Genomic DNA, 49,572 nt, shown 5'->3' with positions numbered 1-49,572 from the left:
ACAACGTCAGAAATGACGCGACCAGCTCACGCTGGCAAACACTTGCCGCGGGATGGAGCAGCCCGGTAGCTCGTCAGGCTCATAACCTGAAGGTCGCAGGTTCAAATCCTGCTCCCGCAACCAGACACCAGACAATCAAGCCGTCTCAGGATCTCCTGAGGCGGTTTTTTTGTGCCCTTTTCCTGAGCTTAGACCGAGTCGCGAGCCTCCGGGGCGCCTCGCCGAATGCCACCACGTCGATTTGCTTTTGGGAGTATTTTCCGGGGTAATCCCCGCAGACACCTGCGGCGTACCCCCAAATGGCTCTCAAGGAACTCGAAGCTCGCTACGCCACCAAGCGCCCCAAGAACTATAAGCTAGCTGACCGCGGCCGCCTCTATCTGCTGGTCCGCCCCAACGGCGCAGTGCGTGCGGATATTGACGGTCCTAGGGAGAGTGCCGGTTTCCATTTTTCGATAGAGCATCGAACGGCACCGTCAAGTTCGGTCGAGGACGGGGTCGATGCGGAGGATCAGCGTCGGTGGCAAGGAAGAGTCATGGCCGGACGTATCAACTCGAGACGCTGAGCGGCCGCTGCCAATAATCGCTTGCCCGCGGCTACCTCTCCGACGGAGCGTAAGAACTCGAAGCGAGAGTGCGGGGAAGTGACGAGGGAGGTAGTACCGCGCCGCGTTCGGTTAGTCACCTGATCCGGCGTTATTACACTCGGGGTACGGGGACATGTGAGGTGAAACGCGCCCGCAAACCAACACGTTGAGCACCGCTTGATTACACCTCGACCTCTAGTGCCGCAGCGTGCCGGAAGAGGACGGGCCCGCTTAATCAAGTGCCTTCAGAATCGCCCGTCCGTAAGCTGTCTTGCTAAACCGTTGACCCGCCTGCCGCGCTTGATCCACAGAGATGAAGCCCTGATGGAAAGCGATCTCTTCGAGGCAAGCGATTTGTACGCCTTGCCGGTGCTGGATCGTCCGGACGAATTCGCCGGCTTCAAGCAAGCTTTCATGCGTGCCGGTGTCTAGCCACGCGTAGCCGCGGCCCATCTGTTCGACGTATAAATCCCCTGCTTCAAGGTAGAGCCGGTTGATGTCGGTGATCTCCAACTCACCTCGCGCCGAGGGCATAAGATTTCGCGCATATTCCACGACACGATTGTCGTAGAAATACAAACCAGTCACCGCCAGGTTCGATTTGGGCCGCGCCGGTTTCTCTTCGATCGACAGGGCGCGGCCGCCTTGGCCCAACTCGACGACACCGTAGCGCTCGGGATCTTCGACGTGATAGCTGAACACCGTGGCGCCGCTGGGACGTGCTACCGCGTTCGCCAGCAGATCGGTTAGGTGCGCGCCGAAGAAAATATTGTCACCCAGCACGAGGGCGACATTGTCACCCCCGATGAAGCTCTCGCCGATCGTGAAGGCTTGTGCGAGACCTTCCGGGCGAGGTTGCTCTCCATAGGCGATGTTCAGTCCTAAATCGCTACCATTATTAAACAGACGGCGATAATTATCAATGTATTCGGGACTGGATATGATCAGTATGTCTCGGATTCCAGCCAGCATCAATACCGATAGCGGATAATAAATCATCGGCTTATCATATACGGGCAACAGCTGCTTATTGACCGCAAGTGTTGCCGGATGCAGCCGGGTTCCGGAACCACCAGCAAGAATGATGCCCTTCATTTTACAGTTCCGATCAGTTCGTCCAGAATGTCCGCTAACGCTTGTGGCCATTGCCGAGGCGTGATTCCGTATGCGGCGGTGATCGCCGTGTGGTCCAGCAGCGAGTTCGCGGGGCGTCGCGCGGGCGTGGGGTAATCGGCGGTACCAATCACTTCGACCTGCGCAACGGGGCCGCCGCGTAGACCAGATTGGCGGAAAATCTCTGAGGCAAACCCGGCCCAACTGACCGCGCCGGCATTGCTGAAATGAAAGGTACCCGTTGGCGCCGCCGCATCCTGCACGAGCCTTTGCACGATCCCGATCAACGCCCTTGCAAGGTCCGAGGCGGCGGTAGGGCTGCCGATCTGATCGCCGACTATCCGCAGAGAGGATCGTTCGGCAGCCGCTCGCAGCATCGTTTTTACAAAGTTGCTGCCATGCGGCGAAACCACCCAGGCTGTACGAACGATCGCATGGCGAGCGCCGCTCGTGCGTACTGCCAATTCGCCGCCCAGCTTCGAGGCGCCATACACACCGAGCGGTGCAACCGGATCGCCGACCTCCCATGCCCCCATTTTGTCGCCGGCAAAAACATAATCTGTCGAGAGCTGAACAAGCGGGATGTCAGCCGCGGCGCAGGCTGCACCAAATGCTGCCGGCGCCAACGCGTTGATGCGCCATGCCGCGACGGCATCGCTTTCCGCCTTGTCGACCGCCGTATAGGCAGCCGCGTTGACGACTGCCGCCCATGGCTCGCTGGCCACCTTCGCCGCTATGGCCGCAGGATCAGCCAGATCGAGCGCATCTCGCGAGAGGGCCACCGCCTGCCAGCCACTTGGCCAAGCGGCACGCACCAGTTCGGTGCCGAGCTGACCGGTTGCCCCGGTGACGAGGACGCGCCGGGTCATTGCACGCCGGCAAAGCGGATCGACTGGTATATCGACATCAAGCCACCACGCCGCGCCGCTCGGCAGCGCTGGCCTCGATCAGCGGGCGCCACCAGCTCTCGTTCGCCAGATACCATTCCACGGTCTTGCGGATACCAGTGTCGAACGTCTCCGCTGGAGCCCAGCCAAGTTCGTCGCGAATGCGCGAAGCATCGATTGCGTAGCGTCGATCATGGCCAGGCCGGTCCGCTACCGAGGCGATCTGCTCGGCGTACCGCTTGCCATCTCGACGGGGCCGCAGTTCGTCTAGGATCGCACAGACGCTTTGCACCACTTCGATGTTCTGCTTCTCGTTATTGCCGCCGACGTTATAGGTACGACCAGGATGGCCGCGCTCGAATACCAACTGCAATGCCCGGACATGGTCTTCGACATAGAGCCAGTCGCGCACCTGATCGCCAGCGCCGTACACAGGCAGCGGCTCGCCCGCGATCGCCTTCGCAATCATCAGGGGGATCAGCTTCTCGGGAAAGTGATAGGGACCATAATTGTTCGAACAGTTAGTGATTAGCACAGGTAGCCCGAATGTATGCCCCCAAGCGGAAACGAGATGGTCGCTCCCCGCTTTGGATGCCGAATAGGGCGACCGTGGATCATAAGGGGTCTCTTCCGTAAAAAAACCCTCGCCGCCCAGGGATCCATAGACCTCGTCTGTAGAGATGTGGTGGAACCGAAACGAATGCTTCGCGCTATCCTCAAGCGTGAGCCAATAGGATCGCGCTTCAGCCAGCATGATGTAGGTGCCGACCAGATTGGTCTGAACGAAGGCGCCGGGGCCGTCGATGGAGCGATCTACATGGCTTTCCGCGGCCAGATGAGTCACGATCTCCGGACGGAATTCAGCAAGCGCGGCCCGCACTGCGTCAGCGTCGCAGATGTCGCCCTGGACGAAACGATAGCGGTTGCTCTCTGCCACGCGCTCGACGGTAGAAAGCGTGCCGGCGTAGGTCAGCTTGTCGAAGTTGAGCACTTCGTGCGTCGTGTTGTCGATAAGGTGACGTACGAGCGCCGAACCGATGAAACCGGCGCCGCCGGTGACGAGAATGCGCATGTAATTTCCTCAGGCGAGCGGAGCCAGCGGACGGCCGTCGTAGACAAACGGACTGTCGAATTCGGAGAGCAAGGGCAGCGCCTGATCCTTTGCGCTCAGCTCGGGCGCCACCCCGTCGGGGATGGGCCAGTCGATGCCGATAGCAGGATCGTCCCAGCCGATCCCGCCGTCATGGTCGGGAGCATAGGTGTCCGAGCATTTGTAGGTGACCTCACAATAGGGTTCGAGCGTCACGAAGCCATGTGCGAATCCAATCGGGATAAAGAGTTGGAACCCATTTTCGGCGCTCAACTCGGCGCCCACCCACTGGCCGAAGGTCGGTGAGCCCCTGCGCACATCCACGGCGACGTCGAAGATGCGCCCGCGGACGCAGCGCACCAGCTTGTCCTGCCCGCGTCCCGGCGTCTGGAAATGCAAGCCGCGCAGCGTAAAGGCCGGGACCGACAGCGAATGGTTATCCTGAACGAAGGTGCAGTCTATCCCGATCGCAGCGAAGCGCTCGACATTGTATACTTCGGTGAACCAGCCCCGGGCATCGCCATGGCGGGTCGGACGTAGCAGATGGATTGGCGACGGCATGCGCGTTCGCTAGCGCGTCATGCAACCGACCACAAGGTGAGCGGAAGCTCCCAAGTTCACGCTTGTACTCCCGTGCGCGGTCGTGCACGCGAACCGCGCTTTCAACCCCGGCACCAGATGCAGCAACAAATGGGTTATCGACTTTGAAGCGTATTTTCGATGTGATCGTGGCTGCAACGATGCTGATCGTCCTCTGCCCGCTGATCCTGGGCATAGCGTTCGTGGTGTGCGTAAAGCTGGGCCGGCCGATATTGTTCTCTCAGGTTCGCCCAGGCCAACACGGCAAACCGTTCCGGATGATCAAGTTCCGTACGATGCTCGATGCCGTAGACCAGCACGGCACGCCGCTTCCCGATTCCGAGCGCCTCACGTCCTTTGGCCGCATGTTGCGTGCCACGAGCTTGGACGAACTGCCGGAACTGGTGAACGTGCTCCGCGGCGAGATGAGCCTGGTCGGCCCCCGCCCATTGCTAATGCAGTATCTGCCTCTTTACACGGCAGAGCAGGCGCGGCGCCACGAAGTGCGTCCGGGACTAACCGGCTGGGCGCAGGTGAACGGGCGGAACAGCCTGAGTTGGGAGGACCGCTTTGCGCTGGACGTTTGGTATGTCGACCATCGCACAATGTTGCTCGACTTGCGCATCCTGTGGCGCACCTTACGAAAAGTAATCCTGAAGGAGGGCATTTCGGCCGAAGGCGAGGCAACGATGCCCCCGTTCACAGGAACGAATGAGAGAGGATAGCGCAATGCGTTGTATAGCAGTCTACGGAGCCAGCGGCTTCGGCCGGGAAGTCATGCCGCTCGTGCGCTTGCAACATGGCGACCGCGACACAGCAATCGTTTTCGTTGACGATGGGGTGGCTGGTTCAGAGCAAGTCCTGTCGTTCGACGCGTTCCTGGCGCGGCCCGAGCCGCAGAAGCAAGCGGTCATCGCCATCGCCAATTCCGCCGTGCGCGAGAAACTAGCGACCCGCTGCGCCGAAAATGGCGTCGAAATCATTGACGTGCGGGCCTCGAACGCTTGCTCGCTGGACAATGTCGAGATTGGAGATGGGAGCATCCTGTGCGGATTCACCCATTTGACCTCCGACGTGCGGATCGGACGGCACTTCCACGCCAACATCTACGCCTATGTAGCGCATGACTGCGTGATCGGCGACTATGTGACGTTTGCGCCGGGAGTGAAATGCAATGGCAATGTCCATATCGACGATCACGCCTATATCGGGACCGGCGCAATTCTGAAGCAGGGCATGCCGGACAAGCCGCTGAAAATCGGGCGGGGCGCGGTGATCGGGATGGGCGCCGTCGTGACCAAGGATGTCGCCCCCGGCGAGACCGTGATCGGCAACCCAGCGCGGCCGATGCAGCCGCGCTGAGGTCGCCGAAGTCTCCGAGGGGTCACTTAGCGGCTTTTGTGAGCACAGACCGGATCGCAGTGACGGCGCGATCCAGTTCGGCATCCTCCATCGTCGGATGGGTGAGGAACATCAGGCTGGTTTCGCCGAGTTCGCGCGCGATGGGCAAACGCTCGACCGGCTTGAACGGGGTACCGTCGAACGCCTTTTCGAGATAGACCTCGGAACAGGTGCCGTGCAATACCTGCACACCCTCTGCGACGAGCGCCTCGACGATGCGATCCCGTGACCAGTCCGGGGCGAGGCCTTCGGGCCGAACATAGGCGTAGAAGCGATAGAAAGCATGAGTCTGCTTCGGACCGGGAAGCGGAGCCCGCACGGCAGATTCGAACGGCGCGAGCGCTTCGGCAAAGCGCATCGCGATCTCGGTACGGCGCAAGGTCCACGATGCCACACGCCCCAACTGGATGCGCCCGATCGCCGCCTGCACTTCCAGCATACGCCAGTTGGTGCCGAAGCTATCATGCACCCAGCGAAAACCGGGCGGGTGCGTGCGCTCGTACACTGCTTCCCAGCTCTTGCCATGATCCTTGAACGACCACATCGACGACCAGAGCGCCGGATCGTTGGTCGTGACCATACCCCCTTCTCCACCGGTGGTCATGATCTTGTCCTGACAGAACGACCACGCACCGACATGGCCGATGCTGCCCACGCTGCGATCGCCGACCCGCGCGCCATGCGCCTGTGCGCAATCCTCGATTACGGCGATGCCGTGGCGGTTCGCCAGTTCCATGATGGCGTCCATGTCGCAGGGCCATCCGGCGAGGTGCACCGGGATGATCGCGCGCGTGCGATCGGTGATGCAACCCTCGATCGTCGCCGCACTGATGTTGCCGCTGTCGCGGTCGACGTCGGCGAATATCGGCGTTGCACCCGCGTTCACGACGCAGGAGATCGAGGCGATAAAGGTGCGCGGCGTCACGATCACTTCGTCTCCCGCGCCGATCCCGAGCGCCTTGAGCGCGACATCGAGGGCGAGCGTCCCGTTGGCGAGCGCCACGGCACGGCTCGACCCCGTCCAGACTGCAAACTCGCGCTCGAAGGCACGGCCGATCTCGCCGGTCCAGTAATTGACCCGATTGGATCGGATCACTGCCGCCACGGCATCGGCTTCCTCCTCGGTGAAGCTCGGCCAAATGCTTTTGCTACCAATCATGTCACTCCTTCCCCTGCCGCAGGTCCGCAGCCAGGTGTATCCAGTCCACCAGTCCGTCGCTTGGCGTGAATTCTTCGACTAGCTGCAAGAGCAACCGCCGGATCTCGACAACGTCGTGCGCCGCGATATGACCGCTCATGCTGTCGAGATGCTCCTGAAGCACTGGCCAGGACATACACTTCTCCGTAGCCATCATGATACGGGGATGTTCGGTCGGTTGCGGATCGTTGCCGATCAGCAGTTCCTCGTAAAGCTTCTCTCCCGGCCGCAGGCCGATTGCGCGAATCTGGATGTCGCCACCGCCGCCTTCCGCGTCACTCACCGTCAGGCCGGACAGCTCGATCATGTTGCGGGCGAGATCCAGGATCCGCACGGGTTCCCCCATGTCCAAGACAAAGACCTCGCCGCCCTGCGCCATGGCGCCGGCCTGCATGACCAATTGCGCTGCCTCCGGGATCGTCATGAAATAGCGCGTCATTTCGACATGGGTGATCGTCACCGGGCCGCCATTGCGGATCTGCTCGCGGAAAAGTGGCACGACCGACCCGCTCGAGCCGAGGACGTTGCCGAAACGGACCATCGAGAAACAGGTCTGTGGCCCCGTCGAGGCAAGTCCCTGCAGGATCAACTCGGCGAGGCGCTTGGAAGCGCCCATCGTGTTTGACGGACGTACCGCCTTGTCGGTGCTGACCAGGACGAAATTGTCGACGCCATATTCGAGCGCGAGCTGCGCGACCACCAACGTTCCGAGCGCGTTGTTTCGCACGCCTTCCACGATATTGTGCTCGACCAGAGGTACATGCTTGAATGCTGCGGCATGATAGACCTGCTGTGGGCGCCAGGTGCGGAAGATCTCCGCCATGCGTTCCCGATCGGTGACCGATCCGAGCAGCGGCACCAGCTCGCAACCTGCACTGTTCAGGTCCTCAAGCTCGCGGTGGATCGAGTATAGCGCATATTCGCTGGTTTCGATTAGCAGCAGGCGGCTGGGATTGAGTGCCATCACCTGGCGGGTAAGCTCGCTGCCGATCGATCCGCCGGCGCCGGTAACCAACACCACCTGGCCGGATACCTTGCGGGACAGCCGTTCGCTTTCCGGGGGAACCGGCTCGCGGCTCAGCAGATCGTCGATCGACAGTGGACGCAAGTCGTCGATCTTGACCGTCCCGTTCGCGAGATCGAGTACGCCGGGCAAGGTGCGTACCTCGACCTGCGCCTCGCGTAGCTCCGCGATGATGTCGTTGCGGCGCTTGCGCGAGGCCGACGGGATCGCGAGCAGCACATGGTGGATGTCGAACCGCGTAAGAATCGTATCGAGCGCGCATGGATCATAGACCCGCACACCACCGACGGTGCGGCCGTGCAGGGATCGGTTGTCGTCGAGGAAACCGACGACCTTCATGCTGCCGGCATCAGTAATGGCCGCGGCTAGCTGCTGGCCCGACATCCCCGCGCCATAGATCAACGTGCGATCCGAGGGGGCGGGTCGGCTCAGCTTGCGATACGCGCCGCCCAACCAGTAGCTGGCACCGGTACGCGACAGAAAGACCAGCGCGAAGAGCAGCAGCGGCTGGATGATCCCCACCGTGCGCGGAATGCTCTCGACCCCGTACATCGAGAAGATCGACGCGTAGACGATTCCGTAGCTCGCGCAGGCGCCGATGGTCGCCCAGATGATTCCCTGCCCGGCATAGCGCAGCACTGCACGGTACAGCCCGAACACGACGAACATCGGAATAGCCAGGCACACCGACGCGATGACCGCCACAGTCGGCCGGCCAGCCAGAGTCACGAACTCGCCTAGGCGGAGATAATATGCCAGCCAGACTGCCAGCGTGCAGAACGCCGTATCGACGACAATCGAAATGACTCGCTTCAAGACTCGCGGCAACGCGAGCAGGGGCGTAACAATCGATTCAACCATAGTCGTCAGAAATCCTTCGGGGCCACGAGCGCCGGTTGCCCAAGGGGCGTCGCGGGGTCTAGAAGCGCAACTGCCACGACGCGCGACGAGCATGACCTTTGCTCGCGCAGTTACCTTCACTGCGAAGCCGAAACAAGCGAGCTCAGTTCGTGTACGCCAATCACCCGCGGAGAAAGTTGTGCGGTGCGGGGTAGCCGCTACAAAGACTTTGTGGCAGTGCGCGAGCCTTTCCGGGGATGGGAGCTGCGGCTTCGGCGATGTCGATCAAAGTGATGCTGGTCTTTGGGACGCGTCCCGAAGCGATCAAAATGGCGCCGCTCGCGCTGCTACTCGCCAGTGACCCTCGGTTCGAATGCCGGATCTGCGTGACCGGCCAGCACCGCCAGATGCTCGATCAAGTGCTCCGTCTATTCAACCTCGACGTTGCCCATGACCTTGCGATCATGCGCCCGAAACAGGATCTGAGCGACGTAACCGCTGCGGTGCTGCTCGGGATGCGTGACGTGTTGCGGGAATTCACGCCGGATATCGTCCTGATCCATGGCGACACCGCAACGACGTTCTCGGCAAGCCTGGCAGCCTATTATCATCAGATTCCCGTGGGCCATGTCGAAGCCGGGCTCCGGACAGGCAACCTTTATTCTCCCTGGCCCGAGGAGGGTAATCGCAAGCTGACCGGGGCGCTCGCAACATTGCACTTCGCTCCGACCGTCTCGTCGGCGGCCAATTTGCACCGCGAAGGCGTTGACGAGGCAGCGATCCTGGTGACCGGGAACACGGTGATTGATGCGTTGCTCCAGGTGGTCGGTCGCCTGCGCGAGAATGGCGAACTGCGCGCTGCGATCGCGCGTGATCTGCCGCCCCTGTCCGACGATCGACGCATGGTTCTCGTGACCGGGCATCGCCGCGAAAGCTTCGGCGGCGGGTTCGAGCGGATTTGCGAGGCGCTCGCGACGGTCGCGGCCGACTTCCCCGACGTCGACATCGTCTATCCCGTCCATCTGAACCCGAGCGTCCAGGAACCGGTCAATCGACTGCTCGCCGGCATCCCGAACGTTCACCTCATCGCGCCCCAAGACTATCTTCCGTTCGTGTACCTGATGGATCGGGCGCATCTGCTGCTGACCGATTCCGGCGGGGTCCAGGAGGAGGCGCCCTCGCTGGGCAAACCGGTGCTGGTGATGCGGGATACCACGGAACGTCCCGAGGCCGTGGAGGCCGGCACGGTCAAGCTGGTGGGCACCAATGTCGAAGCAATTGTGGCAGCGATCCGCCAGCTACTTACCGACCAAGCCGAATATGCCCGGATGAGCTTCGCGCATAATCCCTATGGTGATGGCGCCGCAAGCGGCCGGATCGTCGATGGCCTGATCGCCTGGTCGCTAGGACGAGCCCTGAACGAAGGACCTGACGCGTAATGACTGCAACGTTTTCCGTGATCGGGCTCGGCTATATCGGCCTTCCCACCGCCGCCGTGCTCGCGAGCTCGGGAAGCACGGTGATCGGCGTCGACATCAATCGCCACGCCGTCGATACCATCAACGACGGCCGCATCCACATTGTCGAGCCCGGGCTTGGCGATATGGTGGCGGAGGTCGTGGCCGCCGGACGGTTGCGAGCAACGACCGTGCCGGCGCCTGCCGACACCTTTCTCATAGCGGTGCCGACGCCGTTTCTGAGCGATCGCACCCCCGATCTCCGTTTCGTTCAAAGCGCCTGCGAGGCGATCGCGCCCGTACTCAAGCGGGGCGACACCGTAATTCTGGAATCGACGTCCCCGGTGGGCGCGACGGAACAAGTCGCGCAATGGCTCGCCGAGGCCCGGCCGGATCTTGCCGTGCCGGGGCAAGGAGGCGCGGCCGACATCGCGATCGCCTATTGCCCTGAACGGGTGCTGCCGGGCAACGTTTTGACCGAACTCGTGCAGAACGATCGCGTGATCGGCGGGCTGACCCCGGCGTGCGCAGAGGCGGCGCGGGCGGCCTATGCCTTATTCGTGGAAGGCGAGTGCATTCTCACCGATGCTCGGACGGCCGAGATGTGCAAGTTGACCGAAAACGCGTTTCGCGACGTCAACATCGCGTTCGCCAACGAGCTTTCGCTGATCTGTGACCGGCTGGACATCAACGTGTGGGAGCTGATTCGGCTCGCAAACCGTCATCCCCGCGTAAACATCCTCCAGCCCGGTCCGGGGGTGGGCGGCCATTGCATCGCCGTCGATCCCTGGTTCATCGTGTCGTCCGCTCCGCAGGAGGCGCAACTGATCCGCACCGCGCGCGAGGTAAACGACGGTAAGCCCAAATGGGTGCTTGAGAAAGTGCGCGCCGCCACCGCCGATGCCGCTGCGCGGAAGAGCGATGGCGCACCGGTTCGCGTCGCTTGTCTCGGCTTGGCGTTCAAGCCCAATATCGACGATCTGCGCGAGAGCCCGGCGCTGGCAATCTGCGAGCGCCTAGCCGAGGCTGGTCTCGACGTCCTGGCAGTGGAGCCGCATATCGAGGCGTTACCGCCCCAGCTTGAGGGCCGCGCTCGGCTGATGGATGTCGAAGCGGCACTGCAGTCCGCCGACGTCGTATTGTTGCTTGTCGATCACGCCGCATTCCGAGACGCGCATGCATATCTGGCGCCTGGGGCTCAACTGATCGACACCCGCGGCCTGTGGGACGGTGCGGATCCGCCGCGCGCGGTCGGCTGATCGGCACGCAACGTGCGCTCATTCATCAAGCACCCTGGGGTGCGTAATCTTGTTGCGCTGATTGGCATCCAGGGCAGCAATGCCTTCGTTCCGCTGCTCATCGTGCCGTACGCGCTGTCGGTCATCGGCGTCACCGCCTACGCGCAGGTCGCCATCACCGAGGCGATCTCCGTACTCGCGCTTGCCGCGGTACTGTTCAGTTTCGACGTCGATGGCGTCGCCAGATTGGCGCGGCTGGGCCCTGAGGCCAAGCGCGAGGCACTCGGCGATGTCCTGAGCGAGATTCTGCTGGCCCGCCTCCTGTTGTTCGCGACGGTGTCGCCGCTCCTCCTGATGATCTACTGGCTGGCGCGCGGCGACGGCATCCTCCTGCTGGCGCTGTGGCTGCTCGTGCCGCTCGGCCAGGTATTCCACTCCTACTGGTTCTACCAGGCCGTCGAAGACAATTTCGCCGCGGCGATTCTCACTCTTCTCTCGCGCGTCGCCACCCTTGCCATCGTGTTCACCTGTGTCCGCGGGCCTGAGGATGCTGCCCTAATACCGCTCGCGATCGGGGGGCCGTTCGTTCTCGGCGGCTTGCTTTCCACGGCTCATATCGTACGCCAGTTTGGCATCACGTTGCGCTGGGTCGGGCTGCGAACGGTCCTTGCCGGGCTTCGCCAGGGGAAGGAGATATTCGCCGGCAATGTCGCGGTCTCGTTCTATCGAGAAATGAACGTCGTGATCCTCGGGATCGTCGGCGTGTCGGCCGCCGGCATCTCGACCTATGCACTGATCGAGAAGACCATCAAGATGCTGCAGGCATCCACGCGCCCGTTCAGCCAGCTCTTCTTCCCCAAGGTCCTGCGCGCGCTTTCCGGTGCGACCGAGCCGAGCCCGGTCGTGGCCCGTCTGATCGCCCGCTATACCTTGCCGCAGATCGCCGCGGCCCTAGCGCTCATCGTTGCGTTTCCGATCGCATATGCGCTAGCCTGCATGTCGTTCCCGCGCCTTGTGGAATTTCGAGCGCTTCCTCAGGTCGAGACAATGGCCATAATCATGGCGCCCGCCATGCTGCTAGGCTTGGCAAATTTCATGTATGGCACCGCCGGTTTGAATACCCTGAGTCATCGGAGATATCTGTTCGCAGCCATTCTCGTTACCGGAATCTGCAACATCGCCTTTTGCTTCCTGCTCTCCTGGCTGATCGGGACGATGGGCGCGGCGATCTGCTTCCTTCTGGCAGAAGCGCTCCTCTTCGCCCTCGTGCTCGCGCCCTATCTCCGCAAGCATACCCCGCAACCCACGCCTCTTGGGCAAGGAGACCTGTCGTGACGCCCCCAAGACCGTCGGCCGAGCGCTGCGGCGCAGACGATTAGAAAGAATGCGCATGCCCTATGCCTATATCTGCACAAACTATAACAACGCGCACTTTACGCGGGCAGCCGTGCGCACGCTCAACGCGGGAAGCCGTCCCCCCGCACGCATCATTGTCGTGGACAACCGATCCGAAGCCAAGGACGTCGAAGCGCTGGAAGCACTCGCGCTCGAGCACGCGAATGTCGATTTGGTGCTTAACCAAGAGAATATCGGGTATTTCGCCGGATTGAACAGCGGCATCGACCGGATGCGCGCAGTGGATCCCACCCTGACGACGATGGTGGTCGGCAACAACGATCTGGAGTTCCCTCCTGATTTCGGCGAGCGGCTGAGCGAGGTGGTGGCGGATTGCCCAGATTGCCCAGTAATATCCCCCTATGTCGAGACACTAGACGGCATGCCGCAAAACCCCCATGTGGTTTCGGGGGTCAGCCGCGTGCGCGAACTCATTTACGACCTCTATTACGCCAACTATCATCTTGCGAAGCTGATCCGAGCGGTAGCCCGCCGCACGCACAAGGTCACCGACCGCCGCGATGAAGAGGGGCATGCCACTGCACAGTATATCTATCAGGGTCATGGCTCCTGCTACGTGCTCACGGCAGCGTTCTTCCGCGAATTTGAACGGCTCTGGGCGCCTACTTTCATGATGGGGGAAGAGTTCTTCCTCAGCCGACAATTGGCCGAGCGCGGACTCCTGACCTATTACGATCCGCGGATCCGCGTCCGGCATCACTGCAACGGCGCCATCGAGAATGTGCCCGCCCGAAAGATGTGGAGGCTGGCACGCGACGCCCATCGCGTCTATCGGCGCTACATCAAGCCCTGGCATCGTCAGGATTACGGCCCAACACCCAGAAGCGGCGAGCAATGAGACAGTACCAGATTTGCACCAACTGCGTGATGGACACGTCGGACTCGCACATCTCGTTCGATGAAAATGGCGTTTGCGATCATTGCCGTGGCTTCAAGGAACATGTCGAACCGAACTGGCACCCGAATGCCGCCGGTGAGCAGATGTTCGCCAAGGTGGTCGAGAAAATCAAGGAGGACGGCAAGAGTCGCGATTTCGACTGCATCCTGGGAATGAGTGGCGGTCTGGACAGTTCTTTCCTGTTGCACAAGGCCGTCAAGGATTTCGGTTTGCGACCGCTTGTATTCCACGTCGACGGCGGCTGGAACACGGATATCGCAGTGAGTAATATCCAGGCTTTGGTCGACGGCCTGGGGCTGGATCTCTACACCGAGGTGATCAACTGGAACGAGATGCGCGACTTCCAGCTTGCCTTTTTCAAGGCAGGCGTGCCGCACATCGACATTCCGCAGGATCATGCATTCGTAGCGACGCTGTACAACTTCGCCGATAAGCACAACATCAAGTACATTCTCAACGGCGGCAATATCGCCACTGAGTGCGTGCGCAATCCGCTCGAGTGGCTCTACTACGGCACTGACATGCGGCAGTTGAACGACATTCGACGTCAGTTCGGATCGGTGCCGATGCGGACCTATCCTTTTAGCAGCGTCCTTCGTCACAAGGTTTATCTGCGCTATATCCGCAAGGTAGAAGTGGTCAAGCCGCTCGACTGGATGCCCTATACAAAGGAGCTGGCGCGCAATACGCTGTCGGATCTTTATGGCTGGAAGCCCTATCCGCAGAAGCACTTCGAATCCCGCTTCACGCGCTTCTACGAGGGCTATTGGCTCCCGGAGCGGTTCGGCTACGATACGCGGCGCGTTCAGTTTTCCAGCCTCATTCTGACAGGGCAGATGCGTCGCGAGGAAGCGATCGAAGCGCTCCAGCATCCGGCTTATGATCCAGAGACGATCGACCACGAATTCGACTATATCGCGCGCAAATTGGGTATCACGAGCGAAGAGCTTCGCGGCTACTTCACGATGCCCAAGAAGAGCTATGCCGATTACAAGAACCAGCGCTGGATGTTCACTCTCGGGGCCAAGGTGCTCCAGGCGATCGGTGCGGAGAAGGCGGTCAAGCGGTGATCGCCATTCTCAGCTACGGTCTAGGCAATATCAAAGCATTCGCCAACATCTACAAGGGGTTGAACATCCCGGTCGTCGCGGCGGAGGACCGCGCCACGCTTGCGGCGGCGGATCGCATCATTCTGCCGGGCGTGGGCGCATTCGATCATGCGATGTTGCGGTTGCGCGCGTCCGGGCTCTTCGAAACGCTTGAAGAGCAGGTAATCGGTCGCGGCAAGCCCGTGCTGGGCGTTTGCGTCGGCATGCAGATGCTCGCGCAGTCAAGCGAGGAGGGCGAACAGCCGGGCCTCGGCTGGATAGACGGTCGCGTCGCGAAAATCAGCTTCCCGGAAGGCGCGGCGCGCGGATTGCTGCCGCATATGGGATGGAGCGCGATCAGGCCCAAAGCTGGCCAGCCCCTGCTTGACGGGCTGGACGAAGAGGTCGGCTTTTACTTCCTGCATTCGTATCGCTTCATCTGCAACGATCCAGCGGACGTGATCGCCACGGCGGACTATGCCACGCCGTTCGATTGCGCGGTGCGTCGCGGCAACGTCAATGGCGTCCAGTTTCATCCGGAAAAGAGCCATCACAACGGCATCCGGCTGTTGAAGAATTTCGCGGAGAATTGAGCGATGCCGCGTGCCCGCGTGATCCCCTGCCTGCTGGTGCGCGACGGGGGACTGGTGAAGACCCGGCGCTTCGGCGACGATAAATATGTCGGCGACCCGATCAACGCGGTGCGCATCTTCAACGAGAAGGAAGTCGACGAATTGATCGTCGTCGACATCGACGCAACCGTTCAAGGCCGCGAGCCGGACTATGCAATGATCGAAAACCTCGCGGCCGAATGCCGCATGCCCCTGTGCTATGGTGGGGGAATTTCCAGCGTCGAACAGGCGAAGCGGATCATGAGCCTGGGCGTGGAAAAGGTCTCGCTCAGTGCTGCCGCGATCGCCCGGCCTGCATTGATTGGTGAAATTGCCGAACAGGTGGGAAGCCAGAGCGTCGTCGTCGTCCTCGACGTCAAGAAGAAGATGCTCGGTGGCTATCGCGCGTTCACCCGCAACGGCAAGGTTGATTCCAAGGTTTCCCCAGTGGAGTTCGCCCAGAAGGCGGAGGCGCTTGGCGCAGGGGAGATCGTGCTGAACATGATCGAGCACGACGGCGTGATGAACGGCTACGACCTTGCTCTTGCCAGCCAGGTTCGCGATGCCACCCGCCTTCCGCTGACGCTGCTGGGCGGCGCAGGGTCTCTCGCCCATCTCAATGAGGCGGTGGAGCGCCTCGGCACGATTGGGCTGGCAGCCGGAAGCCTGTTCGTTTTCAAGGGTCCGTATCGCGCGGTTCTCATCAGCTATCCCACGCATGCCGAGCGCGCCGCGCTGCAGCAGATCGTGGGTTCCTAACCCTCCGCAGGCGCCGTTTCAGAAAACGCCCTGCGCCAGAAAAGTGAAACCCATGAAACAGATCGTCCAGCAGCTTGATAGTGGTCTTACTGCGATTGTCGAGGCTCCGAGCCCGCGCGTGGCTTCGGGCACGCTTCTCATCAAGACCACCTGCAGCCTGATTTCGGCTGGCACCGAACGCATGCTGGTTGGTTTCGGCAAGGCGTCCTTGCTAGCCAAGGCCCGGCAGCAGCCCGAGCGCGTCAAGGACGTGCTGGGCAAGGTCCGCACGGACGGGCTCTTCGCCACGATCGATGCGGTTCGCTCAAAACTCGGTCAGCCGTTGCCGCTCGGCTATTGCAATGTCGGAGAGGTGATCCAGGTCGGCGATGGCGTCAGCGGCTTCAAGCCGGGCGACCGTGTCGTCTCGAACGGGGCGCATGCCGATATCGTGCGCGTGCCGGTAAATCTGTGCGCCAAGATACCGGATAGCGTGTCCGACGAGGCCGCTGCCTTCACGGTGGTCGCAAGCATTGGGTTGCAGGGCATTCGCCTCGCTGAGCCGACGCTTGGTGAGAGCTTCGTAGTGACGGGCGCCGGCCTGATCGGCTTGCTCACCATCCAGTTGCTGCGCGCTCAGGGCTGCCGCGTGCTGGCGATCGATTTCGACGATACCAAGCTCGCTCTCGCACGCCGCTTCGGTGCGGAAACCTGCAATCCGGCCAAGGGCGAGGATCCGGTCGCGGCCGGCATGGGGTTCAGCCGTGGCCGGGGCGTGGATGGCGTGATCATCACGGCCTCCACCAAATCGAACGATCCGGTCACGCAGGCCGCGCATATGTGCCGCAAGCGCGGGCGGATCATCTTGGTGGGTGTCGTTGGGCTCGAACTCAACCGTGCCGATTTCTACGACAAGGAACTGACGTTTCAGGTATCCTGTTCCTACGGGCCGGGACGCTACGACCCGGCGTATGAGGACCACGGGCGCGATTACCCCTTGGCCTTCGTCCGATGGACCGAACAGCGCAACTTCGAGGCGATTCTCGACCTGCTGCAGAGTGGCGAACTCCAGACGGACCCGCTCGTCACTCGCCGCTTCGCGTTCGAAGAGGCGGAAACCGCTTATGCCGAACTTACCGGCGACAATGCTGGTCTGGGTTTCGTTTTGGAATATAGCTCACCGGTCGAGGACCGCCTGACCAGCATCACGCGCTTCGATGCGGCGACACCTTTCACAACCGACCGTCCGACCGTCGTGGTGATCGGAGCGGGCAACTATGCGTCGCGCGTGCTGATTCCTGCCCTGAAGGCCGCCGACGCGCAGCTTCACACGGTGGTCACATCGGGCGGGCTAAGCGGCGCAATTTCGGCGCGGCGCAACGGTTTTGCCGGGGCAAGCACGGACGCCGCCGCCGCGCTGGCCGATCCGGCGATCGACACCGCGATCATTGCCACGCGGCATGACAGCCATGCGGGTCTGGTCGTCGACGCACTAAACAACGGCAAGCACGCTTTTGTCGAAAAGCCACTGGCTATCGATCTTGATCAGGTCGCGGCGGTTGAAAATGCCTATGCTGCAGCGCAGGCACGGGGAAAAGCGCCCCAGCTCATGGTTGGATTCAACCGCCGTTTCGCACCGCAGGTCGTGAAGATGAAGGCGCTGCTCAACCAAGTTTCCGAGCCCAAGAGCTTCCTGATGGTGATGAATGCAGGCGCCATACCCGCGCGGCACTGGACCCAGGACGATGCGATCGGCGGCGGCCGGATCATCGGAGAAGCGTGCCACTTCATCGACCTGATGCGCTTCCTCGCAGGGACGCCGATCGTCGATGTCGCGGCGCGGCGCATGGGCGACACGCCGCACGTCGAGATTGTTGAGGACAAGGCATCGATTACGCTCGGCTTTGAGGACGGGTCGTTCGGCACGATCCTGTATCTCGCAAACGGCTCGGCCGCCTTTCCCAAGGAGCGAATTGAAGTCTTCGCCGCGGGACGGGTTCTCCAGATCGACAATTTCCGGAGGATGAAAGGTTATGGCTGGCCGGGCTTCCGCAAGCAAAATTCGCTGCGCCAGGACAAGGGGCAAGCGGCATGCGCTGCGGCGTTCCTTACGGCGGTGAAAACTGGCACGCCCGCGATCCCCGTCGACGAGATCTTCGAGGTCGCGCGCGCGTCGATCCAGGCGGCGACAACCCTCCGCCGGCAATGAGCGGCTACGCCACTCGGGTGCGCACGCTTTTGGCGATCGGCGCGACGAACGGGCTGCGGGTTCTGGATTATAGGCTCGGGCTGAAGTCGGGCCTTCATCCGGTGCAACGAGTCACTGCCGCGCTTCCCGCCGCGGGGCCGTTCTTTACGCTCCCATCTGCAGTCGATCCAGCCAGGCGCGCGCCCGCGGCGTGGCATGACGAGGCAACGCTGTTCGGGGCCTATCCGATTGCGATAGGCGCTCAGCCGCCGGCATGGACGCGTGATCCACTGACCGAGCCCGGCGCACAAGATCCGGCGCCGGACACACTGCCGCCCTGGTGGCAGATCGGGGACTTTGCGGGCGGCGACATCAAGCGCGTCTGGGAACTGTCCCGCTTCGATTGGGCCATGGCATTCGCGCAGCACGCACGAGCCGGCGAAGTCGGTGCGGTTGAGCGGCTGAACCATTGGATCGAGGACTGGGTGCGGGCCAATCCGGCCTATCGTGGCCCCAATTGGAAATGCGCCCAGGAAGCCTCGATCCGCGTGCTTCATCTGTCAGTCGCGGCGATGCTGCTGAGCGATGCGACCATGTCGGCGCCGCTTCGGTCCTTAGTCGACGCCCATGTCCGACGCATTCTGCCCACGCTCTCCTACGCGCGCGCGCAGGACAATAACCACGCCACTTCCGAGGCTGGGGCGCTGTTCGTCGCGGGAGCATGGATGACCTGTGCCGGGCTGCCCGAAGGGGCGGAACTGGCACGTCGCGGGCGATCGTTGATCGAGCGCGCGGTGGCGCGGCTCTTCGCGCCCGACGGCAGCTTCAGCCAATATTCGGTCAACTATCATCGAGTCGCGCTGGACACGCTTTCGATCGTGGAGCTGTGGCGTCGCCGTGCAGGGCTGCCGCCGTTCAACACGACGTGGAACCAGCGCGCCAGCGGCGCGGCAAACTGGCTGCGTCTCATGGTGGACCCGGCCAGCGGCGACGCACCCAATCTCGGGGCCAATGACGGCGCGAATTTGCTGCCGCTGACCGATGCCGCGTATCGCGATTACCGGCCCTCGGTGCAGCTCGCTACCGTGCTCTTTCAGGAACGACGCGCGTTTCCGCCCGGCCCATGGGACGAAAGCTTAGCCTGGCTGGGGGTCGCTCCGCCCGATACGGTGGCGGAACTGCCCGAGCGAGCGATATTCGATGACGGCGGCTATGCGGTGTTGCGACAGGCAGAAGCGATGGTGATGCTGCGCTATCCGCGGTTCCGATTTCGGCCGAGCCACGCCGATGCGATGCATGTCGATCTCTGGCTGGCCGGTCGCAATCTGCTGCGCGATGGCGGATCGTACAGCTACAATACCGAAGCCGAGTGGCTCGACTATTTCGGCGGGGTGCGTTCGCATAATACGATCGAGTTCGACGCACGGCCGCAAATGCCGCGCCTGTCGCGGTTCTTGTTCGGCGACTGGCTGGCGACCGACATGCGCCGGTCGACCGACATGGGTTTCGCCGCTGCCTATCGGCACCGGGCAGGTTGGCGGCATCATCGCGAGGTTCGGCTGGACGGACATCTCACCGTGATCGACACCTTAGACGGTTTCGAACGCGAGGCGCGGCTGCGGTGGCGGCTCGCTCCTGGAGATTGGCGGATCGAGGACGGCGTCGTTACCGATGGAGAGCATTGGCTGGAAATGCGGGCCGATGTGCCGATCGTGTCGCTCAAGCTGACCAGCGGCTGGGAGTCGCGTCATTATCTGGAGAAGACGCCACTTCCCGTGCTGGAGGCAGTCATCACGCGACCCGGACGCGTGACAAGTGAGTATCGTTGGACGGCATGAGACTTTTGTACATTCATCAACATTTCGCGACTCCCAAGGGAAGCGTAGGCATCCGATCCTATCAGATGGCGCGTCGGATGGTCGAACGCGGACACGCGGTGACCATGCTGTGCGGACGCGGCGTCGAAGGCCAGTCGGGGCTCACAGGTTCGTTCCAACGCGGTATCCGCCGTGGATCGGTGGACGGCATCGACGTGATAGAAGTCGATCTGACCTATTCCAACAAAGATGGATTCCTTAAGCGGACCGGCACCTTTCTGTCGTTCATGCTGCGTACCAGTCGATTGGTATTCACCGAACCATATGATGTCCTCTTCGCCACCACCACGCCGCTAACCGTCGGCTTGCCTGGCATCCTGGGACGTTGGTTCCGAGGCAAGCCCTTCGTGTTCGAAGTGCGCGATCTTTGGCCGGAGTTACCTCGCGCGATGGGCGTAATCCGCAATCCGATAGTGCTCTGGGCGATGGGCGTGCTCGAATGGGCGAGCTATCGCTCCGCTCACAGGCTGATCGGCCTCTCCCCGGGCATAGTCGACGGCATCGCCCGCCGCGGGGTTCCGCTCGAGCGGATCGCGCTCGTGCCCAATGGCTGCGACTTGGACATTTTCTCGGCGGATTCAGGGGCCTGGCAGCCACAAGAAGTCCACGACACTGATCTGCTGGCGGTATTTGCCGGTGCACATGGCCTCGCCAACGGCCTGGACAGCGTGCTCGACGCCGCAGCCGTGCTACAGCGTCGCGGTGCTGACGATATCCGCATCGTCCTGATCGGAAACGGGATGCGCAAGGCGGCGCTGGTCGAACGGGCGAAGCGAAAGGGGTTGCGGAACGTCGTTTTCCTGGACCCTGTCCGGAAGACCGAACTGGTAGGCCTTTTCAAACGCGCCGATGTCGGCCTGCAAATCCTCGCGAACATACCTGCTTTTTATTACGGCACGTCCCCCAACAAGTTCTTCGACTATATCGCGGCGGGCCTGCCCGTCTTGAACAACTATCCGGGATGGCTGGCGGAAGTGATCGAGGCGCACGATTGCGGCATCGCAGTACCTCCAGCGGATCCCGAGGCTTTTGCGGATGCACTGATGCGCTTCGCCGAGGATCGCGCGAGAACCCGCCTCATGGGTGCGCGGGCGTTGCGCCTGGCCCGTCAGGATTTCGCGCGTGAGGCGCTTGCCGAACGATGGGCCGAGTGGGTGGAACAAGCCGGCCGCCGGACCACCGCAAGCAGCGTCACCCGGAGTTCATAGCGATTGTGCGGATTGTGCGAATGAAAATCGACTTTCCAATAGGCCGGCGCGAACTTCTGGGCGCGGGCGCGTCCGCAGCCCTGTTCGGCTCTGCTGCCTGCAAAGGCGCACCGCGCCAACCCGTCTCTATCCTCGATTTCCTACCCTCGAGCGAGCATCGCCGGATCGCCGAAGGACGGAGCAGCTTCGATTGCGGCGCTGGTTTGGAGCGCGCGATTGCCGCAGCGATCCAAGCGGATAGCCTCGTCTGGCTGCCACGAGGAGAATATCAGTTGAGCGCGCGTCACGCGCTCACCCATGCCGATACCTTTCCGTGTCTGGCTGCCGTGCGGATGGTTTCGGGAATGCGCTTGCACGGTGAAGCGGGCGCCTTGCTGCGGATGATGCCCGGCTTCTCGAGTGACCAGAAGCCGCGAGCGATGGCCATGTTCGCCACCCACACGCCAATCGCCGACATCGAGTTCAAAGGCCTGATCCTCGACATGAACGGCCGGAACAATCCTATCAGCCCGGAACGGGCGCAAGGCATCTACAATCGTCTCCCTCAGGCGCATATCTTTGTCTCGGGCGGCAGCGGGCAGGCGGCGGCCCGGGTCGATCGCGCTCGAATCACCGATTCCGTGTTCCGGGACTCGAACGGGGTCTCCTGCATCGTGATGGGCCAGACTGCCGACAGTCGCGCGGTGCTCGGCCGGGACTGGACACTGGAGCGCTGCCGTTTCCTCGACAACGGAATGGACACCGACGACCATTCCTCAATATTCGCTTACGCGGAAGGCGTGAAGACAACCGGGTGCACCTTCGCCAACGTAGCGCCATTCGGTCCCACCGGTGTCAATACGGCCTATGAGGTCCATGGCTCGCGGCAGATCATCAGCGACTGCAAGTTCGTCAACATGATCCGCGGAATATGGGTCGCGAACAACTACACAGCCGTCACCGCCGGCACGACGATAAAGGACAGCGAATTCCGGACAGTGTTCTACGGCGTGGACTTCTATCACGATCGCTCATCCGCGAAGGACATCAGGCAAACCACCATCAGTGGCAACACCTTCACGTTCGATGACACGGCGATCCGTTCGGTTCCGGGTCTAAACTTCAAGGTTGCCGTACAGATAGCGTCCGAATTCGCTCAGCAGGACGTTCGGATCTCACGAAATTCGGTCAACAAGTCAGGATCAATCGTCACGAGCGCCTTCGTCGTCATAACCGGCGGCGCCAGCGGCAAGGCCCGACACGATGCGATCGTTGCAGCCGACAATCAGGGCCGCGGACTGACGTTCGGCAGCTTTATACGCACCACTGCTCAGGCGGGAATTGGGCGCGTGTCGATTGTCCGTAATACATGGACCGGATTGTCTCCCTCGAGTACGATGGCTATAGCGGCCGGAGATGCGGTCGAGCACACGGGAACGCTTCAGCCCATAACCATGCTGACGTTGGGCGGTGGGTCGGTCCAGGCAAGCGATCGCACCAGGGCAGTAAAACCCGTCTATATCAACGCTTTCGTGCGCTACCTGGTCCTTGACCCGATCCGCACGCAAGGCACTGTCCCCACGCTCGAACTCGGGGGAGCTGCGCGACTGGAAGCGGTTGAACGCCGCGCCAAGTCCGGGCATTGATGTACCTTGCTCATTCTCGATCAGGCCTCCAAGCCATAGCCATCTGCTGCCCCGGCAGCATCAGAAGTCCCGGCGAGCGACCAACTTAAAAGCGAATCGCGATGGAATTGACTCTAAAATTAGTAAGTATCCTTTTGAGCGGCGGCATATTGTATGTAGGCTATGTGGCTCGGAAGGTTTCGGGTACTTGGTTGACGCCAGCCTGCATATGGTGCGTCGGTTGGTTCTTTTTGACGTTCATACCGCTTCTGGTGGCGTTCTCCGTACCGGTAAACCCGTTAGCGATTCTATACATACTTGTGATGAGTGTCGTATTTTCGATTCCGGTGTTCGGTACCAAATGGAAAAATATTAAAGTCGCCACGCACGCCGAAGATTCTTCTCCGTTCGATAGTGCTCTTCTGCGGGTTTCATTTTATATATTCGCTTGTGTTTCAGCGGTAGCGCTTACCGTACACCTTTCTATTCAAGGTGTGACGCTGTCCGCATTGTCCACAAACTTTTTTGAAACGTCGAGCGCCCTCATCGTCGACCGATATACGGAATCCACGGTCGAGAATATCTTCGCGCAGATCTCCAATATCTCGACATACGTTACCGTGGGCTTGGGGGGGCTGGTGTTCCCCGGCTATCGAACGCTGCTCGGCAAGTTGCGCATCCTTTCTCTGGCGATGGCGCCTTCACTCGCCTTGATGACGATTGCCGGAGCAAAAGGCACGATCTTCCTATGCATCGCGATTTTCTATGGCGGCTACTTGGTGCGCCGATTACGCGCGGGCGACAATCGACTGATTGATATCGCCACGATAAGCCGTGCATCTCTCGGATTCGCGGTGCTTTTGCCCTTCGTGACGATCTCGTTTATGTCGCGGGGGCTATATGAAGACGCGGCCATGGTCGAATTGTCTTCTTCGCTGTACAGAAACTTCGTTAGTTATTCCTCCGCGCACATATATGCATTTTCTGATTGGTTTAGCTGGTATATCGGTTTCGATTCCCATGTCTTTTATGCCAGCGACGAAATGACAGGTGGTTTCTTTACATTCATGTCGCTTTTTAAGGCTCTGGGGTCGACGAAGGTGGTTCCTCCAGGTTATTATGACGAGTATTTTCAATATAGCTGGTTTCTACAGACGAATATCTATACGATATTTCGCGGACTTATAACTGATTTTAGTTTGGCAGGCTCTGTCGTTTTTATGTATCTTGCAGGATTTGCAAGTAACCTTATATTCGTAAGTTTGATGCGTAATGGTAGAGCCTCCTGGAGTGTGGCTTTTTACGTTGTGTTCTGCGGTTTTGTTTATACGTCTTTTTTGATCAGCATCTTGGTATGGAGCAGCATGTATCCGACCTTCGGGATCATCGGCGTATTGCTGCTGGTGAACAACGAGCGTTTCGCCCGGAGAGCGAACAGGCAGTCGACGCCCGCGGTCGCCACAAGCTAGGTTGATCTCTGAGTCGATGTCGCGATTCTCGCTGCATAGGCGAGGGCGCTATCATGGAGGCCCCGCCCAGGAAGCGCGCCGACTGGGCGCCATCCGGACGGCAATGCAGCGGTCGCAAGCATCGCACGCGCCCCTGTCCCGGGATTTCCAGTCAGTCGGAAAATCGCGAAAAGCGGCGCAGGCGGGCCTCGAGGATCTGAAGGCGGGGCCTAAGCCAACTACCTAAGAATGCGACCAGCCATACCGCCGCCGTGAGAGGGGGTGTGCTTCCCTTCGTCCCGGCAATCGATTACCCCCGAACGATGTCGTTCGCACGTTCCCTGAGACAGCCCGACCTGGGCGCTGTTGCGCCACAGACCTTGATACTCCTCTTGCTAACCGTTCTCTGGTTTGCCGGCGGTGCATCGCGAGGGGATGCCCTCGGTCAGGTCGTGGTTCGGGGCGCCGCATGGGCGATTATCGCCGCCGCAGTGCTCGCCGGACGACGTCCGGATTTCGGCCCGGCCTGGCCGGTGGCGTTGCTCCTGCTCGCGACCATCGCCCTGCCGCTGCTACAGTTGATCCCGCTGCCGCCATCATGGTGGCAGGCTCTGCCTGGCCGGGATATCCTCCTGCTACCCGGCACAGCGTCTCCGCCTTGGCGCCCATGGACGATGACACCGGGGGCGACGCGCAATGCGTTGGCGGCACTGGTGGTACCTGTGGCGATGCTGCTCCTCCTTGCGCAACTCGGTCAAAAGGAGCGCCAATGGTTGCCGACGATCTTCCTCGCGATGATCGTGTCCGCGATGCTCGTCGGCCTCCTGCAGTTCTCCGGCGCGCGCTTCAATAATCCGCTCATCAACGAAACGCCGGGGCTGGTCAGCGGAATCTTCGCCAATCGCAATCACTTCGCGCTGCTGCTCGCGATCGGCTGCCTGCTCGCGCCGGTATGGGCCTTCCAGGACAGAGAAGCGCTCAAGTGGCGGGGCCCCACCGCCATCGGCCTCGTTCTCCTATTCGTGCTGATGATCCTGGCGACCGGATCGCGCAGTGGCGTGCTTCTCGGCGTGCTGGCCCTTGTCCTAGCGGCGATGCTGGTGGGCCGCAGATTGCAGCGGCGCTTGGGGCAAGCTCCTAAATGGGTGTTCCCAGCACTGCTGGCAGTGGCGGTAGCAGTGATCGCCGGGCTCATTTGGCTAAGCGTTGCCGCCGATCGAGCCGTTTCGATCAACCGTCTGATCATCCTTGACGCCGACGAGGATCTGCGGACCCGCGCGATGCCGACGATCGTTTCGATGATCAAGCTGTATTTCCCGTTAGGCTCGGGGTTCGGTGGCTTCGACTCCTTGTTCCGCATCCACGAGCCGCTCGCATTGCTGAAGCCGACCTACTTCAATCAGGCGCATAACGATTTTCTCGGGATCGTTCTCGACGGTGGGTTGCCCGCGCTCATGCTTCTGGGAGCTGCGCTCGGATGGTGGCTGGTTGCAAGCGTTCGCGCCTGGCGCGCAGCTCCCGGCGAACCGGTGATGCTCGCACGACTGGGTTCCGCCATTTTGCTGCTGATATTTGCGGCGAGCGCGTTTGATTATCCAGTGCGGACTCCCACCTTCATGGCATTCGTTGTCGTCGCTGCGGTTTGGCTCGCGCGGGGGGCTTCGTCGAAGGTGCTCGCGGCTTTACCAGCGCAACATCGAGACCTATAGAACGCGGGGTTTCCTTATTTGGCGGATTTCTTTCGCGTATGCGTCTTCCGATTATAGTTGTGTGCCTTTCGCTCGCGGTCTCAGGTTGCGGCCGGCCGGAGCCTATCCGGTCTAGCGGAAGCCTCTCCGTTGTGGAGGGCAGTTCTGCGCTTCCTGCTCCCGGGCGGGGAGACCTGACGGCTGCCGATCGCCCGGCCTTGATCGGTCCGCTCGATACCATTGAAGTCGACGTGTTCGGAATATCCGATCTCAGCCGCGAGATGCAGGTCGACGCCAGCGGGCGTATCGCGATGCCGTTGGCCGGCACGATCGATGCACGCGGGACGACGGCGCAGGAACTCGCGCAAGTGATCGAGACGAGATTGCGCGCGCGCTACGTTCGCGATCCGCAAGTGACGATCAACATCAAGAGCTCGGTAAGTCAGGTCGTCACCATCGACGGTCAGGTGGTCGAGCCCGGCCTCTATCCCGTAACCAACCAGATGACGCTTATGCGCGTGATTGCGTCGGCCAAGGGCATGTCCGAATTCGCGCGTCAGGATGATGTCGTGATCCTGCGTACCGTGGACGGGCGGCGCATGGCCGGCCTCTACAATGTCGCTGCCATTCGCCGCGGCGCGTATGACGATCCCGCGGTGTACGCAAACGATGTCATCATCGTTGGAGACTCGCCGCAGCGCCGGCTTTTCCGTGATCTCGTGTCGCTATCGCCGCTCATCGCGGCGCCGCTGATTGCAGTGCTGCAGTAAGGCCTACAACAATGAATCCCGTCAGTCCGAATCTTCGTCTAGCTGCGCAGCCTGCGTCCTTGATCCCTGCGGATAATTCAGCTTCCAGCGAGACCCTGCCCATCATCCGCCAGTATATGCGTATAGTGATGCGCTGGCGCTACGTGATCCTTGGTTCGATCGTGGCCTGCGTGATCCTGGGTCTGATACTCACCCTTTTGATGACGCCGAAATACACGGCGACTTTAACGCTCGAGATTTCGCGCGAGTCCAATCAGGTGACGAATTTCCAAGGCGTCGAGCGCGAAACCAGCCTCGCCGATCAGGAGTTCTATCAAACTCAGTACGGCCTGCTGCGCTCGCGCACTCTGGCCGAACGCGTGGCGACGCAATTGCGACTGGTCGATGATAAGCTTTTCTTCGATCGTTTCGGCGTCAATCAAGATGATCCCGCATTCCAGGAAGTAAACGGCCGATACGCCGCCGCGGGCCGTGCAACCCGCCAGCGGATCGCGGGCGAGGTCCTCCTTGATCATGTGAGCATCGATCCCACGCGGCTTTCGCGGCTTGCCAAGATAAACGTCACAAGTCCCGACGCCGAGTTCTCGGCGCGCGTGGCCAACGTCTGGGCGGAGAACTTCGTTCAGACCAATCTCGAACGCAAGGTCCAGGCTACCTCCTATGGCCGCAACCTGCTGCAGCGCGAGCTTGGGCAGGCGAAGGAACGCCTGGACGACTCACAGCGGCAACTCGTCACCTATGCGGAGCAGCAGCGCATCATCAACCTGCCAAGCCAAGGAAGCGGCGAGAATTCTACGCAAGAACGCTCGATCATCGCCGACGATCTGGCAGCGATGAACACGGCGCTGTCGCAGGCGACGGCTGCGCGGATCGACGCTGAAGCGAGGGTTCGTCAGGCGGGACGCGGCGGGCAGTCCAGCGAAGCCTTGCGCAATCAAGCGATTAACGCGCTTCGCCAGCGCCGCGCCGAGGCTGCGGCGGAACATGAGCGCCTGATGGTGCAATTCGAGCCCGGCTACCCGACTGCCCGCGCGCTCCAATCCCAGATCGCGCAGCTCGATCGCGCGATCGCGCGCGAGGAGGGCCGGGTTTCCGGCTCCATCCAGGCTGAATACAGCCAAGCACAAGCGCGCGAGAACTCGCTGCGCTCGCGCGTCGAGCAATTGAAGGGCAATTACCTCGACCTGCGCCGCCGCAGCATCCAGTACAACATCTACCAGCAGGAGGTCGACACCAACCGCGCTTTGTATGACGGCCTCTTGCAGCGCTTCAAGGAGATCGGTGTCGCGGGTGGCGTCGGTACGAACAACGTCGCTGTCGTCGATCCGGCGGATATCCCTCAGAAGCCATCCAGTCCGCGCCTCCTCGTCAATCTACTGGTGGCCTTGCTGGCGGGCGTCGCTGTGGGCACTGGGCTTGCCTTCGCGCTAGAGCAGATGGACGAAGCGATAGCGGATCCGGTGGAAGTCGAGCGACGGCTCGGGCTGCCGTTGCTGGGATCGGTCCCCAAGGTCGTTGACGTCGAGCCTCGCGACGCACTGCTCGATCGCAAGTCCGAGCTCGTCGATGCCTATCTCGCCATCCAGACGAGCCTCGGCTTCACCACCGCGCATGGCGTCCCTCGGTCGCTTGCGGTCACGTCGACGCGACCCGCTGAGGGCAAGTCCACGACCTCCCTCGCGATCGCGACTATGCTAGCCAGGGCACAGAAGAAGGTCATCCTCGTTGATGGCGATATGCGTTCGCCCTCGGTCCACCACTTGGGCGGCGTGGGCCATGAGAGGGGCCTCAGCAACTTCCTGGCGGGCCAGGACGACATTTCGCAACTCACCTTCGAGATGCGAGATCTGGGCTTCACGGGCATGTCGGCGGGGCCGATCCCGCCCAACGCCGCGGAATTGCTGACCGGTGATCGCCTCAAGATATTGCTGGCGCGTCTGCTGGAGGTCTACGACCATGTCGTGATCGATAGTCCGCCGGTGATGGGCCTCGCCGATGCACCGCTGATTGCCAGTCGGGTCGAAGGCGTCGTTTACGCCGTCGAATCGCACGGGATCCGCTCGAGCCTCGTCAAGACTGCACTTTCTCGGTTGGTGGCGGCCAATGCGCACATCCTCGGCGGCGTTCTCACCAAGTTCGAAGCTCGCAAAGCGCATTACGGCTACGGCTACGAATACGGCTATAGCTATGGCCGCGAGAAGACGAGCTAGGGATCTTTTGTGAGACGCCGCACTGCCGCCCGCAATAAACAATCGCGATCGAATCGCAGCTGGGTATTGCGCGGCGGTATCGCGGCCATCGCGATCGCTCTCGGCTACCTGTCGATCACGCAATCACTGGGCTATGCGATGGCGAAGGGCTCGCCGGAAAAAGCGTATGCAATCGCACCGTCCGACGGACGTATCGGTGCCTTGCTCGCCTACAGGCTTTGGGCAGCCGATGGCGGGCCTGCTCAGCGCGACAAAGCCGCCCGGATTGCTTGGGACTCGCTCGTTGATGAACCACTTGCAGTGCCAGCGGTCGCGACATTGGCGTTCGATGCAGAGCTTCGCGGCAGATCGGCAGAGGCAAAAAAGCTATTCGTCCATTCGGACGCGCTCTCTCGCCGAGAGCTTCTGACCCAGCTCTGGCTGATCGAGGACGCGGTTCGACATGACGACGTTCCCTTAGCGATCCGGCACTACGACATTGCACTCCGGACGTCGCCCCCAGCCTTTGATCTCCTGTTTCCGGTACTCGCTGGCGCCGTTTCCGACCCTGCAATCTTCAAGGTGCTGGTGCCGACCCTCGCTAGGCGCCCCCTGTGGGGAGAAGCATTCATCCGGTATCTGAGCACGTCGGGGCCGGACCCGCGGCGCACGGCGCACTTCTTCCGCTTACTGGTCGCAAATCGGATCACGGTCCCGGAAGTCGATCGGGCGGGGGTGGTTAATGCGCTCGTCGCCGCCAACGCTTTCAATGATGCCTGGGCATATTATCAGACGCTTCGTTCGTCTGCGGATCGCCGCCAATCGCGCGACGCGGAATTCGAGCAACAACTCGATGCGCCGACCGCCTTCGACTGGACGCCGCGGATGAGTGACTTCGGCCTCACCGCCACCATCCAGCGCACCGATAAGAGCGGCGTCTTCGACTTTTCCGCGCCTTCTACAGTCGGCGGCATTGTGCTGGAGCAGCTTCAACTGCTGCCGCCTGGCCGGTATCAACTGGCGGGACGTAGCACGGTTATCGGGCAAACGCCGCAATCCGCGCCGTACTGGGTTCTCATCTGTACGGATGGGCGCGAGTTGGGACGCGTAGCAGTACCTAATGCGTCGCAAGACAATGGCCGCTTTGCCGGCGCCTTTACCGTGGATAAGTCCTGCCCCGCACAAGTTCTTCGTTTGATCGTTCGGCCGTCGAGCGCCGTGTCCGGGGTGTCCGGCCAGATCGAACATGTGCTATTGCGCCCACTATGAAGATCGTAGCAGCGAGCTTTGGCAGGCCCAGTCGCTATTGGCGCATTGTGCTGTTCCTCATTCCGGTCCTGGGGGGCTTCGGATCGCTCCAGGTGAATGCGCAGACCGTGCCCCTTTCCTCGGCACAGGACAGCGGTGACAACATAGTCTTGCCGCAACCAGTGGTGCCGGATGCGGCTGCAGGGCGCGTGGGGCAGCGGCAAACGCGGTCAAGTGCGGCGGAGGCGGCGAGAATCGTTCCGATGGCGCGGTTGGGCAACCGCGTCCCAAATCGTATTCAATCGCGCATTCGCAATCGTATCGACGAAAATTACGATCCGCGCGGTAACCCGAACGCTTCCTTCACCGCCGCTGACGAGCGGGTTCGCGCGGCAACAAACAGCCGTAGGCGTTAATTCAGTAGCTCTGCGGCGCAAGGTTTCTTTCGCCCGACGCCGCGCCGGCCGCTCGGCGGTGAGGCAAGGCGCTTGGTATCCGCGGTGGTCCCCGCGGCGACGTGTTCGGGCGCCGCAACCGGCAGCCGCACGTCTTCCGCCAACTACCAAAAGGTTGTGGTTGTACAGTTGGGGGTACCTCATAGATCGAGTTGCAACTTAGATCTTTGACGAACCAGCCTATGGCATTGAAATTAGAGCAAAAGTTCCCGCTCCCGCACTAGCGCACCGACAACCGAACCGCCTCAGGTCATCTTGAGGTGTTTTGTGCCTTTTTCCTGTCGGTCGTAGCTCGTGCTGTCGAATGCTACTAATGCCACGCCGGTGCATCGGAACAATGATCAGGCATTCTTGTTCATAACGTTGCCGTTCTTGGGATCCGGCAAGCTTCTTTGGCCGGTGCGCGTATCTGCCTTCCACTCCCAAGCTAGTCTCCCGTCCGTTTTGTTCGCGCTAATCTAAGTTGCGCGATGTATTTCGCCGAAAGCGAGGTGAGCGTGCACGCAGTCCTGGTTCTTGATCCGGACCCGGTCGTAAGAGAGTCTATATGTCGTCAGCTCATGGCACATGGGTTTACCGCCAAATCCGCTGCCACCGGCGAAGATGGGCTTTCGATCATGAAGCTCCGCGGTACCCCCTCGCTGGGCCTCATCACCAATGTCGCACTGCCCGGCATCCTGTCCGGTTGGGACATGGCCCGGATCGTCCGGGACTATAATCGGCATGCCGCGATAGGATATCTCTCGGGGGAGGGGCAGCGCGACTGGGCGATGCTCGGCGTGCCGAACAGCATCGTCATCGGCAGCGGCGCCATCGACTACGAAATCCCCGATGCCTTTTTCAGCTTTTGCGGGAAGGATGAGGCGCGGCGTGGCGCCGACGCGCCCGTGGCACAGCAATGGCAGAGGCTCGGCGAGATCGTCAGGGGCGAGCGCAGCACGTTATATGCCCATTTCCAACACACATCGAACCTGATCGCCGTGCTGGAAGGGCCCGATCACCGATACACCTTCGCCAACACCGCCTATCTCCAGCTTGTCGAGCGCAACGTGGTCGGCAAGACGGTGATCGAGGCGTTTCCCGAGGTAATCGGCCAAGGCTATGTCGAGATCCTCGATCGCGTGTTCACGACGGGTGAGGAGTTCATCGGGCATCGCGTCGAGTTCGACATGGCGCGCGGCGATGGCACCAAGCGCGCACTGCTCGATCTGATCTATCGGCCGATGCATGGCAATGCCGGCGCGATCACCGGCATCCTCGTCGAAGGCACGGATCTGACGGCCTCGCATGCCGCGCAGGGTCGTATAGATGCGCTGCAGAACGACCTGATCCATGTCGCTCGAGTCAATGCGATGGGCCTGCTCGCCTCGACGTTGGCGCACGAACTCAATCAGCCGCTCACTGCGATCAGCAATTTCCTCTCCGCAGCGAAGATGATGTCGCACGCTAAACCTGTCGATCCGAAGATCCTCGAATGTGTCGAAGGCGCGACGACAAGCGCGTTGCGCGCCGGATTCATAATCCGCAGGCTGCGCAACCTGACGGTCAAGGGCCCCGCGTCGCGCCAGGATGTGGCGATCGATTCGGTGGTGCGCGAGGCGGTCGCGATTGCCTGCACGGGGCGTTTCGAGGCTAAGGTCGAGTGCGATTTCCAATCGCGCGGTCTCGTGCATGTCGACCCCATCCAATTGCAGCAGGTTATCCTGAACTTCCTCCAGAACGCCTTCGATGCGTCGGACACCTCCGAAGCGCATATTGCGATCTCGACGGCCGATTCGGACACGAATGTCGAGTGCCAAGTCCGCGATTCGGGTACCGGCATCCCACGGGACGTGCTCAGCCGGATCTTCGACTCGTTTGTCACCACCAAGACCGAGGGCATGGGTATCGGCCTTTCGCTCTCAAAGACCATTATCGAAAGCCATGGCGGTAGCATCGCCGCGCGGAACAATCCGGATCGCGGCGCGACGTTGAGCTTTACCCTGCCCCGGGTGGAATAGTCGACGTGCACGCTCCGCTGCCGTTACAGCGGAGCGCGCCGGGTCAATTGGCTGGTGCCTGCCAACCCGGCGCTGCACGGTGCCGTGCTTTGCGCAGGCCGGTCGATACCGGCTTGGGCTGGCCATCGAGAATGGTGTCGAGCTGCGCGCGGACACTGGCCTGCTGCGCAGCGATGTTCCGCGTTTCCAGCGGATCGGCGACGAGATCGTACAGCTCGTACTCCCGCACGCCGGTCGCCTCCTGAGTCCAGCGGACCAGACGGTAGCGCTCGGTGCGGATCGCCTGGCCGATGCGGCCGGGGCGTGGATAGGCGTGATAGGCATAGCCGCGCACCCGCGCCGCCGGATCGTTCAGCACCGGCGTGAGATCGGCCCCGTCGATCGGCTGCGGGCCCGCTGGCCGTCCAAGCCCCGCCAGCGCCGCGAGCGTCGGATAGATGTCTACCGTCTCGGCGGGCTGCGCGGTCGCCTTGCCCGCGCCGATGCCGGGCCCGGCGAAGACCAGGGGCAGGTGCGTCGCCTGCTCGTAATTGGTGTGCTTGGTCCAGATCGCGTGGTCGCCGAGATGATACCCGTGATCCCCCCACAGCACGACGATCGTGTTCTTGGCGAGTCCCGAGCGATCGAGCTCGGCCATCAGCTTGCCGATCTGCGCATCGACATAGCTCACCCCGGCATAATAGCCATGGATCAGCGTGCGCTTGAGATCCTCGGGATAGTCCGCCTCGCGAACCTTCTCGTCGATCGGCGAATACGCATTGATCTCGCCGCCAACTTTGCCGGCGAAGGCCGGGGCGCCTTCGGGCATGCGCTCGAAGCGCGGCAGCGGCAGCCGCGCGCGGTCGTACAGGTCCCAATAGCGCTTGGGCACCGAGAAGGGCAGATGCGGGCGGGCAAAGCCCACTGCGAGGAAGAAGGGCTGGCCCGAGGCCTTGAGCTCGCCGAGCCGAGTTACGGCCTTGGCGGCGACGCGGCCGTCGCCATAGGCTTCGTCGGGGACATCGGGTGATTCCCAGGCGATGCCGCGGCCGAGCGAGCGCGCATAGGGCCAGATGTCGCCCTTCGGGATCTCGAACTCGTTGAACAGGGCGGCCTCACGCGTCTTGCCCATCGCCTTGCCCTCGGGCGAGACATATTCGATGACATGATCCTTGTACGGCTTGGCCGACCAGCTCTGCGGATCGCCGACGGTGTTGTGACCGATATGGAAGGTCTTGCCGATGCTCTCGGCGCGATAGCCCGCGGCCATGAAATATTGCGGCAGCGTCACCGCGCCTGGCATATTGTCGCGCAGATTCTGGCCGAAGTCGTAGATCCCGCTCGAGGTCGATCGCGCGCCGGTCATCAGGTTCATCCGGCTCGGCGCGCAGACCGACTGGTTGGCATAAGCGAGCTCGAAGCGCGTGCCGCGCGCGGTCAGCCGGTCGATATTGGGTGTCACCGCGGTCGGATCGCCGAACGCGCGGATTGCCGGCTTGAGGTCGTCGACGAGGATCAGCAGCACGTTGGGCCGCTCGGCAATCGGTGCGGTTTGCACGGGCTGCGGAGTTGCGGCCCGGTTGGGCATCGTCGTGCAACCGGCTGAAAGCAGCATCGTGGCGACGGCACAGGCGGCGGTCAATCGGCGCCGCGAACCCGACACCCCGGCGGCGGTGCTCCGAAGCGCGGCCCTGCTACTGCCCTGTCGCATCTGACTCTCCCATTTCCGGAGCACCATGCTCCGGGTCCGACGTATATTTAGCATATAAATACACGACTATATTGGCAGATAAATCATTTTAATGATCAAAGGTGCCGGTCGGCGCGGTTAGGCGTGCGAGCGATCGAGATAGTCGAGCACGTCGTCGATGAGCTTAGCCATTGCCTCGCTCGCCGCCTCGGGCTTGCCCGCGGCGATCGCGTTATACACCGCGGCGTGATCGTCGATGCACGCCTTGCCCCCCGCCTGGCGGTTGGTGATGCGGATCGAAGTGTGCAGCGCAGTGGTGACGATGTCGCGGAACTGCGAGAGGAACGGGTTGCCCGACGCGCGCAGCACCGCGACGTGGAAATCGATATCGGCGAGCAGCGGGTCGCCATTGCCTTCCGCCGCCTCGCGCATGCGGGTTAACCCTGAGAGGATCGCGGTGACCTGCGCGGGCGTCGCGCGCCGCGCCGCCCAGGCCGCCGCCTGGGGCTCGACGGTGAGGCGCAATTCGTTGAACTGGCGCAGCAGCCCGCTCGACAGCTTCTGCTCCATCAGCCAGCGCAGCACATCGATGTCGAACAGGTTCCAGCTTTCCTCGGGCTGGACGAAGGTGCCGATCTTGGGCCGCGCGCCGAGCAGCCCCTTGGCGGTGATCATCTTGATCGCCTCGCGCGTGACCGATCGGCTGATGCCGTGCTCCTTGCTGAGATCCGCCTCGGTGGGAAAGGAGCGGCCCTGATATTCGCCGCGCACGATCGCGCTGCCGACGGCATCGACCAAGCCCATGGTCAGCGTCCGACTAAACTGGCCGGTATTGTCCAGCTCGTCTTTCGCCATCGTCGCCATCGTATTGCTTTTCCTCAGTGGCGCCCGCCGGGCGCGATCCTTTGCTAGTCGAAAAGTCCGCCGATGAACACGGGAACGAAGAAGGCGTGCAGCCCCGTGGGGCGGCACGCCTTCGCTTGGGTTCGTCGAGGTCAGAGGCGGAAGCGGATGCCGACGCGATAGACGCTTTCGAGGAAGCGCGTCTGCCAGCTATAGCTCTGCCCCGCGGCGTTGAAGGTGCGCGAATTGGTCGCCGCGGCGCCGAGCAGGTTGGTGGCGTTGAACGAGAGCGTGATGTTCTCGATCGGAGTCAGCGTTGCCGCGAAATCCATCGTGCCGCGGCCGTCCTCGAGCACTGGGAGCGTCGGCCCGAGCACGCCGGCGCCAAGGCCCGGATCGACGACCTGGCCATAGCCCGAGACGAAGTCCGAGCGGTAATTATACGAAAGCCGCGCCGAGAACCCCTTGTTCTCGTAGAACGCCGAGGCATTGAAGATGTGGTCGGAGATGCCGGCGATCCGCTGTCTACCCGGAAGCGTTGCTGCGAGGCTGGGCGCCAGCTCGGTTTCGTGATCGAGATAGGTGTAGTTCACCAGCGCGCCGAAATTGGAGAGCCAATCGGGGAGCCACGATGCGCGGAAGAAGGTTCGGGCGCCGGCTTCGATGCCCTGGACCATGCCCTTACCGCCATTCTCCGGCCGCGTGACGCGAAGCCGCGTGAATTCGGGATCGGTCACGTCGGTGACGAAGGTGTTGATGAAGCCGTTCAAGTCCTTGCGGAACGCGCCGACGGTGATCGAGCCGCTGCGGCTGAAATACCATTCGAGCGACGCATCGTAATTGGTCGATTCGATCGGCTTGAGGTCCGGATTGCCGCCCGAAGCCGGTCGGATGCAGTCCGGGCTGTTCGGCCCCGAATCCGGATTGGCCGGATCGACCGTGCAGATCGGCGGCAGCACGCCGATCGTCGTCGAGGGATTGAGCTGACCAAAGCCCGGCCGCGTCCGCGTCTTGGTATAGGCCAGCCGCATCTGCAGCTCGGGCAGGAAGCGGATCCGCGCGCTGACGTTGGGCAGGAAATCGGTATAGGCGTTTTCGCGCGAGATTGCCTGGCTCGCGCCGGCCCCGCTTGTTGCGCGGACGCCGTCGAGCGTGTTCTCGGTTCGCGTCGCGCGGATGCCGACCAGACCATCGATCGGCACGCCGATGTCGAACTCGTACCGAGCCTGGACATACCCCGTGTAGGTCTTCTCGTTGCCTGTGTAGACCGGGTTGCCCCAGGACGGGCGGCCAGCGGGCTGGTTCGCAATCGCGCGCAGCGCGTCGATATTCTCGACCAGGCTCTCGCGCGTCGGGGTCAGCCAAGTGACCAGCGAGGTGGCCTCGTCGTTGCGGAAGCCGCGCGCCGCATTTTCGTAGGAGAGCGGCAGCGAAGGGAAGAAGCGGATCAGGTTCGTCGGCTGCGGCGTATCGGTGCGATTATAGACATAGCTGTCCGCATCGCGCGTGCTGTATCGGATGCCGGCCTGCAGGTTGGTGATGCCCAGCGCACCCAGCTTGTAATCGACGTCGAGACGCGCCTGCACCCCGCGGCCATGGCCGCGATTGCCGGTCTCGACGATGTTGTTCCAGCGATAGAGCGCCGGGTTGAACAGGTTGTAGTTGTTGAGCAGCGTCACCGTGCCGCCGCCGACACCGTCGGGGGTGTCGAACTCGAAATGGCGGGCAGGCTGCGTCGGCAGCGTGTAGTTGAACGCATAATTGTGGTTGGTGAAAGTCGAATCGGTGAACGCTGCGTCACCGGTGATCCGCAGGTTGCCGTCCTTCCAGATGAAGCCGCCGCCGGCCTGATAGGTGTCGGTCCACTGATCGTTGACCTGCTGGGCGCCGGTGGGGGCACCGCCTGCGCTGGCGTCCATGCTGCGGATCAGGTTGGTGCCCTCGAACAACACGACGTTGCTGAGCACCGCGGCGTCGCCCGAATTGACCTGGAAGTTGCGGCCCTCGTTCTTGCCGCGATAGCCCTGGAACAGGCCATCGAGATAGATTTCCAGCGTGTGGCTCGGACGCCACTGGAACGCGGCGGCCGCATTCGGACGGAAGCGCGTGCCGGCGCCATAGTCGGTGTTGACGAACGAAGGGTAGCGCAGCGCCGTGCCGACATAGCCCGGCACATTGGTCCGGTTGAGGATCGTCTGGCTGACGTTGCGCGCGGAATCGGTGAACTTGGTGTCGGCGTACGAGCCCTCGATCAGGAAACCCATCTCGCCGATCCCGGTGTTCCAGCGCGTGCTGGCGAGCAGGTTCGCCTCCACGCCGAGCCGCTGCGACTGATACCAATGCAGCCCGACGACGCCGCCGGCGATGCGCGTGCCATTGAAATCGAGCGGGCGGCGCGAACGCACGTCGATCAAGCCGGCAAGGCCCGGCTCGAGCAAATTGGCGCTCGCCGCCTTGAACACGTCGATGCGCGCGATGCTGTTCGACGGGAAGTCCTGAAGCTGGACGTAGCGGCCTTCGGCAGTGAACACTTCGCGGCCATTATAGGTGGTGGTCAGGTCCGGTAGGCCACGCAGCGTGACGCCCTGCGCGATGCCGGCGTTGCGGGTCACCTGGACGCCGGTGATGCGCGCCAGCGATTCGGATGCGGTGACGTCGGGCAGCTTGCCGATATCCTCGGCAACGATCGAATCGACGATCTCGTCGGCATCCTGCTTGATCGCCTGCGCGGTCTCGAGGCTCTGGCGGATCGCGGTGACGACGATGTCATGTTCGCCACCAGCGTCTTCGACTCGCGCCGTTTCCGCCTCGGGCACGTCCTGCGCCGCGGAGCTCAGCGGTGTCAGGACCAGCGCGAATGCGGACGTCGAAACCAGCAGTGCACCCAAATCACGATTGGCCATTCCCAGACCCTCCCCCGTTATTGTTATGACAATTGACGAGCTTTAATTATCATATTAATCCGTGTTTGCAACAGGGCACGTTCTAGCCCTTCGACAAGATTTGCTTGGGGAGAGGGGCGTGAAGGCTGCGATCACTCGCCGCAGAGTTCTGCTGGCAGGCGCGGCCGCGCTGGTGGCGCAGCATGCCCGCGCAGCGCCCTTCGCGCCGCAGAACCCCAACATCCTGCTCATCTATGCCGACGATCTCGGATATGGCGATCTGAGCTGCTACGGTGCCACGCGGCTGCGTACCCCCCATCTCGACCGCCTCGCCGCGCGCGGCACCCGCTTCGAGAACGCGCATTCGCCCTCGGCGACCTGCACGCCTTCCCGCTATGCCTTGCTCACGGGCGATTATGCCTGGCGCGCCTCGGGCACCCAGATCCTGCCGGGTGACGCGCCCGCACTGATCCCTCCCGGCAAGTTCACGCTGCCCGCGATGCTCAAGCGCGCGGGCTATGCCACCGGTCTGGTGGGAAAATGGCATCTCGGGCTCGGCGACGGCACCGTCGACTGGAACGGCGAGATCGCGCCCGGGCCGCTCGACATCGGCTTCGATTATGGTTTCTTCATGCCCGCCACGCTCGATCGCGTGCCGACGGTGCTGATCGAAAATCGTCGCGTCGTGAACCTCGATCCCGCCGATCCGATCGCAGTGGACTACAAGACAAGGATCGGCGACGAGCCGACCGGCGCCGACAACCCCGACCAGCTCCACGTCGCCGGCGATGCCGAGCATTCGAACGCGATCGTCAATGGCATCGGGCGGATCGGTTTCATGACCGGGGGCAAGGCGGCGCGCTGGAAGGACGAGGATCTGAGCGACCTTCTGCTCGCCAAGGCGACGACCTATATCGAGCAGCACAAGGACGCCCCCTTCTTCCTCTATTTCGCGGTCAACGAGCCGCACGTGCCGCGCGCGCCGCATCCGCGCTTCGCCGGCAAGTCCGGGATGGGCGCGCGCGGCGACACGATCCTTCAGCTCGACTGGATGGTGGGCCAGCTGACGGCAACGCTCGACGCGCTGGGCATCGCCGACGATACGCTGATCGTCTTCAGCAGCGACAATGGCCCGATCCTGTTTGACGGCTATCAGGACCAGGCAGTCGAGCTGGCAGGCGACCACCAGCCGGCCGGGCCGTATCGCAGCGGCAAATATGCGATCTACGAAGGTGGCACCCGCGTGCCGATGATCACCTGCTGGCCCGGTCAGGTCCGCGCGGGGCAGGTCTCGCGCGCGCTGGTCGATCATGTCGATCTGGTCGCGTCCTTGGCCGCGCTGGTCGGCGAACCCTTACCGCGCGACGTGGCGGTCGACAGCCTCGACATGCTCGACGCGCTGCTCGGCAAGGCCGGGCGAGGGCGCGACCATGTGATCGAGGACACCAAGCTGATGGTCACCACCGGCACGACGGTGGCGAGCAGCGGCGAGCGCATCCTCGCGATCCGCGCCGGCGACTGGAAGCTTATCCGTGGCAGCGTCGCCCCGCACGAATTCCACGGCAACGCGATCGGCACGAGTCCACGCGACCAGCTCTACGATCTCGCGCGTGATCCCGGCGAAACCGTCGATCTGACTGCCAAGCTGTCCGATCGCGCGCGCATGCTCGCCGCCTGGCTCGACAGAATAGAAAAGGGCGGCCGCAGCCGTCCGTGACCAAGGGGAGTGAAGCGATGCGGAAGCTGTTGATTCTCTGCGCGGCGCTGCTCGCCAGTGCCGGCCCGGCGCTGGCGCAGGGCGCGATCGGCGCCAACTATAACGAGCATTTCGAGGACGTGGATTATCGCGATCTCGAAAAGGCCGATGCCAAGTGGGTCCGGATCTTCCTGCCGATGCCGCAGGTCGATCGCGCGGGTGCCGCGGAGCACGGCGCGGTCAAGACCATCCTCGAGGCCCGCGCGCGCGGTTACAAGACGATCCTGACGCTCAAATATCCGTACAACCGGGTCGCCTTCCCCAAGTTCGGCAGCGCCGAATATGACAAACAGATCGCGCGCACCGATGCAGTGCTGCCGCTGGTGATGGGCAAGGTCGACATGCTGGTGATCGGCAACGAGCCCTTCATCGAGAGCCGGAAGGAGGACTGGAACGACAATTTCAACGCGTTCTACGAAGGCCTCGCCCAGCGGGTGATCGCCTATCGTACGGCGCATTGCCCGGGCGCGTGCAAGACGCGGCTCTATATGGGCGCGCTCAACCATATGGAGCGCCCCGCCTGGCAGACCAAGGCGACCGAGCGCTGGCTCGCCTTCGTAAAGGCGACGCCCGATATCGATGGGGTCAACATCCACCCGCATATGCGCGCGATCGAGGAATCGAAGCCCTTCCTCGACTATATCCTGCCGCGGATGCGCCCCGAGCAGACCTTCATCGTCACCGAATTCTCGCTGGTCTGGTGGTGGCAGGCGAACATGGAAAAGCCGGTGCCCGCCGCCTTTGCCGACAAGTACGGCGCGCCGCGCACCGCGCAGAACTGGCAGATCATTAAGGCAGCGCTCGAGACCCCGTTCCCCAAGGCCCAATGGGATGATTTCCTGGCGCAGAGCCCGTGGTTTGAGAGCCGGAAGCATTATCTCGCCAACCAGATGAAGCGTTTCCGCGACACCGGCCGGCTCGCGGTGGCGACCTATGGCTTCAAGCAGGGCAGTTCGATGTCGGCAGAGTGGGGACCCAAGAAGGTGCCGTGGCTGCTCAACAGCGTGTTCGCCCCCGCGACGGTGCGCAAGAACGCGGACGGCAGCGCCGCGGCGAACTATGCGTGGATCGACGACTTCGAGGCATTGCAGAAGAAATGACCATGCACCGTTCGCTGCTGATCCCTGCGCTGGCCTCGCTGCTCGCGATGCCGGCCGCTGCCCAGGCCCCCGCCAAGGGCGTCGCCGATGATATCTTCGCCGATCATCCCTCGATGGACCGCAACGCCACGGTGATGCCGGGGCCGGACGCCAAGCCGGTCGCGTCGCTCTTCTCGGAGCGGCCGATCGGTGATGCCTCGGTCGCGCGCACCGCGGATGGCGGCTGGATCCTCACCGGCACGAGCCTGCGTAACGCGCCGCGCCACGGTGTCGAACTGTGGACGTCGAAGGACGGCAAGGCGTGGACGAACTGGGGGCCTGCCAAGATCGCGGGCAACGGCATCGCGCCGGGCGACATATCCGAGCGCTATCTCGCGCCCTCGGTTACCGTCGCCGGGGGCAAGCTCTACCTCGCCTTCTCCGACAAGACAGGCTGCGCGCGTATCGCGATCGGCACCACGCCCGGCGGTGCTTTCGCGGCCTCGCCGTGCCTGGTCGAGGACGTGCCAGACGCATCGCTGTTCGTCGACGGCGACGGGCCGGGCTATCTGCTCTGGGGCGGTGGCTACATCGCGAAGCTTGCCCTAGGGTTCCAGAAGCTCGCCGAGGCACCGCGCTTCCTCAAGCCCGACCAGGCGCAATTCGCCAAGCACCCGCCGGTCGGCAAGGACTGGCCCGTTCGCACGCGCGTCGGCCGCAGCGACGCAACGATGGTTCGCGACGGCGACAAATACGTCCTCGCCGCGAGCGAAGTCACCGGCCGGATGCGCACCGCGACCGAGGACCTGTTCGTCGCCGAGGGCCCGACGCCCTATGGCCCGTTCAGCATGCGCGCGCTCGCCGTGCCGCATGCCGGCCGCGCGTCGCTGGTCAAGCTCGGCGAGGGCAGGCTCGCCGCGGCGTACAACCCCAAATGCGACGACGGCTTCGCGCTGTTCTGCGAGCAGGTCGGGCTGGTCCCGCTCGAGCGCGCGCCCGATGGCCGGCTGCGCCAGGCCGCCTCGGTGATCACCGAGGACAGCGCGGTCGCCGCGCGGAAGGCGCTGATCACCAGCGAGACCATGCGCGATCCGTCGGTAACGCTCGGCGGCGACGGCTATTACTATCTCGTCGGCACGCTCGACGGCTACGGCTATCACCGGCCCGAGGGCGGGGTGAAGCTGTGGCGCTCGACCGACTTGAAGACCTGGTCTGACGCCGGCTTCGTCTGGCGCTGGGAAGGCATGGGCTATGATTTCGGCAAGAACATCGCCGAGCTCTGGGCGCCCGAGATCAAATGGGTCGAACGCGACAAGACCTATTATCTCGCATTCTCGGTGATGGAGCGCGGGGTCGGCGGCAAGACCTGGCTCTATCGTTCGACCAGTGGCAGGGCCGAGGGCCCCTATGCCAATGTCACCAAGAGCTATCTGGTCGACGGGATCGACGGCTTCCCGTTCGAAGATGACGACGGGCTCTATTTCCTGTGGGGGGGCGGCAACATCGCCAAGCTCAACGCCAAGGGCGACGGCTTCGACGGCCCGGTGCGCAAGCTGGTCGATGTAGACGGCGACCATGTCGGCTATGAAGGCAACGGCCTCATCAAGGTGAACGGCGTCTATTTCCTAACCGGCGCCGAATGGCACGGACCGCTGCGGACCCACGGCACCTACGACATGATGTACGGCACCTCGAAGACGCTGTTCGGCCCGTACAGCCAGCGCCGGATGGGCGCGCCGCACGGCGGGCATGGCACTGCCTTCGCCGACAAGCAGGGCCGCTATTGGTATACGATGTTCGGCAACGATCCGACCGCGCCGTGGCGGATGAAGTTCGGGCTGGTCCCGATCGACATCGGCGATCCCGCCTCGATCGGCGTGTCCCGGATCGGCGCGGCGCGCGATTGAGCGGATCGCGTGGTGGCGAGCGGGCGTCGACGGGCTGCGCCGAACCGGTGCTTAGTGCGGCAGCTTGGCGAGCAATTTCGCCGCCACCGCCTCGGCGATCTTGCGCTTCTCCGCCTTGCCGATCAGCGGGTAGCCGCTGTGATTAGCCGGATCGTGCATCAGCGGCGGCGTCACTTCGACGAAACCGTCGCCCTTGCGTACCGACAGCGTGTCGTTCGCTCCCCAGGCCGCTTCGTCGCCGAGCTTGGGGGCGGCGGACATGTCCTTCTTGAGCATCCCGGCGACATCGGCACCCGCGCCACCCTGGTCGGCGATGGCGCCGCCCATTCCGCCGAGCATCTCGGTGGTCCGGTGGACGACTTCCATCGCCTTGGCGCCGCCGCTCGCGCGCACGGTGACCTGGACGCCGTCATCGGGCGCGCTGCGATAGGTGCACGATACGCCGTCACGGCGGGTAGCGGTCACCCGGTCGGTAGTGATCGCGGTCATTTCTTCCCCGGTCATCAGGCTGCACGGATCCGGATCGGCGGCCGCCTCCACGGTCGTGCTCGGGACGTCGTCGGGCGTGGTGCCGCCCCCGCAGCCGGCCAGCGCCAGTCCCAGCCCCAATGCCGTGCAGATAGCCATCGCATGTCGCATCTTCGTCCTCCCCTAGCGGAAACCTCGCCACGCTAGACGGGCGCGGCGCGGCGAAGCGGACATGCCGATCCGCGCACATGCACGACTTTGCACTTGCCGTTGTGAAATATGGCTGGGATGTTGCTGGAATGCAGTCGTCCGAAGAGCTGATTCGTGTTCTCTACGACGAACTGCACCGCATCGCGCAGCGCGAGCATCGCCGCGCGGGCAGCCCCAACACGATCCAAGCGACTGCGCTGATCAGCGAGGCCTATCTCAAGATCCGCCAGCGCACCGATTGGGACAGCGACCGCCACTTCCTTGGCTGCGCGGCGACGGCGATGCGCCACATCATGATCGACGCGGCGCGCGCGCGGCTGGCGGGCAAGCGCGCCGCCGAAGTGCATGGCTATACCCGCGCGATCGAATCGCAGGCTGCGACCGCGGCGGACGACGCGGAACTCGCCGGGCTGGGCGATGCGATGCGCCGCCTCGCAGTCGCCGATCCGCGGCTCGCACAAGTGGTCGATTGCCGCTTCTTCGCCGGGCTCGACGAGCGCGAGACCGGCTTTGTGCTCGGCGTCACCGACCGCACCGTGCGCCGCCTCTGGGTGCAGGCACGCGCGATCCTCTACAGTGGGCTGGCGGTGGCGGATTAAGCGGATTTACCGCAGCGCCGCGATCCGCTGCTCGATCGCCGTGATCGCGGTCAGCCCGAAGCTTCCCGACGGGCCCATCGCCGCAAAGCTCGTGCGGGCGCGCGCCGCGGCAGCCTGCGCCTCTCCCTTCCGCCCTGCCTTGAGCGCCACTACCGCCTCGGTCAGCGCCGCCTGGCCGGTGAGTGGGTTGGGCGTCGGCATTGGCGCTAGTGCCTTCATCGCCTCGGCCAGCTTGACCTGCGCTGCCGGAACGTCGCCGCGCTCGGCGCTGGTCTGCGCCAGAGCCAGCTTGATGACGATCGTCGGCAACGCCATCGGCCCAAGGTATCGCGCCGCCAGCGTTTCCGATTCGACCAACGCAGTTTCCGCGCCGACGAAGTCGCGCTTGGCAATCCGCGCCTTGCCGAGCTGCATCAGGTCGCTCGCCAGCCCGGCGCTCTCGCCGAACAGCCGGCGGCGGCGCTCGATCACGCCGATGACGATTCGCTCGCCCTCGGCGGCATTGCCCTGGCGGATCTGCCAGGTCGCGCGGAGCTGATCGATGTTGAACGCCTGGATCATGTCGCGTGCGCCGGGATGGGCGAGCGTGCGATCGACCCGTTCGAGCAGCGCCGGTATCTCGTCGCCGCGGTTCGCTTCGATCAGGTAGACGAACATGTTGTTGTAGCGGGTGAGCATCGCGCTGTCGTTGGCCGCGAACGCCCGCTCGGCGGTGGGCAGATCGGCGGACAGCAGCGCCAATGCAGTATCGTAGTCGCCCTTGCGGCGCGCGATCGCCGCGCGCGACAGCTTCACTTGCTCGAGATCGGCGCCATAGCGTTCGGGATCGGTGCGGAACACCGCGTCGGCCTGATCGAGCAGCCTGGGCGCGATCTCGCTTTGGCCGACCGAGATCGCCGTATCGGCGAGCCCGGCACGCAGCCGCGCGGTCCATATCGCGCTGTCGCGGCCGATGCCGCGGTCGAGTGCGCCCTTGTAGAGCACGAAGGCACCCTTGGGATCCTGAATGTTGATGAACAGGTCCGCCATCGCGCCCACCGCCTCGCCCGATCGTTCCGAGCCGTCGAGCCGCGCGAGCATCCGCGCGGCGGACTGGTCGAGCGATTGCTTGACCGTCAGGTCGGCCGAGCTCGGGCTGGTGCCGAGCATCAGCGTCAGCGTCTGGACGATCGCGTCGGATCGTCGCGCCTCGGCTCGCGCGAGATCGCGTTCGACCGCGGTGCGTTGCGCCTGGATTGCGAACGCCACGGAGCCCAGCAGCAGCGCGACGATCACCGCCGCGACCGCGCCGATCGGCAGGCGGTTGCGCCGCACGAAGCGGCCCAGCGCATAGCGCCGCGAGCCGTGTCGCGCCTGGACCGGCCGCAGCGTACGCGCCCTATCGAGATCGTCAGCCAGCGCCTCGACCGTGGCGTAGCGCTGTGCCGGTTCCTTGCGCATCGCCTTGGCGACGATCGCATCGAGATCGCCCTTGAGCCGCGCGGGCGGGACCGGCGGATCGTCGAGCGACGCAGCGACCTTGCTCGGCTGGGGCGGTTCCTCGGTCACCACGCGGCGGACGATCGTCGGGAGCGATCCGCCCGATTGCCACGGCCGGCGCCCCGTCAGCAGCTCGAACAGCAAGGCGCCGAGCGCATGGACGTCGGTCGCGGTGGTCACCGGTCCGGTATCGAATTGTTCGGGCGCGGCATAATCGGGGGTGATCAAAGCCTGGGTCTGCGCCAGCGCATCGCCGCCATCGGCGAGCAGCTTGGCGACGCCGAAATCGAGCAAATGCGCGCGGCCGTTCGCGTCGATCATCACGTTGGAGGGCTTGAGATCGCGATGGACGATCAGATTGGCGTGCGCGTGCGAAACCGCCTCGCAGATTTGCGCGAAGATCCGCAGCCGAGTGTCGAGCGGCGGGTTGTGATGTTCGCACCAGCGATCGAGCGGCTCGCCGTCGATATATTCCATCGCCATCCAGGGCCGGCCCTCGGGCGTGATCCCGCCATCGATAAGCCGCGCGATGTTGGGATGATCGACCTGCGCGAGCAGCCGCCGCTCGCGCGCGAACATCTCGGCGCTGAGCATCGAATCGACGCGCAGCAGCTTGATCGCGACCCGCTGGGTAAAGCCGGCATCCTGCCGCTCGGCGAGATAGACCTCGCCCATCCCGCCCATGCCGATCGGCGCGACGATCTCGAACCGGCCCACGTGCGTGCCGGGGGCGAACGAACAGCCCGGGACTGCGGCGGCGGTTTCGATCTCGGGCGCAGGCCCGTCGAGCACCCCCCGCCGCGCCGCGCCTTCGAGCAGCGCGCGCACCTGCGCGGCGATCGCGGGCGACACATTGGTCAACCGCTTCTCGCGCCGGCCGGGATCGAGCGGCTCGATCTCCTCGAACAGCCGCACGGCCATCATCAAACTGCTTTCCACGACTCCACCCCCCGGTTCAGCCCTGCCCCAGCATATCGGCACCTGCGCAGGCGTGAAGCCGATTTCGCCTCAACGCGTTTTCTTTGCGGATCGGGCAGTTGCGCGGCCGCGTTCGGAACCCTTTCCCGAACCCTCTGTTGCCGGGCGGGGAAGCGCGGCATAGTGCCGGTGCGGGAGCTGCGGTGACGACGAGCCTGGATCAGACGCCGGACCAGGCGATCGAAGACTCAGCGGATCGCCGGCGACGGCGTCCCTGGGGACGGCTGTTCCTCACGCTCGCATTGCTGCTGCTCGTCGCGCTGGCGGCGGCGTGGCTTCAGCGCCGCACGATCGCACGCGAGTTCGTCGATCGCGAACTGAGCCGCCGCGGGGTGCGCGCGCAATATACCATCGAGCAGCTCTCGCCTTGGCGCCAGCGCTTGACCGGGGTGGTGATCGGCGATCCGCGTGCGCCCGATCTGACCGCTGATTGGGTCGAGCTCGGCACCACCCTGTCGCCTTGGGGCGCAAGGGTGCTCGCGTTGCGGGCGGGGCAAGTGCGGCTCAACGGGCGCGTGGTCGGCGGACGGTTGGCGCTCGGCGATATCGACAAACTGATGCCGCCGCCCTCGGGCAAGCCCTTCGCGCTGCCGCATATCGAGATCGATGTCGCCGATGCGCGGCTGGCGCTCGACAGCCCGGCAGGACGCGCCGAGCTCGCCTTCGCGGGCAAGGGCCTGCTCGACGATGGCTTTGCGGGCACCGCGCGGGTAACCGCGCCGCGGCTCGACGTTTCCGGCTGCTCGGCGGCGGGGATCTCGGGCGCGTTCGACCTGCGCATCCGCGACGCGCGCCCGAGCATCGCCGGGCCGCTTGCGGCGTCGCGGCTCGACTGCGCCGGAGTGCGCGCCGAAACGCCGCGGATCGGGGTGCAGGCCGATCTCGGCGCCGCGCTGGATAGCTGGAAGGGCGCGGCGGACCTCGCGCTGCCCCGGCTCGAAATGGCTATGCGCCGCGTTTCGGATGTGCAGGGCCGCATCACTTTCGACGGCACTACTGCGGCGACGCGCGGCGCGATCACCCTGCGCTCGGGTCGGTTTGCGGCGGTCGAGGCGTCCGGCGCAGGCCTCGACCTCGCCGGCGGCTATCGCCAGCAGGGGGGCAGCGTCGAATATCGCGGCAAGGTGACCGTGCGCGGAGCGGCCCTTCCCGAGGCGCAGCGCGTCGCGATCCGCAACCAGGCGCAGGCCGCGCGGGGCACGCCGCTCGCGCCGATCGCAGCACGGCTGGCGCAGTCGGTCGCAGCGGCGGCCGCCGGTTTCGACGCGAATGCCGACGTGACGGTTGCGGCGTCGTCTAGTGGCTTCCGCTATGCGCTGCCTCGCCTGCAGGTCGATGCCGCGAGCGGTGCGCGGCTCAGCTTCGATCGCGGCGGCGGCGTGAGCGGCGACGGCGCCTCGGCGGCGCCGCGGATCGACGGGACCCTGGCGCTGCGCGGCGGTGGCGTGCCCGAGGCAGTGCTGCGGCTGTCGCAGAGGCAGGGCGAGGCGCGGCTGCGCGGCACCGGCTTCGTCCAGCCTTATGCCGCGAACGGCGCAAGCCTGGCGCTGGCGAACATCGCCTTCAGCTTCGGCCAGGGCCGCGGCGAGCTGCGCACCGCCGCGACGCTGTCGGGCCCGCTCGGTGCCGGGCGTGTCAAGCGGCTCGCGCTGCCGCTCGATGCGCGCTGGCGGGGCGACAGCGTGACGGTAAACCCCGGCTGCGCGACCGTCCGGTTCGATCGCGTCGCCGTCGCCGGGGCAGTGCTCGCGCCGGGCAGCCTCAACGCCTGCCCGATCGGTAGGGCGATGGTCGGCATATCCTCGCGCGGCGTGGCTGGCGGCATTCGCTTGACCCGCCCCCAACTCGCCGGGCGCGTCGGATCGAGCCCGCTGACGGTGCGGGCCGACGATGCCCGCCTCCTGCTCGGCGCCTCACGGTTCAGCCTGGGCGGCGTGCAGGTACGGCTCGGTGCCGAGACCGTCACTCGGCTCGACATCGCCTCGCTCGGCGGGCGCTTCGGCAGCGAGATCGCCGGCGACTTCGCGGGGCTCGGTGGCCAGATCGGCGCGGTGCCGCTGGTGATCTCAGGCGCAGCAGGCAGCTGGAAGACCACCGCCGAAGGCCTTGCGCTCGCCGGCGCGCTGACCGTTTCCGATGCCGCTCCCGAACCGCGTTTCTATCCGCTCGCCAGCGATGACGCCCGCCTCGCGCTTTCCGGCAACGCGATCAGCGCTACCGCCGGCCTCAAGGCCCCCACCGCGGGCGTGGCCGTGGCGCGCATCGACATCCGCCACGATTTGTCGACCGGCCGCGGCACTGCGGCGATCGATGTTCCCGGTATCGCCTTTGCTGAGAACGGCTTCCAGCCGAGCGTGCTCACGCCGCTTACCTTCGGCGTCATCGCCGACGTGTCGGGCAGCGTCGACGGCAAGGGTCGGATCGACTGGTCCCCCGGGGGCGTCACTAGCACTGGCCACTTCGGCACCAAATCGGTCGATCTCGCCGCGGCGTTCGGCCCGGTGCGCGGGCTCGCCACCAGGCTCGACTTCACCGACCTGCTCGGCATGCGCACCGCGCCGGGTCAGGTCGCCGTCGTTGCCGAGATTAATCCCGGCGTGCCGGTGCGCGACGGCACGGTCCGCTTCCAACTTCTCGAACCCACCCGCGTCGCGGTCGAGGGCGGCCGCTGGCCCTTTGCCGGGGGCGAGCTGGTGCTCGAGCCGACGGTGCTCGATTTCAGCGAGCGACAGGCGCGACGCATGACCTTCCAGGTCACCGGCGTGGACGCCGCGCTGTTCCTCAAGGAAATGGAGTTCGACAATCTCGATGCCACCGGCACCTTCGACGGCACGCTGCCGATGATCTTCGACGCGCAGGGCG

The 49,572-nt window shown here is 63.4% G+C and carries 36 protein-coding genes and 1 tRNA gene (1 of these 37 running past the window's edge); 26 read left to right on the top strand and 11 right to left on the bottom strand.

Translation table 11 applies throughout. The annotated features are described in order from the left end of the window. Window positions 1–46: 46 nt before the first annotated feature. Window positions 47–123, top strand: a tRNA-Met gene (locus RZN05_RS15790). Between the two features lie 695 nt (window positions 124–818). Here RZN05_RS15790 and rfbA read toward each other — a convergent pair. From rfbA to rfbC, 4 genes are read right to left on the bottom strand one after another with little or no spacing between them, the layout of a single operon-like run. After that, entirely contained in the window at window positions 819–1,682 is an 864-nt protein-coding gene (rfbA, locus tag RZN05_RS15785; RefSeq protein WP_317227525.1) for a glucose-1-phosphate thymidylyltransferase RfbA, read from the bottom strand. After that, on the bottom strand, window positions 1,679–2,569 hold the full coding sequence (rfbD, locus tag RZN05_RS15780; RefSeq protein ID WP_317227524.1) for a dTDP-4-dehydrorhamnose reductase: 891 nt from the start codon (window positions 2,567–2,569) through the stop codon (window positions 1,679–1,681). Before rfbD ends, rfbA begins: the two co-directional genes overlap by 4 nt. 37 nt (window positions 2,570–2,606) lie before the next feature. Further along, complete coding sequence (gene rfbB / locus RZN05_RS15775; RefSeq protein WP_317227523.1) at window positions 2,607–3,659, bottom strand: dTDP-glucose 4,6-dehydratase; 1,053 nt, start codon at window positions 3,657–3,659, stop codon at window positions 2,607–2,609. A gap of 9 nt (window positions 3,660–3,668) precedes the next feature. Next, the gene (rfbC, locus tag RZN05_RS15770; protein ID WP_317227522.1) at window positions 3,669–4,238 is read right to left on the bottom strand and encodes a dTDP-4-dehydrorhamnose 3,5-epimerase; all 570 of its coding nucleotides are present in this window, start codon (window positions 4,236–4,238) and stop codon (window positions 3,669–3,671) included. Between the two features lie 143 nt (window positions 4,239–4,381). Here rfbC and RZN05_RS15765 point away from each other — a divergent pair, with 143 nt between their 5' ends. Beyond that, the gene (locus RZN05_RS15765) at window positions 4,382–4,981 is read left to right on the top strand and encodes a sugar transferase (RefSeq protein ID WP_317227521.1); all 600 of its coding nucleotides are present in this window, start codon (window positions 4,382–4,384) and stop codon (window positions 4,979–4,981) included. A gap of 4 nt (window positions 4,982–4,985) precedes the next feature. Then, entirely contained in the window at window positions 4,986–5,618 is a 633-nt protein-coding gene (locus RZN05_RS15760; RefSeq protein WP_317227520.1) for an acetyltransferase, read from the top strand. A 22-nt stretch (window positions 5,619–5,640) separates the two neighbouring features. Here RZN05_RS15760 and RZN05_RS15755 read toward each other — a convergent pair whose 3' ends face one another. Continuing rightward, complete coding sequence (locus RZN05_RS15755; protein WP_317227519.1) at window positions 5,641–6,816, bottom strand: DegT/DnrJ/EryC1/StrS family aminotransferase; 1,176 nt, start codon at window positions 6,814–6,816, stop codon at window positions 5,641–5,643. Between the two features lies 1 nt (window position 6,817). Beyond that, window positions 6,818–8,740, bottom strand: a complete 1,923-nt coding sequence (locus tag RZN05_RS15750) for a polysaccharide biosynthesis protein (protein WP_317227518.1) — start codon at window positions 8,738–8,740, stop codon at window positions 6,818–6,820. 257 nt (window positions 8,741–8,997) lie between these two features. On the opposite strand from RZN05_RS15750, the gene wecB reads away from it, so the two are divergent. The 18 genes from wecB (at window position 8,998) to RZN05_RS15660 (ending at window position 32,840) form a co-directional block, all read left to right on the top strand. Further along, entirely contained in the window at window positions 8,998–10,158 is a 1,161-nt protein-coding gene (wecB, locus tag RZN05_RS15745; protein ID WP_317227517.1) for a non-hydrolyzing UDP-N-acetylglucosamine 2-epimerase, read from the top strand. Continuing rightward, window positions 10,158–11,435: a UDP-N-acetyl-D-mannosamine dehydrogenase gene (gene wecC, locus RZN05_RS15740; protein WP_317227516.1), complete on the top strand. Its 1,278-nt coding sequence runs from the start codon at window positions 10,158–10,160 to the stop codon at window positions 11,433–11,435. The genes wecB and wecC overlap by 1 nt, the downstream gene beginning before the upstream one ends. 12 nt (window positions 11,436–11,447) lie before the next feature. Next, window positions 11,448–12,749 carry an oligosaccharide flippase family protein gene (locus RZN05_RS15735; protein ID WP_317227515.1) on the top strand — a complete coding sequence of 434 codons (1,302 nt, stop codon included), beginning with the start codon at window positions 11,448–11,450 and terminating at the stop codon, window positions 12,747–12,749. Window positions 12,750–12,804: 55 nt separating this feature from the next. Further along, a complete protein-coding gene (locus RZN05_RS15730) occupies window positions 12,805–13,668 on the top strand; it encodes a glycosyltransferase family 2 protein (protein WP_317227514.1) in 864 nt (287 codons plus the stop codon). After that, a complete protein-coding gene (locus RZN05_RS15725) occupies window positions 13,665–14,798 on the top strand; it encodes an N-acetyl sugar amidotransferase (RefSeq protein WP_317227513.1) in 1,134 nt (377 codons plus the stop codon). Before RZN05_RS15730 ends, RZN05_RS15725 begins: the two co-directional genes overlap by 4 nt. After that, window positions 14,795–15,409 carry an imidazole glycerol phosphate synthase subunit HisH gene (gene hisH / locus RZN05_RS15720; protein WP_317227512.1) on the top strand — a complete coding sequence of 205 codons (615 nt, stop codon included), beginning with the start codon at window positions 14,795–14,797 and terminating at the stop codon, window positions 15,407–15,409. Before RZN05_RS15725 ends, hisH begins: the two co-directional genes overlap by 4 nt. A gap of 3 nt (window positions 15,410–15,412) precedes the next feature. After that, window positions 15,413–16,186, top strand: a complete 774-nt coding sequence (locus RZN05_RS15715; protein WP_317227511.1) for an AglZ/HisF2 family acetamidino modification protein — start codon at window positions 15,413–15,415, stop codon at window positions 16,184–16,186. A 52-nt stretch (window positions 16,187–16,238) separates the two neighbouring features. Then, the gene (locus RZN05_RS15710) at window positions 16,239–18,374 is read left to right on the top strand and encodes a bi-domain-containing oxidoreductase (protein ID WP_317227510.1); all 2,136 of its coding nucleotides are present in this window, start codon (window positions 16,239–16,241) and stop codon (window positions 18,372–18,374) included. Continuing rightward, window positions 18,371–20,191, top strand: coding sequence for a heparinase II/III family protein (locus RZN05_RS15705; protein ID WP_317227509.1), 1,821 nt, complete (start codon window positions 18,371–18,373; stop codon window positions 20,189–20,191). The genes RZN05_RS15710 and RZN05_RS15705 overlap by 4 nt, the downstream gene beginning before the upstream one ends. Then, window positions 20,188–21,438: a glycosyltransferase family 4 protein gene (locus RZN05_RS15700; protein WP_317227508.1), complete on the top strand. Its 1,251-nt coding sequence runs from the start codon at window positions 20,188–20,190 to the stop codon at window positions 21,436–21,438. Before RZN05_RS15705 ends, RZN05_RS15700 begins: the two co-directional genes overlap by 4 nt. Before the next feature lie 20 nt (window positions 21,439–21,458). Further along, entirely contained in the window at window positions 21,459–23,063 is a 1,605-nt protein-coding gene (locus tag RZN05_RS15695; RefSeq protein ID WP_317227507.1) for a hypothetical protein, read from the top strand. A gap of 101 nt (window positions 23,064–23,164) precedes the next feature. Continuing rightward, window positions 23,165–24,511 carry an O-antigen polymerase gene (locus RZN05_RS15690; RefSeq protein ID WP_317227506.1) on the top strand — a complete coding sequence of 449 codons (1,347 nt, stop codon included), beginning with the start codon at window positions 23,165–23,167 and terminating at the stop codon, window positions 24,509–24,511. Between the two features lie 302 nt (window positions 24,512–24,813). Continuing rightward, window positions 24,814–26,199 carry an O-antigen ligase family protein gene (locus RZN05_RS15685; RefSeq protein WP_317227505.1) on the top strand — a complete coding sequence of 462 codons (1,386 nt, stop codon included), beginning with the start codon at window positions 24,814–24,816 and terminating at the stop codon, window positions 26,197–26,199. 131 nt (window positions 26,200–26,330) lie between these two features. Further along, a complete protein-coding gene (locus RZN05_RS15680; protein ID WP_394804809.1) occupies window positions 26,331–26,948 on the top strand; it encodes a polysaccharide biosynthesis/export family protein in 618 nt (205 codons plus the stop codon). A 116-nt stretch (window positions 26,949–27,064) separates the two neighbouring features. Beyond that, entirely contained in the window at window positions 27,065–29,158 is a 2,094-nt protein-coding gene (locus tag RZN05_RS15675) for a GumC family protein (protein ID WP_317227503.1), read from the top strand. Between the two features lie 9 nt (window positions 29,159–29,167). Continuing rightward, the gene (locus RZN05_RS15670) at window positions 29,168–30,406 is read left to right on the top strand and encodes a hypothetical protein (RefSeq protein ID WP_317227502.1); all 1,239 of its coding nucleotides are present in this window, start codon (window positions 29,168–29,170) and stop codon (window positions 30,404–30,406) included. Beyond that, window positions 30,403–30,801 (top strand): hypothetical protein, encoded by a 399-nt coding sequence (locus RZN05_RS15665; protein WP_317227501.1) that lies wholly within the window; start codon window positions 30,403–30,405, stop codon window positions 30,799–30,801. The genes RZN05_RS15670 and RZN05_RS15665 overlap by 4 nt, the downstream gene beginning before the upstream one ends. Before the next feature lie 656 nt (window positions 30,802–31,457). Continuing rightward, window positions 31,458–32,840, top strand: a complete 1,383-nt coding sequence (locus RZN05_RS15660) for a sensor histidine kinase (protein WP_317227500.1) — start codon at window positions 31,458–31,460, stop codon at window positions 32,838–32,840. 43 nt (window positions 32,841–32,883) lie between these two features. Here the strand turns inward: RZN05_RS15660 and RZN05_RS15655 are convergent, their stop codons facing one another. The 3 genes from RZN05_RS15655 to RZN05_RS15645 all read right to left on the bottom strand — a co-directional run bounded on the left by RZN05_RS15655 (window position 32,884) and on the right by RZN05_RS15645 (window position 38,255). After that, window positions 32,884–34,377, bottom strand: a complete 1,494-nt coding sequence (locus RZN05_RS15655; RefSeq protein ID WP_317227499.1) for a sulfatase — start codon at window positions 34,375–34,377, stop codon at window positions 32,884–32,886. A 270-nt stretch (window positions 34,378–34,647) separates the two neighbouring features. After that, on the bottom strand, window positions 34,648–35,364 hold the full coding sequence (locus tag RZN05_RS15650) for a FadR/GntR family transcriptional regulator (protein WP_394804829.1): 717 nt from the start codon (window positions 35,362–35,364) through the stop codon (window positions 34,648–34,650). 140 nt (window positions 35,365–35,504) lie between these two features. Then, window positions 35,505–38,255, bottom strand: coding sequence for a TonB-dependent receptor (locus tag RZN05_RS15645; protein ID WP_317227497.1), 2,751 nt, complete (start codon window positions 38,253–38,255; stop codon window positions 35,505–35,507). 118 nt (window positions 38,256–38,373) lie between these two features. Between RZN05_RS15645 and RZN05_RS15640 the strand changes: the two genes are divergently transcribed. Genes RZN05_RS15640 through RZN05_RS15630 form a run of 3 tightly spaced genes read left to right on the top strand, consistent with a single transcriptional unit; the run spans window position 38,374 to window position 42,976 of the window. After that, the gene (locus RZN05_RS15640; RefSeq protein WP_317227496.1) at window positions 38,374–39,951 is read left to right on the top strand and encodes a sulfatase family protein; all 1,578 of its coding nucleotides are present in this window, start codon (window positions 38,374–38,376) and stop codon (window positions 39,949–39,951) included. 17 nt (window positions 39,952–39,968) lie between these two features. Further along, entirely contained in the window at window positions 39,969–41,090 is a 1,122-nt protein-coding gene (locus RZN05_RS15635) for a hypothetical protein (RefSeq protein ID WP_317227495.1), read from the top strand. 2 nt (window positions 41,091–41,092) lie between these two features. Next, on the top strand, window positions 41,093–42,976 hold the full coding sequence (locus tag RZN05_RS15630) for a family 43 glycosylhydrolase (RefSeq protein WP_317227494.1): 1,884 nt from the start codon (window positions 41,093–41,095) through the stop codon (window positions 42,974–42,976). 51 nt (window positions 42,977–43,027) lie between these two features. Here the strand turns inward: RZN05_RS15630 and RZN05_RS15625 are convergent, their stop codons facing one another. Further along, on the bottom strand, window positions 43,028–43,603 hold the full coding sequence (locus tag RZN05_RS15625; protein WP_317227493.1) for a hypothetical protein: 576 nt from the start codon (window positions 43,601–43,603) through the stop codon (window positions 43,028–43,030). 140 nt (window positions 43,604–43,743) lie between these two features. Here RZN05_RS15625 and RZN05_RS15620 point away from each other — a divergent pair, with 140 nt between their 5' ends. After that, the gene (locus tag RZN05_RS15620; protein WP_317227492.1) at window positions 43,744–44,253 is read left to right on the top strand and encodes an ECF-type sigma factor; all 510 of its coding nucleotides are present in this window, start codon (window positions 43,744–43,746) and stop codon (window positions 44,251–44,253) included. A gap of 6 nt (window positions 44,254–44,259) precedes the next feature. On the opposite strand, the gene RZN05_RS15615 is transcribed toward RZN05_RS15620, so the two are convergent. Then, on the bottom strand, window positions 44,260–46,671 hold the full coding sequence (locus RZN05_RS15615) for a serine/threonine protein kinase (RefSeq protein ID WP_317227491.1): 2,412 nt from the start codon (window positions 46,669–46,671) through the stop codon (window positions 44,260–44,262). 182 nt (window positions 46,672–46,853) lie between these two features. Here RZN05_RS15615 and RZN05_RS15610 point away from each other — a divergent pair, with 182 nt between their 5' ends. Continuing rightward, window positions 46,854–49,572: the 5' portion of a YdbH domain-containing protein gene (locus RZN05_RS15610; RefSeq protein WP_317227490.1), read on the top strand. Its footprint extends 431 nt past the window's final position; only the first 2,719 of its 3,150 coding nucleotides appear in the window; the start codon lies at window positions 46,854–46,856; its stop codon lies off the right edge, out of view.

Origin of the sequence: Sphingomonas sp. HF-S4 (assembly GCF_032911445.1) — a bacterium.
Taxonomy (GTDB): domain Bacteria; phylum Pseudomonadota; class Alphaproteobacteria; order Sphingomonadales; family Sphingomonadaceae; genus Sphingomonas; species Sphingomonas agrestis.
Note: the sequence above shows the minus strand (reverse complement) of the source record. Positions and strands in the feature narration are given on the sequence as shown.

What these genes read in the sequence shown, in the direction of transcription:
- rfbA (WP_317227525.1), bottom strand. Translation starts at nt 1,682, where the DNA reads ATGAAGGGCATCATTCTTGCTGGTGGTTCCGGAACCCGGCTGCATCCG.
- rfbD (WP_317227524.1), bottom strand. Translation starts at nt 2,569, where the DNA reads ATGACCCGGCGCGTCCTCGTCACCGGGGCAACCGGTCAGCTCGGCACC.
- rfbB (WP_317227523.1), bottom strand. Translation starts at nt 3,659, where the DNA reads ATGCGCATTCTCGTCACCGGCGGCGCCGGTTTCATCGGTTCGGCGCTC.
- rfbC (WP_317227522.1), bottom strand. Translation starts at nt 4,238, where the DNA reads ATGCCGTCGCCAATCCATCTGCTACGTCCGACCCGCCATGGCGATGCC.
- RZN05_RS15760 (WP_317227520.1), top strand. Translation starts at nt 4,986, where the DNA reads ATGCGTTGTATAGCAGTCTACGGAGCCAGCGGCTTCGGCCGGGAAGTC.
- RZN05_RS15755 (WP_317227519.1), bottom strand. Translation starts at nt 6,816, where the DNA reads ATGATTGGTAGCAAAAGCATTTGGCCGAGCTTCACCGAGGAGGAAGCC.
- RZN05_RS15750 (WP_317227518.1), bottom strand. Translation starts at nt 8,740, where the DNA reads ATGGTTGAATCGATTGTTACGCCCCTGCTCGCGTTGCCGCGAGTCTTG.
- wecB (WP_317227517.1), top strand. Translation starts at nt 8,998, where the DNA reads ATGTCGATCAAAGTGATGCTGGTCTTTGGGACGCGTCCCGAAGCGATC.
- wecC (WP_317227516.1), top strand. Translation starts at nt 10,158, where the DNA reads ATGACTGCAACGTTTTCCGTGATCGGGCTCGGCTATATCGGCCTTCCC.
- RZN05_RS15730 (WP_317227514.1), top strand. Translation starts at nt 12,805, where the DNA reads ATGCCCTATGCCTATATCTGCACAAACTATAACAACGCGCACTTTACG.
- RZN05_RS15725 (WP_317227513.1), top strand. Translation starts at nt 13,665, where the DNA reads ATGAGACAGTACCAGATTTGCACCAACTGCGTGATGGACACGTCGGAC.
- RZN05_RS15715 (WP_317227511.1), top strand. Translation starts at nt 15,413, where the DNA reads ATGCCGCGTGCCCGCGTGATCCCCTGCCTGCTGGTGCGCGACGGGGGA.
- RZN05_RS15710 (WP_317227510.1), top strand. Translation starts at nt 16,239, where the DNA reads ATGAAACAGATCGTCCAGCAGCTTGATAGTGGTCTTACTGCGATTGTC.
- RZN05_RS15705 (WP_317227509.1), top strand. Translation starts at nt 18,371, where the DNA reads ATGAGCGGCTACGCCACTCGGGTGCGCACGCTTTTGGCGATCGGCGCG.
- RZN05_RS15700 (WP_317227508.1), top strand. Translation starts at nt 20,188, where the DNA reads ATGAGACTTTTGTACATTCATCAACATTTCGCGACTCCCAAGGGAAGC.
- RZN05_RS15695 (WP_317227507.1), top strand. Translation starts at nt 21,459, where the DNA reads ATGAAAATCGACTTTCCAATAGGCCGGCGCGAACTTCTGGGCGCGGGC.
- RZN05_RS15690 (WP_317227506.1), top strand. Translation starts at nt 23,165, where the DNA reads ATGGAATTGACTCTAAAATTAGTAAGTATCCTTTTGAGCGGCGGCATA.
- RZN05_RS15685 (WP_317227505.1), top strand. Translation starts at nt 24,814, where the DNA reads ATGTCGTTCGCACGTTCCCTGAGACAGCCCGACCTGGGCGCTGTTGCG.
- RZN05_RS15675 (WP_317227503.1), top strand. Translation starts at nt 27,065, where the DNA reads ATGCGTATAGTGATGCGCTGGCGCTACGTGATCCTTGGTTCGATCGTG.
- RZN05_RS15665 (WP_317227501.1), top strand. Translation starts at nt 30,403, where the DNA reads ATGAAGATCGTAGCAGCGAGCTTTGGCAGGCCCAGTCGCTATTGGCGC.
- RZN05_RS15660 (WP_317227500.1), top strand. Translation starts at nt 31,458, where the DNA reads ATGAAGCTCCGCGGTACCCCCTCGCTGGGCCTCATCACCAATGTCGCA.
- RZN05_RS15650 (WP_394804829.1), bottom strand. Translation starts at nt 35,364, where the DNA reads ATGGCGAAAGACGAGCTGGACAATACCGGCCAGTTTAGTCGGACGCTG.
- RZN05_RS15645 (WP_317227497.1), bottom strand. Translation starts at nt 38,255, where the DNA reads ATGGCCAATCGTGATTTGGGTGCACTGCTGGTTTCGACGTCCGCATTC.
- RZN05_RS15635 (WP_317227495.1), top strand. Translation starts at nt 39,969, where the DNA reads ATGCGGAAGCTGTTGATTCTCTGCGCGGCGCTGCTCGCCAGTGCCGGC.
- RZN05_RS15630 (WP_317227494.1), top strand. Translation starts at nt 41,093, where the DNA reads ATGCACCGTTCGCTGCTGATCCCTGCGCTGGCCTCGCTGCTCGCGATG.
- RZN05_RS15625 (WP_317227493.1), bottom strand. Translation starts at nt 43,603, where the DNA reads ATGGCTATCTGCACGGCATTGGGGCTGGGACTGGCGCTGGCCGGCTGC.
- RZN05_RS15620 (WP_317227492.1), top strand. Translation starts at nt 43,744, where the DNA reads ATGCAGTCGTCCGAAGAGCTGATTCGTGTTCTCTACGACGAACTGCAC.